Source organism: Seleniivibrio sp. (assembly GCF_021209385.1).
GTDB lineage: Bacteria > Chrysiogenota > Deferribacteres > Deferribacterales > Geovibrionaceae > Seleniivibrio.
Genome location: NZ_JAJOIL010000017.1, coordinates 1 through 42,115, shown reverse-complemented (window position 1 = coordinate 42,115; position 42,115 = coordinate 1). Strand labels below are relative to the sequence as shown.

Genomic DNA, 42,115 nt, shown 5'->3' with positions numbered 1-42,115 from the left:
CCTGTGCCGCTGCCGCCTGTTCTGCGGCTCTTGCCGCCTCTTCAGCTACATAATCAGCTCCGGAAGCCGCCGCTCCGCCCACACCGCCGCCCACGGACGGAGCCTGTATATTAGGCACTAAAACCACCGTACCTGAACCGACCTCAACAACAAGATTTCCGTTGTTTGATTCTGCACCAAGCACAGTTCCTTTTACTCCGATTACCGCGTTGCTGGTCTTTATTCTGAAATCGCCCGCAACATCGTGCATCTTTTCAACTTTAAAAAGTACCTTGCCTTTTTGCAGTTCCGCGTTGAAGCCGTCCTTTGTACGCTCCGAACCCAGAAGGAGCAAACGCGATTTTTCGAATACTTTTATATTGCTTCCGTCAACAAAATTGACCTCCGCATATCCTTTTCTCTTTGTTCTGAGGATATCGTCGAAAGATAGGCTTGTGCCCTCTTTCGCTATTTTTCCCATGACAGCCTGCGCCTTAACGACATCCACTGCACCTTTGACAGTTTTAACGGTTCCTGCCACCGAAGACGCAAAAACCTGTGAACTGATCATTACTATTGCTGTGGTTAAAGCCGTAATCCTTTTTATTCTCATGGCACACCTTTTAATATGCGTAGCTTAAGCTGACATCAAACACGGTCTTGTCGTATTTATACGAAGGCACGTTTGAATCGGCATCGGTATATGTTACCCCTCCGCTGAGAAACACGGAGTCCGTCAGTCTGTATATGGACTTAAGCCCGACATTATATGTCTTGTCCTCGCGTATGGTCGCAAGTCCGGAAGCATCCATTCTGTCTATGGCGGAGTTAAAGAAATCCGCGTATGTGTAATCGACGTTGAATGTAAGTGTTACCTTTGGGGTGACAGCGGCAAGTGTTCCAAATGAAACTGTGTATGCTCTGTTGTCTTTGTCCTCGCCGTCGGTGTTTTCAAGATTAACGCCGACACCGAATGTCATATTATATTTCTGAGCGAACATTTTTGATATTTCGCCTGAAATTCCGTAGTACATACCGTCTTTGTCCGCTCTCGGGTCGGGAGAGGACACATAGTTCCTTTTTTCGACCTTAACGGGAACGTTCAGCGTAAAACCGTCGAACTTGATGTTTGAACCGAGTTCCGCGCCGTATGTTTCATAGTACTTCTCGTTTCCGAGCGAAAGGATGCCCGCTGTGAATTTGGGTGTATATGAAACCCTGTCGGTACTTTTTGTCACCTGAACATATGCCTTGTGCATCTCAAGGTCGTATGAGCTGAGACCGCTCTTCATGTTGAACGACCTGTAGTTCATAAGCCCGACAGCAGCCTTGTCAGACCAGAGCGGGTACATGTTATATTTTGCATCAAGCACAAAGGCGGTTCGGAAACTCGATGTACCGGAAGCGCCTATATCCTCGTTCTCGGATTTTACGTTATCGTCGTATTCCTCTATTGCGGAGAAATAGATACTGAAAGGTTTCTTGAACTGGTTCATCTTTTCCCGTTTAAGCTGCATGTATTCAGCATCGGGTGATTTGACGTTCACCAGAGATTCCTCCGCGCACTCAAACCTGCCAGTGATCATACAGATATCCGAAATAAGCATCTGCGCCTGATCGTAACTGTCCTGTTTTTCGGTGGAAACTTTTCTGAGCGAACCTATAGCATTGTAAAAATCGCCCTGCCTGTAGGCTATCTTTCCTTTTCTTATATAGTACCTGTCATCTTTGACAGTAACCTTTTCAAGTTCCGCGTCAGCACGTTCATAATCGTTCATTGCGACGTAAATATCCACAAGAGTGTATCTCATGGTGTCGTCGCCCGTCTTATCCGAATAGGCAGTGATATCCGCAAGAGCACCGTCCATATCGCCTATGTTAAAGAAGGCAAGTCCTCTGTATTTAAGCAGATTCGGGTCTGTATTGCCCTTTTCCATCTGCGTATTGCAGACATATATAATCTCGTCGTATTCCTGATTTTCAAGCATAAGGGTGAGAGCGACAAAACCGTCCTGCTGCTGGTTATTCTCAAAAAAACAAATAGATCTGTAGATGTTGCTGGAAATGCCTTCGGAAGCGGAAAGAGCTTTAAGCTCGCTCTCCATGTTCCTGCATTTTCCTGATTTGATAGCATCGAACACTTTCTGATAAACGCCGCTGTATTCGCCGATGACGGGATAGTCATAGGCATACAGGGCAACAGGGCTTAACAACGGCAGTATAAGAAGCCCTGCCGAAAACATAAAACGACGCATAACGTCTCCTCCTAAAATGAAACCTCTCTTCACGCTGTACAAGATATTAACATACTATACCCTAATTTTCATGATTATTGGCGTTTTTGAGCGCATTTCAATAATTTATTTCTGTTTAAAATTAATATTCCCGCAACAACCATTATTATGCTTATTAAATGCGGCGCTCTGAGGTAACCGACCATAAGATCGTCCGCACGGAAAAACGTCACAAACGCCCGTATAAAGCCGTAGAAGATAAGATACCATGCCACGAGACGACCCGTTCCGAGGTTCTCATCTTTTCTCCATAATATATAAAGGACGATGAAACATGCGAAATTCAGCACCATTTCATATATGAACGTCGGGTGAACCGGAAGCGCTCCAAAGTCGCTGTAGGCTGGGGTTCTCTTGTAATTTCCAAAGCTCATGCCCCACGGCACATATTCTTTCAGTTCGTAGAGTTTTCCTTCAAAACTCACCTGAACGGGTAGTTTATCAATCAGCTTTGAAATGCTGGCAGGCATCGGGTTCAGACCTGTCTGGTCGCATACCGCCGCCCAGAAATCCCGAAACCTGTTCTCCACCCCGAATATTATGGAGGGCGGAACGATGGTCGGCACTCCGTGCGCCTCGCCGTTTGCAAGGTTGCCTATCCTGCCGATCGCCTGTCCGAAAAGGAGCCACGGAACCATGGTGTCCGCAAGCCCGAGAAGACTTGCCTTTTTGTACCGTGTAAATATGAAGAGCGCTATCAGAGCGCCTATGATACCGCCGTGGATGGCAAGTCCGCCGTGCCAGACGGCGAACATCTCAAATATATTTCCGGCGTAATATTCCCAGCGGAAAGCAACATAATACATTCTCGCACCGAGAATACCGGAGAGGAAACACGCGATGGCGGCGTTCTCCATGTCCGTCGGTTTCAGATTAAGCTTGTCCGCCTTGCGTTTTATCATGTACATGCCGACGATAAGCCCGATAATGTACATAAGACTGTATACCCTCAGTTCCAGTGGTCCCAGTTTAAAAAGATACGGAAACATAATTTCCCCCTTTGTCTCTGTCGGAAACATCATAAACAGTACAGACTTTTTTTACAAATCAAAAAAACCTTGATTTTTTGTATAGCCCTTGCTATAAAGAACACCCATTTTGCACGCCCGTATAGCGTTTAAAACTGCCGTGTGCCTGAAATCCTTTCGGGTGGCTGTTTTACGGGGCGCAAGAATAACAAATTGAGAGGCAAAAACGCCTCGGGAGAAATTAATGTCCTATATTTCAATGAAAAGCCTGCTTGAGGCGGGTGTTCACTTCGGTCACCAGACAAAACGCTGGAACCCGAAAATGTCCAAATATGTCTTCGGTGCAAGAAACGGTATCTACATACTTGACCTTCAGAAGACAGTTCAGTGCTTCAACACAGCTTACGAATTCGCAAGAGACGCAGCTCGTCAGGGCAGCACATTCCTTTTCGTAGGTACTAAAAAACAGGCTCAGGAAGCTATCAAACAAGCTGCTGAAAAATGCAACGCTCATTACATGAACGAACGCTGGCTCGGCGGTACTCTTACAAACTTCCAGACTATCCGCACAAGAGTGGCAAGACTGAAAGAACTTGAAGAAATGTTTGAAACAGGCTTCGTTAACAAATATACCAAAAAAGAAGTTTCAAAACTCAGAAAAGAACTTGATAAACTGACTAAAAACCTCGGCGGTATCAAAGATATGCAAGGTATCCCCGATGTTATGTTCATAATCGACATCAAAATGGAGCAGAACGCTGTTGCTGAAGCTCACAAACTTGATATCCCGATAATCGCAATCGTAGATACAAACTGCGACCCCGATCAGGTTGATATGCCTATCCCCGGTAACGACGACGCTATCCGCGCTTGCCAGCTTATCGCAGGACGTATAGCGGACGCTATCATCGAAGGCAGACAGATACTTGACGAAGAAAACATCGGCCAGGCTGAAGAAGACGGCGGAGAGGACATCCCCGTTGAACAGCTTCTCGCTGACGTACCCGTTGACAAAGAAGAAGAGGAGTAATAAATGGCAGAGATCACAGCCGCACTGGTTAAAGAACTTCGCGAAAAAACCGGAGCAGGAATGCTCGACTGCAAAAAAGCCCTTGCCGAATCCGACGGCGACCTTGAAGGTGCTGTTGAATACCTCCGCAAAAAGGGTCTCGCAGCAGCAGCAAAGAAAGCTGACAGAATCGCAGCGGAAGGTACAGTCGCAGCCATCGTTAAAGACGGCATAGGCGTTATCGTTGAAGTCAACTCCGAAACAGACTTCGTTGCTAAAAACGAAAATTTCACTTCATACGCTACAGAAATGGCAGAACTTGTCGCTACTGCAAATCCCGCCGACATCGAAGCTTTCATGACCGTTACAGCTAAAAACGGCGAAACCGTTGAAGCTTACCTTAACAGCATGATCGCAAAAATAGGCGAAAAACTGAGCATCAGACGTTTCGCACGCCTTGAAGGCGGCACAGTTGCCACATACATCCACGGCGGCGGTAAAATAGGCGTCGTTGTAAAACTTGACGGCGGAACAGCAGAACTTGCAAAAGACCTTTGCCTGCACATCGCCGCAAGCAACCCTAAATATCTCGACTCCAGCTATGTTGACGCAGACTTCGTTAACAAAGAGAAAGAGATATACGCTGCCAAACTGAAAGAGCAAGGCAAACCCGACAACATGATCCCCAAAATAGTTGACGGTCAGGTCGCAAAACTTCTTAAAGAAGTTTGCCTCGTTAGCCAGCCTTTCGTTAAAAACCCCGATGTCACCATCGAAAAACTTCTTGCCGATGCAGGAGCTAAGATAGTTTCCTACAGCCGCTTCGAGCTTGGAGAAGGCATCGAAAAAAAGCAGGAGAACTTTGTGGAAGAGGTAATGAAACAGATCAAGAACTAAAGATCTGCTGCATGACCGCCGCATTGGGCGTTCTGTCGAAACTTAATAAATAAAGCCGGAGTCTTCTCCGGCTTTTTTTATTCCACCCTTACAAAACTGTAAGCTCTTGATTATTTTCTCTCTGCCCGCAATTATAAAATACTGAGTGGTACAGGAGGCAGCACAATGCAAACATTTCAACAGATAAACCCCGAAGACTTCAACCACAGCCCTTTCAGGATAATTGGAAAGGAATGGATGCTCGTTACAGCGGAAAAAGACGGCAGAGCAAACAGCATGACGGCATCATGGGGCGGACTTGGGGTCATGTGGCAAAAGAACGTATCTTTCGTAGTAATCCGCAAAAGCAGATTCACAAAAGAATTTGTGGATGCGGCAGACACATTTTCACTCACTTTTTTCGACAGGAAGCAATACGGCAAGATGCTCGGTTACATGGGTACGGTATCGGGGCGCGACGAGGATAAGATAGCAAAATTTGCCCTTACCGTTTCACACCGGAACGGCACACCCTACTTTGAAGAAGCAAACAAAGTCATTATATGCAAAAAAATGTTCTGTCAGCCTTTGACACCGGATCACTTCCTTTCAGACAGCATAGACACAGAATTTTATAAGGACAAAGACTACCACGACCTTTATATAAGCGAAGTCACAGACATCCTCGCCCGCTGATAAGAAAAAAATTTGACTTTTTCTGTGCAGGGGATATTATATTTTTGCCTACCCCAAATTTAAGACCTGTTGGCAAGGGTCTTACAATCTTTTTCCAACAATCGGAGTATAGTCATGTTCAAAAACGAACTGGTCATCGCCGGACGTACGTTCCGCAGCAGACTGATGGTAGGCACAGGCAAATTTCCCAACGCAAAAATTATGGCAGACGCGCTTGAAGCGAGCGGCGCAGAGATAGTCACGGTTGCGCTTCGCCGCGTGGACATAAACAATCCTCAGGACGATATACTGAAACAGATAGACCCAAAAAAATATCTCCTGCTCCCAAACACATCCGGAGCAAGAGATGCGGAAGAGGCAGTGCGCCTCGCCCGCATAGCAAGAGCGGCAGGCTGCGAACCATGGATAAAACTGGAGGTCACACCCGACCCCTATTATCTTCTGCCCGACCCCATCGAAACTTTCAAAGCGGCACAGATACTCGTTAAAGAGGGATTCAAGGTTTTGCCCTATATCAACGCAGACCCCGTTCTCTGCAAGCGTCTGGAAGAGATAGGCACAGTCACCGTTATGCCCCTCGGCGCACCCATAGGCAGCAACAAAGGCATTAAAACAATCGACAACCTGCGCATAATTATCGAACAGGCAAAGGTTCCCGTTGTTGTTGACGCAGGCATCGGCGCACCTTCGCACGCGGCGCTGGCAATTGAAATGGGAGCGGACAGCGTTCTTGTGAACACCGCCATCGCGACTGCAAAAGACCCTATTATGATGGCTAAATCTTTCAAACTGGGCGTTGAAGCGGCAGTCACCGCACGCGCGGCAGGTATGCCCGGCACAAGGGACAGAGCAGAGGCATCAAGCCCCCTTACAGGATTTCTGAGGAACGAATAATGAGCTTTGAACAGGAACTTGATAAATACGATTTCAACGACATAAAGGATTTCATCTTCTCCCGCAAACCCGCTGACGTTGAATTTGCCCTCGGCAAAGAGAACATCGACGAAGAGGATTTCGCAGCTCTCCTTTCTCCGGCGGCAACACCATATCTCGAAGAGATGGCACAGAAGGCGAACCGTATAACTGTACAGAGATTTGGAAAGACAATAAAGGTTTACGCTCCCATGTACCTTTCAAATGTCTGCGCGAACTCCTGCAAATACTGCGGGTTCAACCGCCACAACGAAATACCACGCGTCATACTCACAGACGAAGAGATACGGCAGGAAACCGATATCATCCACAACATGGGCATCCGTCATATCCTTCTTGTCACAGGAGAATCCCCTGCAAAGGTCGGCACGGACTACCTTATAAACGCTGTCAACATCATGAAGGACAAGTTCAGCTCCGTATGCATAGAAGTATACCCAATGTCTGCTGAGGACTATACCCTTATGTACACCCACGGAGTTGACGGTCTGACCATGTTTCAGGAAACATATAACCGCGTGAAATATGCCGACGTACACCCCGCAGGTCGAAAACGCGACTTCGGCTGGAGGCTCGGCGGTCCCGAACGCGGCGCACAGGCAGGTTTCCGCACCATAGGTCTCGGTACGCTCATGGGGCTTGAGGAATTCAGAACAGACCAGTTCTTCCTTGGTCTCCACGCAGGCTATCTTATGAAGAACTACTGGAAAACCCACGTCTCCATCTCTTTCCCCCGCATACGCAAAGCGTCAGGAAACTTTCAGGCATATCAGATAATTGACGATATAGATTACGTTCAGATGCTCCTTACCCACAGACTGTTCAGGCACGATCTCGGCATAAATGTATCCACACGAGAATCCGCAGAGTTCCGCAACAAACTGCTCAGACTGGGCGTCACCCACATGAGTGCAGGCTCCAAAACGGAACCAGGCGGATATGCAAAGGAACACGACGGCAAACAGTTTCAGGTTGAAGACACAAGGACAGTTGAAGAATTTTGTGATATGGTAAGGATGAACGGGTATGACCCCGTTCTGAAAGACTGGGACACATATTTTCTTAACGGAGAATAAGATGAAGCACTGGGACAGTGTGCGATGCTCTGCGGGTTACGACCTGTTCATCACCTTTGACAACGACAGGGTGTATGAGGTTGCGTCATCACGTCCCGAAAATCTTATTCAAATGCCTCTTGCGGAAAGGTTCGCCTATATGGCAGAATACCTGAAAGACTGTTCGAGACAGCCCATGCTTATAGAAGCGCTTGACGACCTTGATTTTTCGTGGACGACAGCTTTTTCAATGGCTGTGTACCGCGCATTGGCACTGGTTCCGTTTGGAATAACCGTTACATACGGCGAGCTGGCAGTTCTTTCCGGTCACGCGGGCGCATCCCGCGCTGTCGGCACGGCAATGTCGAAGAACAGATTCCTTATCATTGTACCCTGCCACCGTGTTCTGGCGGCGGGAGGAAAAATCGGGGGATTCTCCAGCGGTCTCGGCATGAAACGGGCGCTGCTGAAAGCTGAGGGGCATAATGAGTTTTGAGTCGCTTCCATACACACTCAGATGGCAGGAGGACATTCTCTATGTCATCGACCAGACACTTCTTCCTGAAATATTCATTGAAGTACCGCTTCGCAATATCGACGAAGTGTATGTCGCAATAAAAACATTACAGGTGCGCGGTGCGCCGGCAATAGGCGTTGCGGGGGCATACGGTCTCTGCATCTGCGCACAGAAACATCTTGATGAAGAACCCAACCTTTTCATGGAAAACCTCGGAAAGGACGCGAAATACCTGAACTCTTCCCGCCCGACAGCCGTAAACCTCAGCTGGGCGATAAAACGCATAATGAAAAGACTTTATGCCTGCGTACAAAAATCCACAGAGGAGATGTATGCAGAAATTCTGGACGAAGCTACCAGAATACATCAGGAAGACCTGAGAACCTGCCGCATGATCGGCGAACACGGCAGAGAACTCATTCAGGACGGCTTCGGCATCCTGACCCACTGCAATGCAGGCTCCCTTGCCACTTCCCGTCTGGGTACTGCAACCGCGCCCATGTATCTGGCGCAGGAGCAGAAAAAACGTTTCAAGGTCTACGCCGACGAGACCCGCCCGCTCTGTCAGGGTTCAAGACTCACCGCATGGGAACTGCAAAGAGCAGGGCTTGACGTTACTCTCATATGCGACGACATGGCGGCATCCGTCATGGCTTCCGGCAGAATACAGCTTGTTATTGTGGGTGCAGACAGAGTTGCCGCAAACGGCGACACAGCAAACAAGATAGGCACGCTGGGCGTAGCCATCATGGCGAAACATTTCGGAATACCTTTTTATGTTGCCTGCCCGACGTCCACACTGGACATGAAGACATCCTGCGGATACGACATCGAGATAGAACAGCGCGGAAACGACGAAGTTTGCTTCTTCGGAGAAAAACGCACTGCGCCTGTTGATATAAACGTTCTCAATCCGGCTTTCGACGTTACTCCGGCATACCTTATTTCGGGATTTATCACGGAAAAAGGCATCGTGAAAAGACCGTACGAGAACAACCTTAAAGCAATATTCTGATGTATACCGGAAAGATACTCTCAGTCTCGCTGACAGACCTTTCCCACAGCATTGTAACACCTGAAAAAGGCATCTATGACAGATATATCGGCGGTCGGGGACTGTGCGGATATCTTCTTGGCAAACATCTCAGCGAAAATCCTCTTATATTTTGCACAGGACCGCTCACGGGTACAGGTTATCAGACCACAGCCAGATGCGCTGTCATGCACATAGACCCGCGAACGGGGGGGGTTGTTCCGCTCGAATTTCGGCGGCGGATTCGCAACGGCACTGAAAAGAGCGGGATACGACGGGCTTATCATTACAGGACGGGCGGACAAACCCGTAAGCCTGATCATAGACAAAAACATACGGTTCGGAAGCATACCCGCGGGCTATGCGAAGATCGAAGCGGGCGCTGACAAAAACATAAGATACTGCGGTATCCTCTCCGACGGATTTTTTACAACACACAGAGGCGGCACAGGAACTCTGATGCACGACATGAATCTTTTGTCAGTGGGCATTATGCCTGCAAACGAACCGGAAATTCCGTCGACACAGGCATATGAAGACATAGAAAGGCTGATAAACGCCGCGCCGTCGCTCACCGGAAGACTGGGCATCGGCAGATTCGGCACAGCCGCACTCTATGACCTTTCCCATGCACGCAACATTCTCCCCAACGTCTTTTTCAACATGTCGAAACCCCATGCACACGATAACGCAAATGCCTTCGGTAAAACGGAAAGCGTCTCATGCGGTTCATGCGTCATAGCCTGCCGCAAAAAAAAAGAACGGACTACGGGTACCGGAATATGATGAATTTGCCATGCTCTTAAGCGTGGGAATCCCGTTTGACAGAATCCTCGAAACATATAACTACTGCCTGAAACAGGGCATAGACATAACAACCGCCTGCCACTGCATAGTGCAGTCGGGCATGGATGCTGAAAAATTTCTCTATAATATTCCAAAAGAATATTACAAAGGCTCGGATAGTCTCACCGTTAAAGGCATTGAACTGCCTGCCTTCGCACCCGATGGCGCAATGGGCGTGGCGCTGGGTTATGCAACCTCCACAAACGGCGCGGACTGGACAACCGCAATGGCAGTCACCCACGAGATACTAAGAAAACCCGTCCCCACTGACAGACACTCTGCCGAGGGCAAAGCCGTCATAAACATAGCCTATGAAAACGCAAAGGCGGCGGCTGATTCGCTGCCTGTCTGCCGGTACGTCCTCTTTTCTGCATCACTGGAGGAATATTCCAAGGCGCTCGGAACAACTGCGGCACAACTTGCCGAATGCGGAAACAACATATTCATGAACGAGATAGGAATAATTCGCAGACTGGGTTTCGGCATAGAAACGGACAGACTGCCGGAAGGTGTCCTGTCGGCACAGCAGCAGAAAGAGTTTGATGCCGAACTGAAAAAATACCACCGCATACGGGGGCTTGTATGAGCCTTTTCGATAAATACCTGAATAAACTCAAACTAAGTAAGCTAGCAGACAAAGCGATCTATATCGTAACCGAAGACACTGTAACTATATATGGCGACACCGCTGATAAAGAGCTTTCGGAAATAGCCTCACATATCAAGACCTATTCACTTCTTTTTGTCCGCCCGGCAGAACCGTTCATGTCAGCATTGGAAGCAGCGGCAAAAGGCGGCGAGTTCGCACCCAACGATTCCGAAACAAGAACTTTTCTGCACACGGTTCCTGTTGCAGACAGCTTTTCGGAAGTGCCTGACGCGCTCAAACGCCGCAAGGCAGTCTTCGTCCGCGGACAGGGAATAGCAACAGCCGCCCCGTTCGGCGCAGAACAGGCATTTATATTTGCCAGCTCTGTCATATTCAGCGGGTTCGTGAAATTTTTTGCAGACGCAGGGGAAGCGGCACTACTCGGAAAGCCCTACGACAAAGAACTGACGCTCGAACTTCTGAACAGCTACATAAAGAGATTCGCCGTAAACGATACGCCGTCTCTTGATAAAGATATCTTTCAATCGGAACAATCCATATTATCAGCTATGGCACAAGCGGGCAGAACAACAGTCTATTTGGGACTTGTTGATTCATTTTTCGGCAACATTTCTGTCTTTGAGGGCAAGAACATATACATAAGCAGGACAGGAAGCAGTCTGGACGAGCTTGAAAATGAAACCGATATCTGTCCTCTGGACGAATCCACATGCACAGGATTGACCGCATCCAGTGAATTGGCATCCCACAGAAGGATTTACGAAACCACTGACAAGAAGGTCATTCTCCATGCACATCCGCGCTTTGCCGTCATAATGTCAATGATGTGCGCGGAAAAATGCGAAAACAGAGGCAAATGTCACTATGCCTGTACAAAGGAAAGATACATAGGAAAAGTGCCGATAGTTTCCGGAGAGGTGGGGAACGGTCCCAGAGCAATGGTGAACACCCTGCCGCCAGCTATGAAAAAAAGTGATAGTGTAACAGTATACGGACACGGCGTTTTCACCGTGTCCGCTGGTGATTTTAACGAAGCGCTGCGGCTGCTGACAGAAACAGAGACCGCGGCGTTAAAGGAATATCAGAAAATCATAATACAATAGATCGCTTCGTCGTGAACACTCCTCGCGAAGACATGGTCTTCTGCGAAGGGTTAATCCTGAAGCAGTCTATTATAACTTATTCGCCATATCAGAGCATTTTGCTCGCAAGCCATACATCCACAAGATCGCCCCTCTGAACCTCTTCCGTATCTTCCGCTATAGCGGCGACACAGGGGAATCCCACTCCGTTCTGGCAAGCCACAGCCATACCTTCATCATTTATAGTGAGCCATGTTCTGACCAGTTTTGCAAAACCTTTTCTCTTTTTCACAGGGAAGTTGATTTGTGCCTTTATGTTTCCGGTCTTAAGCCCGTGCCATTTGCGTATCGCCTGAACAAGGAACACTTCCGAACATGCTATGGCACCAGCAGGTGAACCGGGGAACATAAACAGCGGTTTTCCGCCCAGAAGTCCGAAACGGAAAGTTTTGCCGGGGCTGACGCGAAGTCCTTCAACTGGTATCTCGCCGCCCGCCTCAAGAACCGTGAGCTTAAGCAGGTCATATCTGGAATAGCCGGTTCCGCCGAACGTCACGATCATATCGCACTCAAGAGCCGCCTGTTTCATAATTTTTGAAAGCAGACCCTCGTCGTCTGGGATTACCCCGTAATATTTCATATCCACATCGAAAATGCGCAGCAGTCCCGCCATGTGGTAATAGTTGCTGTTAACGGTGCCTTTCTGCGTGAAATCCTCCACCAGTTCGGAACCTGTGGAGATAACACCTATCAGAGGCGCTTTTGCACAGGGCAGAGTGGCAAAGCGCATACTGGCAAATACCTCCATAAGCCGTATGTCTACCCGCATCCCTTTGCGCGCTAAGACATCCCCTTTTTTAATGTCGCTTCCCGCCTGAGTAATGTGCCTTTTGCGCTCCTCTCCCTGCTGGTATGTGACATTCTCTCCGTTTCTGTGGGCATTTTCAAAAGGAACGACAAAATCAGTGTTTGTGGGAACTTTCGCTCCGGTGGCAACACGGATACACTCGCCTTTTTTCAGCGGCTTGTCATAGCTGTCTGCGGCGGAAAGCTCCTGCACTACTATACAAACGCCTTCGCTTCCTTTTCCCACGGCATAACCGTCCATACGGGACATGTCAGCCTCCGGATAATCGTGCTGGGCAACGATATCCTCTGCCAGAACCCTTCCCGCAGCCGCGATGAGGGGTACCTCCTCCGGCTTTGCGCCGGGTATAAAAGATATTATGGTGTTAAATGCTTCTTCAAGTTTCATGCTATAATCATAATACATTTTGCAGGATTGTAAAAGAGTGTTAGGAATAATCCTGTATTTTTTCCTTTGTGCATATAAATTATGGATGAGCATGAAAAAGATTTTAATATATAATTCAAAAATTAACTTTTGTGATATTTCCGATCCGTTCTGTCGAATGATTGCCGAATATGATCAGGTATATGGAAAAAATAACCTGTTGAAAAGACTGGCAGAGGATAAACCTGACGCCATCGTATTCGACAGTGAAGGTACAGACGACGAATGCCTTTTTGAAGTGGCACCGATACTTCGGGCTCCCGACGCTCCGAAAACGGCTGTTTTTCTGACATCAGACAGCAACCTTTCCCGTTTCGCAGACATCGGCATCAATACATTTTTCACGAAACAATCCGTAACGGAAGGAATAAAACAGCTCCAGCAGGGCAGAGATACAAAATACGCATCGCTGGTACATAAAGCTGTGCACAGACTGCGTGACCTTGCCAACTGCGTTGAACACGGCATAATGGTGATGAACGCCGACGGACGCGTAACCTTTATGAACGAAGCAGCGAAAAATATTCTGGATATGAAGGGTTCCGAGCTGAACCTTATGACTCTGAACGATATTTTCACAATGCATCCTTTCATGGACGACACAACCAGATTTGAGGAACAGCCACACACCACCTGCAAAGGCAGAGAACTGCTGCTTTCCGGTACGCTGACAATAATATATGAAAACAATAAGCAGAGCGGAAGCATACTGATATTCTATCCGGTGTCCGGACGAGCCATAGACAGGCAGAAAGAGCTTGAGCTTCTGCAATATCAGGAGAGATACCACTCCACCCAGCAGGCGTCAGCATTTAAAAAACAGATGCTTGTCATAAAGGATGAAATATCCGGCACAAAGGGCAGCCGTTTCTTTTTCGAGACCTATTTCAAACCGCTGGACATCATGAGCGGAGACATCTACGGAAACATGAACATAAAGGACGGAAGGTACTTTCTTTACATAATAGACGCAATGGGCAAAGGGCTCTCTGCATCCGTAACCGCATTGCAGTCAAGCTCTTTCATAAACCACTCCGTTGAACTTTCCATAATCAAAAACGACTTTGACATGAGCAGGATGCTCTCGTCGTTCCTCCACTACATCCGCGACAGACTGATGGAGGATGAAGCACTGTGCGCCGTATTTGCAATGATAGATACCAACACGGACACAATTGCCGTATCCAGCTTCGGCATGCCGCCAATCCTCGCAAAAATGAAAGACGGCACAATACAAAAACTCCGCACACCGAATATGCCGATAATGCGTTTTATGGCTGTTAAGGAGATCACGGAATTCAGCCTGAAAGGTATCGACAAAATACTGATATATTCCGACGGACTTTCGGAGTCCACCACAAGCGACGGTTCTCTCTATTACGACAAACTTCCGGACTGTTTCAGCAGGGCGGCAACAAAAAAACACCTGCTCAGGATGGTAAACGAAGACATAACCCAGAACGAAGACGACATAACTTTTTTCTTCATAAGCACCGAACAGAACGAAATAATTGCAGAAGATTCCTTCTCCATACATTCCGGCGCGTCGGAACTGAGTACCGCAGGAGAAAGGATAAACGCCTTTATGGAGGCACAGGGAGTTGACAGCGTTGAAGTTTCCACCTTTGAGTTTGCAGTCGGCGAAATGCTGATGAATGCTCTTGAACACGGAAGCCTGGGACTTTCATTCCGCCAGAAACAGGACATGATACGCGGAGGGGTGTATGACGACTTCATCGCAGAGCATACAAAAGAGGACACATCCGATTATAACAAAGAGATAATGATAAGGTGCCGTTCCGCTCAGACAGGCACAGAAGGACAAAAGCTTCTTACCGTTGAGATAACCGACAGCGGGAGCGGGTTCAACGTATCCGAAATATTCAAATTCAGCAGTTTTGACGGCAATCTATTCAAAATAGACACTAAAAAGTACAACGGCAGAGGCATCTTTATCACCGATAACCTTGTCGACGGGCTGTATTACAGCGACAAAGGCAACACCGTTCACATTGTCAAAGTGCTTGACACCTGAGCTTTCATCACGGGAAGAGTTATCACTGCTTCGGCTCCGTCTTTCGTATTCCTCAGCTCAATATCCCCGTGCATCTGATCCTTTACCACCAGTCTGGACATGAAAAGCCCTATTCCGGCGCCTTTTCCTTCCTCTTTTGTGGAGAAATAGGGTTCAAATACATGCTCGCGTACATCATCGGGAATTCCGGTTCCGTTATCTGCAACGGATATGCGGACATTCTCTTTTACACACGAAACCGAGATTGTTATTTTCCCTTTATAGCCAGATAAACTTTCAGATTTTTCGTTAATGGCATCAATGCTGTTGTATATCAGGTTCAGCATAACATGCCGGAACCTGTCCTGTTCACCGCGAACAATCATCCATCTGTACGCACAGTCGGGACATTCAGCGATGTTTTTGCAGGTTGAATACTGTCTGCCGCACTTACATTGCAATTCAATCTCAATACCCAGATAGTTAAGCTGTGCCTGAAGGATACTGAGTACATCAGTAATTTCCACTGTCACACAAAATTCGGTTCCTGCTTTTTCCGGCGCGAAGAAAAGCCTGAAATCATCTATAATGTCGGACATTTTTTCTATAGTGGATGTAACCACTGTATTGTAGTCGTCCATATATTTGTCATTCAGTCCGCCAGCCTTATAAGTGTCATTAAGGTCGATGCAGTAGAGCGAAAGGACGTTGAGCGGCTGCCGCCACTGGTGTGCAATGGCACTTAAAAGCTTGCTCATATCCGCCATTTTTTTCTGATTTTCTATAAGATGTTCCTGACGCTGGCGTTTTTTCAGTTCCTCTTCGACTTTATCTTTCAAATCATCGTGCATCTGCCTGATGCGGCTGTCCATTAATACATACGAGGTCATATCCCTGCACATAATAAGAAATCTGTTATCACCGACACGCACAGCATGGCATGAGAGGTAATAGTCGCCACCATCTTTCTTGAGAAATTTCAGAGTGATATCAAGAGTGTCGGTTTTCAGCATCTTTGCAACTGCCGCATACCCCTGTTTGACGCTTTCATCCGCCCACATCTGCTGAATGGTCATACCGGAAAGCTCTGTTTCAGTATAACCGGAGATATCACGCATAGACGGATTTGTTTCGACAATGCATCCCCTTCTGTCACAAACAATTATCGGATCGGGCGAGTTGTTTATATATGTTTTGTATTTCTCATCCCGTTCCCGCGTCTGTGTGTCCATCCTGTTCAGGATACGCAATATCACATACAGACTGCTGATAAACATAAGAAAAAGCAAGCCTACCGTAAGCTTTTCAAATATTTCTCTCGTCACATCATCATGTTGAAATCGGGAGTCAATATAGCTGTCGGCAAGAACATAAATGAGTACAGCAAAGACAGCTCCCCCTGTTATAACCGTTCCGGATCTTTTGGTGAAAAATAATCTAATCATAATACCCTTCTTTTGGGTAGATTATACACTATATAGGTACTAGTTTAAATTATTTTGTGATATAGTTCCGTGTGGGGATAGTAAGCGTTCATATTATTTTTTTTAACAACAGAATATGTTCATTTTTCAGAGGTGAAGCATGTTCAAAAACACGTCAATCAGACTGCGGCTGGTTACAGCAACTATCCTCGGTCTGGCGCTCTTCGGGATCACACTTACGATACTTGCCGCAATAAAATCCTGCAGTTCCGTTCAGGAAACGCAGCAGGAAAATCTAAGCAGTATATGTGCGATCAAAAAAGACAATATTAACGATTACTTCAGCAATATCGGCGCCCTTCTTATTTCAACTGCATCGGGGCAAATGACAGCAAACGCTCTTTCGGAACTGAGCGAAGGCTACTATAAGCTTCAGGATGAACTGCAGACCGATCCGCAGGAAGTATTATCCAAGCTCAAAACGCACTATGAAAACCAGTATTTGAATCTGGTCAACTACGATGTGCCAGGGGTGCCGGGAAGGCGCCCTACCGAAGATTATCTTAAAATCAATCCTAACGGACTCCTCGCTCAATATATTTATATTGAAGAAAACGGCGAGAAAATCGGTGAGAAAAACAATATGGTCACCCCGAAAGGATTTGAAAGCGAATACACCCGCCTTCACACTGCTTATCACAATACATTCAACACAATACTGAAAGAGTTCTCTCTTTACGATATTTTCCTTGTAAATATGCAGGGTGATGTTGTGTATACGGTTTTCAAAGAAAAAGATTTTGCCACCAATCTGCTCTCCGGTCCATATGCAGACACAGGACTTGGTGACGCTTATAAAAAGGGCAGAACGCTGGAAAAAGGCAAAGTATACATGAACGATTTCAAGCCATACGAACCCAGCTATAACCTTCCGGCGTCGTTCATCTCATCTCCTATCTATGAAGACGGGAAAATGATAGGCGTACTGATATTTCAGATGCCTATCAATAAAATAGACGCCGTAATGAACTTTAACGGACATTATGAAAAATCAGGTTTAGGAGCAACGGGGCAGGCATTTCTTGTGGGCGAAGACCACACCATGCGCAATAACAGCCGATTTATAGACGAAATAAAAGACCCGCTTGTCCAAAAGCTTAAAACCACCATAGGAATACTCAGGTTTGACGATGAAGCTGTTTCCCGCGCACTTAAAGGCGAATCAGGATTTGCAGTAACTGAAGACCCTAACGGAACGGATTCATTCAACGCTTTCTCCGCGCTGGAAGTATACGGCATAAAGCTGGGCCTTATCATCCGTATAGACAAGATTGAAGCAATGAAATCAACTGTCTCACTGCGCAACTACCTTATCGTTGCATCCCTATTAATAACTCTGATTGCAGTGATAATAACATATGTTGTTATCAATTCAGTTGTTCTGAATGACCTCAAAAAGGTGACAGACGTTGTTAAAGATCTGGTAAGTCAGGACGCTGACCTCACGAAAGAGCTTTCTCTCTCTGCATCGGGAGACAGCGCGCAAAGCAAAGACGAAATAGTTCTCCTTACGTCATACATAAACAAGTTCATCAGCAATATTCATTTTATTGTTAAAGATATCAAAGAAAAAGCAAGCACTGTTAATATAAAGACATCCAGTCTGGCATCAGTAGCGTCTGAAATATCAACAAGCTTTTCCGAACAGTCGGGACACATCAGCGACATTGCATCGGCGATGGAAGAAATGAGTGCAACATCGGAAATGGTTCTGCATAATGCTTCGGAAACAATCGAGCGAACAGGAATAGCCGACCTTAAAACCAAAGACGGCATGAAGGCTCTTAAAGATGCCATTAAAAATATTGAAGAGATAAATGCTAGGGTCGGATATCTGGCAAAGACAATAGGCGGGCTAAGCAGCTCATCCGTTGAAATAGGCAACATACTTAGTGTTATCAATGATATTGCAGACCAGACAAACCTTCTGGCGCTGAATGCGGCAATCGAAGCAGCAAGAGCGGGTGAAGCAGGACGCGGTTTCGCCGTAGTGGCGGACGAAGTACGCAAACTTGCAGAGCGCACACAAAATGCAACAACAGAGATAAGTCAGATAGTTTCAACATTTCAACATGAAACAGCAAACGCCTCAAAAGAGATGCAGAATGCCGAAGAAACAGTAAACAAAGGGGTAGCTGCCATAGGTCACACAAACGAGATTTTCAATCAGATCATTGATGCTGTTATGAATATTGACAATGCAGGACGAAATATTGAAGCTGCTGTTAAAGAACAGAATTCTGCCATCACCTCAGTTTCAGAAAACATAAACGGTATCACTTCCGGTGTCGAACGGAATACGGCGTCTATTCTTTCCGTTTCCGCCAATCTGGGAGAACTCAGCCATCTTTCAAATGAAATGTATTCAGACGTAAATAAATTCAAAACCAAATAAACAGGGGGGTGGTGGAACTCACCACCCTCTTTTTTCCTGCATAATAAAACTTATCCTTCAATCTGCCTCTGATTTATATATATTTAAAGTGTACCGGAAATTCATGACAAAAAAATGAAACAGGAAGACCAAAAACCTTTTGATTAATCCACTAAATAAAGCTACAGTGGATACTCAAAAAGTTTTGAAAGCTAACAAATATCACATAAGGAGTCAAAATGGTTAAAACTTATAACATAAACGTACTTGCCCTGACACCTCTAATATCACCGAACAACCTGAAACAGGTTTTTCCGCTCCCCGTAAAGGGTGCCGCATTCGTTAAACAGTCCAGAGACACCATCCGCGATATACTCCACGGAAAGAGCGACAAACTTATGGTGGTTGTGGGTCCCTGCTCCATACACGACACAAAGGCGGCTCTGGAATACGCCGACAGACTTAAAAAACTGTCCGACGAACTTTCCGACAAGCTCTTCATCATTATGCGGGTCTACTTTGAAAAACCAAGAACGACAGTCGGCTGGAAAGGCCTCATAAACGACCCCGACCTGAACGGCACACACATGATATCCAAAGGGCTGGGCATCGCACGGGGGCTTCTCTGCCAGATAACTGAAAAAGAACTCCCCATTGCCTGTGAAATGCTCGACCCCATCACTCCGCATTATCTTTCCGACATGATAAGCTGGGGAGCCATAGGCGCAAGAACAACCGAATCACAAACCCACAGAGAAATGGCAAGCGGTCTTTCATTCCCTGTCGGATTTAAAAACGGAACAGACGGATGCCTCAAAATTGCCACCGACGCAATGTCCTCATCCTGCCGCCCCCACAGTTTCCTGGGTATAAACAACGACGGTGTGACAGCTATTGTTCAGACAGCAGGTAATCCCGACGTCCACATTGTTCTGCGAGGCGGAAACGATTCACCCAACTATTTTAAAGAAAACATTGAAGAGACAGTTGCGCTTCTGAAAAAGAATAATCTGCCCAACGCAATAATGGTGGACTGCAGCCACGCGAACTCCGAAAAAGATCACGAGAAACAGCCGGCGGTGCTGGACAGCATCGTATCTCAGATACGCAGTGACAAACAGACCGATATCAAAGGTGTTATGATAGAAAGTAACCTCTTCGCAGGAAACCAGAACATACCGGAAGACCTGTCATGCCTGAAATACGGTGTATCAGTCACCGACAAATGTGTTGATTGGGAAACAACGGAAAAAATGCTGCGCGACGCGCACTCCAAATTATAAAAACCGGGCGGTCTTTCGACCGCTACAGATTGATGAAAAAAGCTATTTCGTGTTTTGTCTCCCCCTTTAGCAAAGGGGGAATAAGGGGGATTTACATTAAATATCAATCAAATCCACCCCAGCACTCCTTTATCTAAAGGAGGATAAAATACAGAAGACTCAACTTTGTCAACAACATGGGGCGGTCTTTCGACCGCCCTTTTTCTTTTATACAAGTCCCAGAGAGATCATCGCATCCGCCACCTTGCGGAAAGAAGCAATGTTCGCACCGAGTATATAGTTACCCGGCTGTCCGAACTCTTCGGACTGTTCATAGCATGCCTTATGGATACCTACCATTATCTCATGCAGACGTTTTTCGGTATATTCAAAGCTCCATGAATCACGGCTGGCGTTCTGCTGCATCTCAAGTGCCGATGTTGCAACTCCGCCTGCATTTGCCGCTTTGCCCGGTCCGAAAAGCACTCCACCGCTGAGAAATACCTTTGTGCCTTCCGGCGTAGTGGGCATGTTCGCGCCTTCGCCTACAGCCATACAGCCGTTTTTCACAAGCATTTCAGCATCTTTTTCGTCCAGTTCGTTCTGCGTAGCAGAGGGCATAGCCACCTGACAGGGTACCTCCCAGATGTTTCCGCCTTCTTTATATGAAGCGCCTTTATGGTACTCGCAGTAATCTTTTATCCTGCGGCGCTCAATCTCTTTGATCTGTTTGATCAGACTTATGTCTATACCGCGTTTGTCATAAACGTATCCGTTTGAATCGGACATCGCCACAACTTTTCCGCCGAGCTGATTTATCTTTTCAACAGTATAGATAGCAACGTTTCCGGAACCTGAAACAACGCAGGTTTTGCCGTCAAAGCTCTGTTTCTTAGTTTTAAGCATCTCATTGACAAAATATACAGCTCCGTATCCTGTCGCCTCGGTGCGCACCAGCGATCCGCCCCATGAAAGTCCTTTTCCTGTCAGAACGCCCGCTTCATAGCGGTTTGTTATTCTTTTGTACTGACCGAACATATAGCCTATCTCACGACCGCCGACACCTATATCTCCTGCAGGAACGTCTGTATATTCGCCAAGGTGCCTGTAAAGCTCCGTCATGAAGCTCTGGCAGAATCTCATTATCTCTGCATCACTTCTGCCTTTGGGGTTAAAGTCAGAACCGCCCTTTCCGCCGCCGATGGGCATGCCTGTAAGAGCGTTTTTAAATATCTGCTCAAAGCCGAGGAATTTTATGATACCAAGATAAACTGATTCATGGAAGCGCAGACCGCCCTTATAGGGTCCAAGCGCTGAATTGAACTCAACTCTGAAGCCTCTGTTGATATGGATATTGCCTTTGTCGTCAGTCCACGGAACGCGGAAGATTATCTGACGTTCAGGTTCGCATATGCGTTCAATGATTTTATGATCCAAATATTTAGGGTATTTCTGAATGACCGGACCGAGACTGTCCAGCACCTCGCAAACGGCTTGGTGGAACTCTGTTTCACCTGGGTTTCTGTCAACCACCTGCTGATAGATCTTTTCGATCTTGAGTGTAGAGCCTTTCATAGGCATCTCCTTTTATGTATGTAATAATTGTAATAAAACCTACAATTATTACATACTGCAAAAAATGCCTTTTGAATACAGGAAATTTAAATGAAAAACCTTATTTAATTATTTTTTTATTCCACGGTACCTGAACTTCAAGCTCATTGACCTTCGCTTCCTCCGTCGCGCTCCTTTCAGAAACACACGAACCTGTCTCCAGATAGGTCATAGCGGCGGCGAGATATTTTTCACTGCTGTCTCCGAACGTGCCGAGATTCGCAATATCCTCATCCTTTATGCAGTCGGGTACCAGCCCGCTGTTGTAGTCTCCGGCACCCAGTGCGTTCTGGTTTTTAAAAGTTATGGCGGAAAGATACTTATCACAGTAGCTGATATAATTTGTTCCTACGGCTTTGCCGTAAGTCGTGGTTCCGATTACATAAACATCCTGAAACGGAAGAAGACCGTTTATCACAAGCTCACTTGCGGAAGCAGTGTTTCCCGTAACCAGAAATACTATCTTTCTTATGTTCAGATCGTATTTCGTTTTGGTGAAGTTATATGTTTTATTGGCGTCCTGATGCATATTATTATATATCATCTGGAGCAGGATATACCCGTTAAGATCATTGCCGCCTATCACGCTGGCGATATATTGCGCCACACTGACAAGACCTCCGCCGTTGTAACGCAGGTCAACCACGAGTTCTTTTACACCCGCGTCACGAAACGCCTCGAAGGCTTCGTTGGTATCGGAGATGTTCTCGTTAAACGAGTTATACATTATGTAACCGACTTTGTTTCCATCGGCAGTGTTGGTCAGCACAGAATACCCCAGAACTGAATCCGCATAGTAGCTGGCAGTATAAAGTGTCTCGCTGTGCTGAACGTTTTCAGAATCCTCGAAAACCACATCGACACGTTTTCCTTCCTCAGATGCATCCCCGTACACAGCTTCGTAGGCGGTGTCGTCGTTAACTATCTGATAGCCTGTGTATCCGTTCATGGAAACGATCCTGTCGCCGCGTTTGATACCGGCGTTGTCAGCGGGTGAATCCGGGTAAACCACCCTGACATAAAGATCGGTGGAATTTGTTATGCCGTTGAAACCGAGACCGACGTTAGCTCCCGCATAATAGTCCTCAAGATACTGCTTGGTATATATAGCGCTGAATCTGTCAGCCGAAACCTTCAGGTCATCCATAAGATCGTATTGAGAAGAATAAGACGCATAGTTAAGAACAGGTGCTTCATCAGCCCAGAGGTAAACATCATGCATAGCTTTATAAACAAACTCTATCTGTGCCGCTTCGCTGCACTCTGTCGGATAATAGTCAATATGAAGCGAGCCGTCTGATGACGAATCGCTGTCGCCGCCCCCGCAAGAGAACAGCATAAAAGACGCACATATAATCACCGCCAGTTTCAGTCTTAACATGGGTTCCCCCTCAATTGCTCAGATACTTTGCAATAAGTACAACGTTAACCGCCTGCTGACGGTTTGTTACATTCAGCTTAACAAATATATTCTTCAGGTGAAATTTAACCGTATTCTCACTGATACCTATTATTTTTGCAATCTCCCAGTTGGTCTTGCCCTTTACCAGCCACTCGGCTATCTCGCTCTCCTTCTTCGTGAGACTTCTGTAAAGCATCAGCATATCAAGTCTCTTTCTCGTTGTCATCATATGGTTGACAACAAGACGACACATCAGCTCCGTTTTTTCATCCGGTTTATGCTTTTTATCTGAAAAAGACACAAGAAAAGCGAAATCCCTGTTCTCCGAATCGTCGTACACCGAACAGCCGTATTCAAGCCCGTATGCCCTGCGCCTGTCCACCACTTCCTGCTCCTGCGGCAAAAGATCAATCTCGTAAGTATCCCACAGAATAAACGATAATCTCGAGTTCGCTCTCAGTCTGCGCTCCATCTCTTTGCGCACAGGATCGAATGAAAGAAAATCTTTTTCGTAATACTCCTGCATCCATTCTTCCGGATTTGAAAGGTTAATTATGTTTATTTTGTAGCCGCTGTAATAAGTGGCACTTGAATAGCAGTAAAGAACAAACCGGAAGCCTATATAAGATGCAAAATCCATGATAAGTTCATGAAAATCATCAACATCTTTAATTTTATGGCATCGGTTTATTACATGCAGACATTTGATAAGATCGCGCTTGTCCAGTTTTTTATAATCTCTTGTTTCGGCAGGCATTACAGTGCTCCGTTTTTTGCTTATGGATATTAACACAAAAATAACAGGAATGGATGTGCTTATTAACAACGCCTGCTCTGGCTTGGGTGACGTTGCAGGTTCGTTAAAAGTTAACGGGTATGTTTGCTTTGAAACAAGTGAAAAAACACTAACTCCAACTGATGTAATAAGTAATATTACGAGATTAATTTGAAATTACCTTTTCAACTACTATATGATAACATTCCTGGATATTGAATAAAACTGAGCTTAAAATTTATCTGCAAAACAGGTTGAATAACCACGACACATGTGCAAAGTATTGGATTCTGCTAATATGTCTGGAAAATATTATAAGACATCATCAATTCTTCATAATTTATGTTAAGCAATTTCACAATTGGACAATAAAGATGTCAGGTTAATTTTACGTATGTTCTTTATCGAGGTATGGCATGATAATATCAGGCGCAGGTAACAGCCATGACTACAGCTTTTTTAATACGTCTCAATCCAACAATCAAAAAGCGTCTGAAATAGCGAACACAGATAATACATCCCGTCCGTATCAAATACATCCGCCACATACAACATATTTGGCAGTATCCAGAAGAACATATTCAATTCCTTCGCAGGAGAAAACAGCTTCATGAGCGGTATCCGTGAAGTTTTCGATAATATTGAAAACCAAACGTTATCATCAGAAACCCTTGCTCAGACGGCAAAAATATCTGATGAATTTAAGAAAAAAGGGGAATGGTCAAGCATTAGCCCCGACGGTCAACATGCAAATATAAGATTTGCCAACAACGTATATTATGATGGTGATGAATCCAGCGTATCAGTTTCTAATAGTGAAAATGTCGTTCTGAATGTAACTAAAGGCACGAGAGAAATAGGAGTGAATGACAGTAATAATGTCATTACTAACACAGGAGAAGGCAGTGACCGCCTGAGAGTGAATAATTCAAGCAATGTTATTATTAATAGCGGTGGCAGCAATGATGGTATAGGGGTTATGGGTTCTAAAAATGTCCTCATTAATTCAGGAGATGGCGATGACCGCGTTTTCTCATCAGGATCAAGCGGAATTGCCATAAAAAGCGGTAATGGAAACGACATTATTACTGCAAATACCTCCAATAATGTTGCAATTGATAGCGGAAACGGAAACGACTCAATAGAAATAAGCTCCTCTAGCAATGTCTCTATAGATGAAGGAGATGGGAATGATAAAACGACCGTATACTCCTCAAATTCATTGAATATAAACAATGGAGATGGGGACGATACTACATATGTCATTTCGTCTGACAACTTAACAATAAACGGCGGTAAAGGTGACGACATCACCAATGTTCAACATTCCAGTAATGTTATTGTAGATGGAGGAGATGGAGATGATATCATAACAGTCGAGAACTCCAATAATGTCATTGTTAACGGCGGAGCAGGAAACGATACTATAACAGCCTCAGGTATAATATCTGGCGGTACAGGCGACGACTATATCAAACTTCACCACTCGATATTCCAGAAAGATGAAAATATTCAGGATGTTATCAGATACAATAGAGGCGATGGACACGACATCATTGAAGGCGTGACAGAAGACACAATTATCGAACTCAACGGCATATCTGAGAGTGAGTATGATGTAGCTGAATCAAGAAACGAAAACGGCAAAAAAGTGAAAACTCTGACCATGAAAGATGGTAGCGGAAGCATAACCATGATTTATAACGACTCAACATATTCAAATAATGTCAAAAAACAGGATGATCCTGAACAATATGGTAATGCTCCCGAATACACCCGATTAAACGACGTCAGTGTTGCAGAAACAAACTAAATAAATAAAATCGGATTGCATTAAGGCAGGCAACAACCAGAACTATTTTTTCAATATACTCAAATCAAAAGATTAACAAGCGCCTGTTTTGCCTATAACCACCGCACTCACATGGTATTAACACGAAAAATTTCTGAGAAAATCGATTAAAAGTGGATAATAAAAAAGGTCTTGCATTTGCAAGACCTTTCTAAACTCCCCGAACTGGACTTGAACCAGTAACCTATTGATTAACAGTCAATTGCTCTGCCGATTGAGCTATCGGGGATTGTCGAGGGGGAGAATATATCAATATCCTACCCCTTTGTCAACTACTTATCAGAAGATTTTCTCAAATTATTTTTCCAGCGAAAACTCCATGGCATCAAACCAGAATCCGTCCTGAGCCATGAAGTCAAGCTCCGCCTGAATTATGTCGTGGTGCTTCTGTTCAACATCGGAAAGTTTCATGAAAAATGCTTTTAACTCAGCATCATTGGTCTTTTCTGCTTCATCTTTATAGAAATTGCGGGCTTTCTCTTCATGGGCGAGAGCTATCTTAAGAGCCGTTTCATCGCTGACAGAAGATTTTTCTGTCTTTTTCCTGGAAGCGTCAGAAATTTTCGGCATAAATTTGGATATTCTTGCAGGAGGAACATTAACAGGAGTGAACATTTCGCCAGCGAGAGCTTTTTCCATAAATTTCTCTATCATCTCCATATGGTCAATCTCGTCGAGAGCAAGCTGGATGAACATGTCTTTTCCGCTGATGACACTGGTGTCTTTTGCGAATTTCATATAACTTCTCATCCCCTCTTTCTCCGCCTCATAGGCTGTTTTCAGTGCTTTCTGCATAGACTGGCTCATAATTACCTCCGCTTTTTTAAGTGTGTACATGTTATATTACAACATTTGCCTTTCAAAAACAAAGTCAAGTAAGTATAATATATTACTTTTGCCTTTTTAACGGAGGTATAATTATCATGAATCCATTGGCTAAAGAGCTTAATGAGCAAATTGCAAAAGACAGCCCCATCGTTCTTGAGATGCTTTCCGATCTCGGAAAAAACCTTTTCATGCCCAAAGGCATCATAACACAATCTGCCGAGGCAAAGGAAAAAGCACACAAATTCAACGTAACGATCGGTATTGCTACGGACAAAAAAGGACCTATGTATCTGGACAGCGTTTACAAGTCTTTCAACGACATGAAACCTTCAGATCTTTTTACATATGCGCCCTCATCAGGCAAACCGGAACTCAGAAAAAGATGGGCAGAAAAAATCCTTAAAGACTGCCCTTCCCTCGCCGGAAAACAGATGAGCAGCCCCATTGTCACAAACGCTCTGACACACGGTCTGAAACTCATGGGTGACATGTTCCTTGAAAAAGGCGACACCCTCGTTCTGCCGGATAAATTCTGGGGTAACTACCGCCTTACTTTTGTAACCATCGGCGGCGCGGAAATAGCTACTTTCGCTACGTTCAACGACAAAGGCGGCTTCAACGTCGAAGCGCTCCTTGAAAAATGTAAAGAAACAGCGCGCATAAAAGGTAAAGTTGTTGTTATTCTTAACTTCCCCAACAACCCGTCAGGCTATGCCCCCACTGTTTCCGAGGCGCATGCAATCGCCGACGGTCTCACCGCGATAGCCGAATCCGGTTCAAAAGTTATTGTCATCACTGACGACGCATACTTCGGTCTGTTCTATGAAGACGACATTTACCCTGAATCAGTGTTCAGCCTCCTTGTGGGACGCAGCAAAAACCTGCTCCCCATCAAACTGGACGGAGCTACAAAAGAACACTTCGTATGGGGCTTCCGTGTAGGTTTCGTGACCTTCGGCGCAACAGCAGGCGGCGATCAGTCCGGCATGATGGCTGCACTGGAGAAAAAACTCACAGGTCTCATCAGAGGCACTATATCAAACTGCCCGCATCCTTCTCAGTCAATCGTTCTGAAAGCTCTGAACGACCCCGCTTTCGATGCACAACGTGCGGAAAAAGTGAAAATAATGAAAGGACGCGCACTCAGCTTCAAAAAAGTGCTCAAAGAAAACGACTACACAGACGAGTTCACTTCATATCCTTTCAACTCAGGCTACTTTATGTGCCTTAAGCTGAAAAATGTGGACGCTGAACAGCTCAGAATTTACCTTCTGGACAAATACGGCATAGGCACCATCTCCGCAAGCAGCACAGACCTCCGTCTTGCTTTCTCTTGCCTTGATGAAGGCGATACTGCCGAACTGTTCAAATATATTTATCAGGCTTGCCAAGAGCTTCATAAATAATCTTTAACTGACGATGTTAAAGGCACGCTAACGGTCATCGTTTTGCGTGCCTTTTTTTGTTTATCGGAGGACAAGATGGACGTAAAACGTCTGACTGAATACGCTAAAGCGGCCGGCTGAGCCGCCAAGACGGGTCCGGGCGACCTGGCGGAAGTACTTTCAGGATTGAAACTGTACCGCCCAGATAACCTCATTGTTGGGTTTGAAACGGGCGACGATGCTGCTGTGTTCGACCTCGGAAACGGTACATATCTGGTGCAGACCGTTGATTTCATTACGCCCGTTGTGGACGATCCATACCTTTTCGGGCGGATTTCGGCAAACAATTCAATCAGCGACGTATACGCCATGGGCGGACGTCCTGTCACGGCTCTCAGTGTTTTCATGCTTAACTGTTCCATGGACAAAACAATCATACAGGCGATGATGCAGGGCGCGGCGGATGAATGTGCTAAAGCAGGCGCGGCACTATGCGGCGGTCACACTATCGCTGACAACGAAATAAAGCTGGGTTTCTCCGTCACCGGAGTGATAGAAGACAAGCGATTCTATAAGAACCACGGGCTGAGAACAGGTGACGTTCTCATCTATACCAAAAAGCTGGGTATAGGTCTTGTCACGACCGCCCTGAAAGCAGGTATGGCAACTGAGGAACATATCAAGTCCGTCACAGATACGATGCTCCTTTCAAATGGCAACGCTTCAAAGCTGTTGCGCAGATTCAATGTTTCCGCATGTACTGATGTCACGGGATTCGGAATGGCAGGACACGGACACGAGATGGCAAACGGCTCCGGTAAGACAGTCACATTCGACAGCAAATGTTTCACATATCAGGATGGTTCAAGGGAATACGCCTCGCAGTTCATCATTCCTGCGGGCGCATACGGAACCATGGAGTTTGTGAAAGACGTCTGCGGATTCACCACCTCGCCAGACAATTCACACATGCTGTTCTTTGACCCGCAGACTTCCGGCGGGCTTTTGATAGGCGTTTCAGAAAATGACGCGGAAAAGATGGTATCCGCACTGAAAGACGAAGGCTACGCCAATGCAGCCGTCGTGGGAACAGCGTCTGAAAAAGCTGAAAAATCCGTTATTTTCATCTGATAGAGTTAAAGAATGATAAGAAAAGCTGTACAAGAGGACGCAAAAAGTATTTCCGAAATACGAGCCGCGGCATGGCAGAAGGATTTCAAAGGCATAATAGCCGATGACTATCTGGCGTCCATCAACACCGAAAAATTCAAACTACTGATGTCCGATACAATAGCATCAGAAGCCGAAATATTTTATGTCTTTGAAGATAAGGGAAATGTTCTGGGGTTTGCATCCGGTGTTTTTCTTGAAGGAACTTACGACTGCGAAACAAGAGGGCTTTATGTACACCCCGAATATCATGGACAAGGTATCGGCAGCGAGCTTTTTGAAACTTTAAGAACATATTTCAAAGAAAATGAATGCCGGAATATGGTAGTAAAAACTCTTGACGGCGCTCCCAACAATAGATTCTATCTGGCACGAAAAGGCACAGTTGCAGGACATGAAACGCTTAAAATAGGCGGTAAGGAATACCAAGGAGTGTTATTCTCATTCCTTTTGTGATACGCGAAAGTTATTTTACTTTGCTTAAGTGTACTTTTTCACTTTCACATTCAGGTTCGCAAACCATATTTATCTGTACTTTTCCTGCTCTGTCAACGTGCACGTTCTCCGAGAGAACCCATTCGGGAAATTTGACCTCGTCTCCGACTTTAACTGCTTTATCAGATATGAAGGTATGCATAAAACCTGTTTCGCCGGAAACATATGCAGAACATTTATAAAATAATTTAGTCTCGCCTGTCTCTTCATCCACACTGTTTATCACGCCGGAATTGAAAATCTGCTTAACTTTCATGCTCATATCTGCCTCACGACATATTCTCAATATGTATATTTTATTTATTTTATACACCATAACACAATATTTTCAACAACAATACATAACGTTACCAATATTTCCCTATGCAACATTTTTGATTTACTGAGGATATAAACATATTCGCAGGATGAATAAACATTTGACACATGAAGACCGAAAAGCTATAAGAGGCACTACATTAATGGGTTTTTATAAAATATAAATCTCCCCTAACCCTCTTTGCTAAAGAGGGGAACAAGATAGAAGACTGTATTTTACAAATGAATAGGCTTGCCTGGGTGGCGGAACTGGTAGACGCAAGGGATTTAAAATCCCTCGGGATTTACTCCTGTACGGGTTCGATTCCCGTCCTAGGCATTTATAAAAGGATGTGGCTTTTGCCTCATCCTTTTTTATTTACGTGGAATCGAACGACAGTGAACGCCGACCGATTAGGAATATCTAACCTAAACGAAATATAAAAAGTCATATTGACTATTTTTTATTAAATTTTTCAAATCTTAACCATACAACATTATCAGTAATAGACTTTAATCCTAATGATTTCCTTAAACTCTCTCGCAAAGAATTAATTAAAGGGTCAAGCTCGAAACTTGAACCATTGGCTACATCGTCAGCTAATTTTTTGACCAGTTCAACTTGCTTTTTATCACCAAAAAGTTGAATTTGGCTAATCAATTTTTCTAGTTTGTTACTTCTTTCATCCGTTTGTAATCGATGAGCAATATCATTGGTTAATATGGTATAAGCGTTTATCAAATGGTTTGTTATAATTCTCCTTTTATCATCTCTAACAGATTTAAAAGATATTAAAAGATGTGTCACAAACCACCCAAGTACAACAACACCAGCACTAATAATAATTTCATTTTCACTACTAATTATATTCATATCAACACCTCATCCAGAATACGTTCGGCGCAAGTGTCCCATGTCATCTCTTTGCCTGCTATCTCGACCCCTGCGTCGATGCGGCGCTGATATTCCGCTTTATTGCCTATCACGGCCTCCATCTCTTTCAGATGTTCAACAGAGCCGAATTCTGCCTGAATAATAACGTCTTTCAGTTCGGGTATCCGCTCAACCAGCTTGGGCATGGGCGTTGTAATGAGCAGTGATCCGGACATAAGAGTTGACGTCACTCTGTCATGCACATGCAGATGTTTTGGAGTGACGTTAAGGTTTACTGCCATCTGAGAAAGCATTGAGGCGAATCTTGCATACTCCACAGGCTCCAGATATTTCATATTCGGTGCGCCGGCGCAAAGCTGTGCCATAGCGGAATCACCTGCCATCAGGCACGGAATGCCGCTCTCTTTCAGCTGATTCACGAAAAACTCGCGGGCAAGGCATTCATAGAATTTCTCCACCACGCCGAAAGCCCCCGCAAGTGCGCGGTTGTTCTTCACATAGCCGTAAAATTCCGCCTCATATTTTTTGTAAAACCTGTCCAGCAGATTCGTTTTCAAAAATTTCTTTTCATCGGACAGCTCGCCGAATATCTCCTGACAATAGGCTATCACAGCCTGTTTCTGTTCCGGCAGGAGGTTGCTGTTGTTTACTTTTTCAGCTTCAGCCTTTGCGGAAGAAATACTTCCGGCAAAGAACACCCGCATATTTTTAACATCGGGCGACTGCAAAGCGGGACATTTCAGAGAAGCAGGGCATCCGTAAGGAATCTCCGCGACGGACGAAACGCCCGCCTGTTGCAGAATATGTTTATTATCAATTGTTATGACATGCAGAAATTTACTGTCGAAATTTATCGTGCCGCTGGACAGCCAGATATAAGGGTTATCTACGAGATAAACAAAATGAGGAACCTGCAAAGCGTCATAAAAAAAGAATTCTTTTTTCGCTTTATCAAGAAATTTCGGAAACATATGGTTGATACTGAGTGAAAAATCCGGTTTGAAGCGGTCAAAAACAGCTTGGAGATTTGAAAAAGAGATATCCTCGCATCTTAAGAGCAGACATTCAGCGCCGAGTTTTTCAAAAGATATCTTAAGCTCCGACATGAAATTGAACGTCCAGCCCACCTGACTGGGACCTGCAAATAATACTATACGCATCAGAACAGCCCCTCCAGCGCGCCGCCCTTCGCCGCCATAGCCTCAACTTTTTTTATGACGCTTTCGTCCATCTCCATCGCTTCGGGATGATAGGCTTTCACCCGTGCATCTATCACAAGCGCCCCAGAACATCCGAAATGTTTGACGTGTTCAAATGCTCCGATGCCATAGACATCGTTCGCAGGGTTTGACCTTGTAAATGTAACCCAGAGGAAATTTGCGATATCCGCCGCGGTGAATTCGCTGTCGTCCGCAAGCACGATCAGAGGAAATCCGTTTATAGGATTATCCACTTCAAAAAATTCGCAGAAACGTATCAATGCAGGATCATATTCTCCGCGCGGCGCGGAATGTTTCGGCGCACGCACGGCAAGAACGCCGTCCATAACTACCTTCGGAGTATCAAACCCGTCAGGCAGATTCAAATTTTCCGGCAGTTTAGCAGCAAGAGTGCGTTTTTTGTCACCGCAAACAGCCACAGTGACCTTGGAACCCTTGTTCAGTCCGTGTCCCGTATAGTCCAGCGTATCAATTGTCACAGACGTCTGGAAATGCAGGTCTCTGCGCCAGTCGACACGTTCCAGCACATGAGTAAAAAATTCCTTCGGATCATGTATGTCAAGTTCAGGGTTGTCCGAAAAGTTTGTGATAAAGAGATATTTCGCCAGAGAAAGCTGTCCCTGACCAAGAATGGCATTAGCCTGCGTAAGAATCTCTTTGGGTTCGTCCTGCTTCTGGTATGGGGTATAGCGTTCAGAGCCGATGGCAAACAGCAATGGATGAACACCCGCCGCATCAACTGCATGAACAGCTTTCACGCCCGGCAGAACGTCGGGGATAAGCTCGCCTGTGAGTTCGTGTATGAAATTGCCGAAACTGGTATCCTCCTGCGGGGGTCTGCCCACCGTTGTGAACGGGAATATAGCATCGTCGCGATGGTAAACGCCTGTCACTTTCATCACTGGGAAGTCGTGTTTCAGGCTGTAGTAGCCCACATGGTCGCCGAAAGGTCCTTCCGGTTTCAGCGAGCCGTCTATATAACCGCTGATAACAAAATCCGCCTCCGCATAAACCGCCGCTCCGTTTTCCGGTCTGAAAAACGGCATACGGTGTCCGCCCAGTGCGCCGCCGAAAGATATCTCCGGCATCCCCTCCGGCAGAGGCATAACAGCGGCGATTGTCATTGATGGCGCGCCGCCGATAAAAACATTCACGTTCAGACGTTCGCCTTTGGCGAGTGCCTGCGTGTGGTGAATCCCAAGCCCTCTGTGTATCTGGTAGTGTATGCCCACCTCGTCAGGTGCGTAGTCATTGCCCGATATCTGCACGCGGTACATTCCCAGATTGCTGTTTCTGTATCCGGCTTTTTCAGGTGATTCAGTATACACCTGAGGCAACGTAATAAACGCCCCGCCGTCCTTTTCCCAGCCCACGAAATGCGGCAGATCACTAAGCCCTATCCTGTTTTTCATAACAGGTGCATTACTAACAGTTTTCGGCAGTATATTCAGCGCCGCTTTAGGAAGTTTAAGAAGTTTTGATGGATTTTTGAACAGATAAGCGGGGTCGGTCTTCGCCTTAACCATCGCCTCAATAGACGAAAGAGTGTCGCGGAATATGAATTTCGTCCGCTCCATGGTGCCGAAGATATTGCCCGCCATGGGAAATTTGCATCCTTTGACATTTGTAAACAGCAGAGCGGGTCCGCCAGCTTCATAAACCTTTCTCTGAATAACCCCAATTTCAAGATAAGGGTCAATCTCAGCATCTATTCTTTTCAGTTGTCCGTGTCTTTCCAGATCGTCCAGACAGCTTTTCAGCGTTTTATATCCCATATTTCACCTTGTGGAATAAGGATATAATTTTACAGGTGATCAGGCAAGTGAATTAAAAAAATACGCCGAAAGTCCGCATACGAGGGAAAAGACAAGACTTAAAGGGGTATAGACAAGGGTGTCGTATTCTGCGAATCCGGTGTTGCGTATTTTGCGGAATATACCCACGAATCTGAAATCGCCGATAAACCGCACGAAGAAAACAACACAGAAGAACATCAGCACTATCCTGAAAATAGAGAGCAGGCGCGCGTCGCTTATATAAAGCGGCGAAGTCGCAGCCATTGCCACAACAAGAAGCACAGTACCCACTATCGCCGTTCCTGCGCGTGTGGGTTTAAAGAGTTTCCTGCCGTCGGTTTTTTCGGGTAGCGCTCTGTCAATGAACAGTGTGCCGCCAAGGCTCCAGTATATGTGAACCAGAGCGACGACCAGCATTAAGAAGGAACCTATAATAATAAATAGTTTCATATCTGTCTTTATAGCAGGCGGGGCGTTGCCCCGCCACATAAATATTTATTTTGCTATTGTCTGTTTCGCAACGTTCTCTGCTATCTTGCGGAACGCAATCGCAGTGGGTGTGTCTTTCACCTCAAGAACGTAGGGCTTTCCGCTGTCGCCCTGAATGACAACCATGGGGTCGATCGGCACTCTGCCGAGGAAATTAACCTCCATCTCACTGGCAGCTTTTTCACCACCGCCTGATTTGAAAAGGTCAACAGTTTCGCCGCAATGGGGGCATACCATTCCGCTCATGTTCTCAACAATGCCGAGAATCGGTATGTTCAGCTTGCGGGCAAAAGTCACGGATTTTCTGGAATCCAGAAGCGCAACCTCCTGCGGAGTGGTAACGATCACAGCGCCGTCAACAGCGCCTATGACATGGGCAACGCTTAAAGGCTCGTCGCCTGTGCCGGGGGGCAGGTCAATTATAATAAAATCAAGCTCACCCCAGTCAACATCGGATATGAACTGTTCGATCATACCGTGTTTAACGGGTGCGCGCCAGATAATGGCGTCGTCGTCATTTTCAAGAAGAAAAGCAACGGACATAACTTTCAGTCCCTCCGCCGCTTCAAAAGGTACGATTCCGTTTTCCCCCGAGCGAACACCTTTCTGCGTCAGCCCGAACATTTTGGGAACGTTCGGTCCGTGGATATCCGCATCCATTATGCCTACGCTGTAACCCAGCGAATGCAGAGCGGATGCGAGGCTCACGCTGACAGTTGATTTTCCCACGCCGCCCTTGCCGCTCATAACCATGATCTTGTATTTGATCTTGCTCAGTCTTGCGTCAAGCTGCTGCTTGGCGTGCAGTTTCTTCTCGTCTGTACTGCATCCCGCCGCGGAAGAGCAGGAAGAACAGGCGTTCTCTGAATTGCAATCACTCATGTAGAACCTCCGTTTGTGTGCATCAATGAGAAATATATAAAGTTCCCGTACTAATTTCCACCTGTTTTTAGAATTTCCTTATGTAAATCAATTTATTTTTAATTGCGCCAAACTTTTTGTCGGTATAAAATATACTGAACAAGGGGAATCATGAACGAAGAATATATCAAAGACGTGGAACTTTTAAAAAACCTTTCCATCATGCATGTTGAGGACGATACCAGTGTGCGTGAGAGTCTGATGCGCTTTCTGAAAAGAAGGTTTGAAACAATATTCACCGCCAAAGACGGACAGGAAGGGCTTGAAATGTACAAAGCCAACCGTCCGGACATAGTTATAACCGACATACAGATGCCTGTTATGGACGGCATTGAGATGGCGAAAAAGATACTTGAGATAAACCCCGATGCGGTGATAGTAATAACCACCGCGTTCAATGAAAAACCGTATATAGATAAGGCTTCCGAAATAGGTATTTTTGAATATCTCAAAAAACCCGTTGTTAAGGAAGACCTCACTCTTACCCTGCGCAAATGCGCGGAACGTCTTAAAAAATAGCTACTTCATCATCCAGAAATGGTTCACAGGTCCATGACCTGAGCCGACATGCATTTCGTCGGCATGCTCTATCGCCTTTTGTATGTATTTTTTAGCAGCATCAACCGCGTCATAAACTGAAAGCCCCCCGGCAAGTCCGGCAGCTATTGCGCTCGCCATTGTGCAGCCTGTCCCATGGGTGTTTTTTGTATCAATCCTCGGCGTTGTGAACGTATGGAACTCGCTGCCGTCATAGAGCAGGTCTGTCGCCTCAGGACTTCCCATATGTCCGCCCTTCAAAAGAACATTCTGGACACCCATATCCGCTATTTCAAGGCAAACTTCCTTCATGTCGGCGCCGCTGACTATCTTTTTACCCGTGATAAACTCCGCCTCCGGTATGTTCGGCGTCAGTACCAGCGCCTGCGGAAAAAGAAGATTTTTCATCTTATCTACTGCCTCCTGACGAAGCAGGGGCGAACCGCCCTTCGCCACCATAACCGGATCTACAACAAGGTTGTCCACATGGTACTGAGCCAATTTAAAAGACACCAGAGCAACTGTGTCGGGGTTGGAAAGCATCCCCGTTTTTACGGCATCGGGTATAAGGTCTGCAAATATTGAATCTATCTGCATCTCTATGTATTCAAGAGGTATATCGACATATCCCTGAACGCCGAGGGTGTTCTGTGCCGTAACCGCCGTTATGACGCTCATGGCAAACACTCCGTTCGCGCTCATGGATTTTATATCCGCCTGAATTCCCGCTCCGCCGCCGGAGTCGGAACCGGCTATTGTAAGTGCCTTTTTCATGAATCTCCCGTGCGCTTTCTGTAAAAGCTGGTTTTCTGCTCTTTATGTTCGTATGCCTTGGATTTTATCTCATATCTGCCTTTGCCGATGAGGTCATCTATCTCTTTATAGAAATCAAAGTCAGGCTTGATATAAAAATCCTCTCCGGCGTTTATAAAAACTCCGAAGGTCTTCGGACGCTCCAGATAAAACGTTATTGGAACATCGCCCTTATGAAGTTTCACAATGGTTTTCAGCTTACTGATTATCTCTGTCGTCATTCCGAGGCTGGTGAGTTTTATGGTGACCCGCTCGGTGAGTTTTTCCACAGCTTCCGGCACGTCCATTATCGCATCGGCAAGTATGGTGGTCTCCTCGTCCTTATGGTTTACACTGCCCGCGACAACAACTATCTTATCTGCCACAAGGTGACGCACTGTCTCCTCATAAACCCGCGGGAACACAACCACGTCAAGTTCGCCGTCCATGTCCTCAAGGGTCACGAAAGCCATCTTGTCGCCTTTTTTCGTAAAAATGTTCTTTATCGCTTTCACAAGCCCGCCAATCACATACTGCCCCGAAGCTTCGGGAGTTTTCAGTTCCGCCATAGGCACTGTGAAGGTCTTCAGAATATTGTGATAAACGGCAAGCGGGTGGTTTGAGATATAGAAATCCAGTACCTCCTTCTCCATCTTGAGAAGCTCGTTCTCCGGCATCTCTGTTACGTCGGGGAAGAAATCATTATCGCCGCCGTTCTCCGTTTCGTCTTCAAGAAAAGATTCCAGAGAGATGATGCCCTGCTGTTCCATCTTCTGCTTACGCTGTCCTTCTTCCAGAGCTTTTTCAAGCACCTGAAGATTCTGCCTGCGGTTCTTGCCCGTACTGTCGAACGCACCCGCCTTTACCAGTGATTCCAGCACTTTTTTATTGCTCAGACGCAGGTCTACACGCGAGCAGTACTCGTATATATTTTTGAACTCTCCGCCCTCTTCCCGCACTTTCAGCGCCGCTTCGATGGCGTTCATTCCCACGTTTTTAATAGCTCCCAGTCCGAAACGGATGGTGTTCCCATCTATAACAAACGACGCTCCGGATTTGTTGATATCCGGCGGATGCACCTCTATGCCCATACTTTTACATTCTTCCGTAAAGGTCACGATCTTTTCGCCTTTATCTATTTCGCATGACAGGATAGCCGCCATGTATTCCACAGGGTAATTTGCTTTCAGGTAAGCGGTCTGGTAGGAAATAAGTGCGTATGCTGCTGAGTGAGACTTGTTGAAACCGTATCCGGCGAATTTTGCCAGTTTGTCGAACAGGTCTTCCGCCATGACCATATCGAAGCCCATCTTTTTCGCACCTGGGATGGTCTTTCCGTCGCCATGGAGGAAAAACTCTTTCTGTTTTTCCATCTCATAGGCTTTCTTCTTACCCATGGCGCGCCGCAGGTTATCCGCCGAACCGAGCGAATAACCGGCAACTATCTGGGCGATCTGCATAACCTGTTCCTGATAAATAACCACCCCGCGGGTCTCTTTCAATATCTCCGTAAGCTCAGGGAAAATATAGTCGATCTCCTCTTCGCCCCATTTACGTTTTACGAAAGAATCAAGCATGCCCGATTCCATGGGACCGGGACGGTACAGAGCAACAAGGGCTATGATGTCCTCAAACTCTTCCGGTTTCAGCTTTTTCAGAAGGTTTTTCATACCGGAGCTTTCCAACTGGAAAACCCCAGTTGTGTCGCCGCGGCAGAGAAGGTCATATACCTTTTTATCGTCCAGAGGGATTCTGGATATGTCCAGATCCTCTCCCCGGTTCTCTTTGATGCGCTTCAGCGCCTCATCTATGATTGTGAGGTTGTTCAGACCGAGAAAGTCGAACTTAACAAGTCCGACAGCTTCCAGCGTGTCCTTTTCAAACTGAGTGATAACCTCTTCGTTCTGACCTCTGCAAAGCGGAACGTATTCGTTCAGGGGTTTGTCGGAAATGACAACGCCAGCCGCGTGCATACCCGTGTTTCGCACAAGTCCTTCAAGCTTTACGGCGTGGGTGAGGATATCCTCACCCTGTTCAACCTCTTTAAAGTTGTCGTTCAGGGAAGGGTCTTTCTCCAGAGCCTTGCGGAGCGTCATACCCGGGTCGGAAGGCAGCGCCTTCGCCAGCTTATCCACGTCTTTCAGCGGCACCTCAAGCACACGCCCTACGTCGCGAATTGTGCTTCTGCCCATCAGCTTACCGAATGTGATGATCTGCGAAACTCTGTCGTCGCCATATTTCTGGCGGACGTACTTTATCACCTCTTCACGCCCTCTTACGCAGAAATCTATATCGAAGTCGGGCATGGATTCTCTTTCAGGGTTCAGAAATCGCTCGAAAAGCAGATTAAAACGTATCGGGTCAATATCCGTGATACCTATGCTGTATGCCACCAGAGAACCGGCACCGGAACCCCTGCCGGGTCCCACCGGAACGCCTATGGTGCGCGAATGGTTGATGAAGTCCCATACGATGAGGAAATAGCCGTCGAAATGTTTTCCTATGATAACGTCGAGCTCTTCTTTGAGCCTCTGATGATATATTTCATGCTTTTCTGCCGGAATTTTTGCCAGTTTCTTCACAAGCCCGTTGCGTGCAAGGTGTGTCAGATAGTCCGCGATTGTGTTGAAACCTTCGGGGACTTCATATTCCGGAAGGTGCAGGTGTCCGAACTCTATAGACGTGTTGCATCTTTCCGCAATCGCCATGGTGTTTGTCAGTGCGGAAGGCACTTCTCCGAACGCCGCCCACATCTCTTCGGGGCTTTTCACCCAGAGCTGATCCGAGTGTATCTCGAACCTGTTGGGGCTGTTTACTGTGGACTGGGTCTGTATGCATATGAGAACCTGATGGCTAAGGTGGTCGCCCTTGTTCAGATAGTGGCAGTCGTTCGTAGCCACCAGCGGGATGCCCGTTTCCTGCGACATCTTTATTATCTGACGGTTCACCATCATCTGTTCCTCTATGCCGTTCTCCTGAATCTCAAGGAAGAAATCGTCTTTACCGAGGATATCTCTATATTCCATTGCGGCGGCAAGCGCCTCATCATATCTGTCGCGCATCAGCTTTCTGGGTATCTCACCCGCCAGACATGCGGAAAGACCGATCAGACCTTCGGAATATTGTGCAAGTATCTCTTTATCTATACGCGGTTTATAGTGGAAGCCCTCAAATTGTGCAAGGGACACCAGCTTTTGCAGGTTTGAAAGTCCTTTGTTATTCTTTGCCTGCAGAACAAGGTGATAGTTCCTGTCCTGCCCTTTTTCGTATGACGTATTTCTGCGGCTGTCCGGCGCAACGTACACTTCGCAGCCGAGAATGGGTTTTATGTCGTTGGCAAGCGCCTGTTTATAGAAATCCACTATGCCGTGCATGGTTCCGTGGTCGGATATGCCGACGATGGGGGTTGTTCCGTTGGTTTTTATCTTCTTCATAAGGTCGCCCACGATTATGGCACCGTCCAGCAGTGAATACTGGGTGTGCAGGTGCAGGTGGACGAACTCTTTGTTCTGGGACATTGATACCTCTGAATCAAATTTTGCGATTTAAATATTGTATCAAATCAGTGCTGTGATGTGAACAGTAAATTGTGCTAAAATATATGATGCTTAAAAAGATAATCCTGCTGTGGCAACGGTTTAAATTTAAAACGGAAATGTTCTTCGTGCTGTCGGTGCTTTCGGCAGTCCTGTTCTATCCGTCCGAAAAAGCTATGCTCGCATCGGGTTTTCTGCTACCTGCGATCTTCATCGGTAAGCGCACGGGAATAATCATCGGGATTCTGACATCGGGATTGGCATATCTGCTTGCGGGGCATCTTCTCATCACTGAGGTAAAGAAACCGGAAGGTGATAATTGGCTTTATAAAACCACATGGGGTTCCCTTTTGGCACCAGCCGGATTACAACCCGGAGACGTGCTATCAGGCAAATTCCGCAAGAAGACCTATTCTTTTCTGAAAGAAGGACGTTTTTCGGCTGGCTACTATATCGCGGAACACATCGACAAAAAAACATCCGTGCCGTTCATAAAGTCAATTCTGCTGAAACGGGAAGAACTTTCCGACGGGCTGTATTATGCCACGGGCGGAAAATTGGTGCTGACACAGGCGCTCACCCTTGGCGACAGGCGCTACATCCCGCAGACAATGAACGATCTTTTCCTCGTTACGGGGCTTGGACACCTTCTATCTGTTTCCGGTATGCACGTCGCTGTGCTGGCTGGTATGCTCTTCTTTCTGTTCAGTTTTCTGCCTGCGAAACTGAGACTTATTCCTATGATGCTTTCAATGCTCCTGCTTATGCCGCTGACAGGTTTCACTGTTACCGTCTGCCGAGCGGCTCTGTTCGGTTTCTTCGTAATGGGCGCAAAACTTCTTGATTACCGCACAGACACGGGAAAACTTCTTCTGTTCGCCGCCAGCATGTTCATACTCTTAACCCCTTCGCTTCTTGGAGATATCTCGTTCATTTTGTCGTTCTCTGCCGTGTTGGGGCTGGTATATCTACCCAATATACGCAACAACCTTATGGCTTCCGTCGCGGTGGGTCTTGCGGCTTCCGCATTCATAATGCCTGCCGCCGCGGCTGTGTTCGGCATGTTCAACATATCGTCTGTAATATCCACTATCATCCTGTCGCCTGTGGTGGCATTGCAAATGGCTGTTTTCGGGCTGTACTGTTTTTTCCCTGAACACTCAATCGCTCCCCTGCTCTTCCTCGAAGACGTGCATATGTGGATAGTCAGATTCTTTTCTGACCACTCGGATTTTTTCTATCAGGTGTACAAGCCTGATAAATATGTCATAGGATTCATGATACTGTTCCTGCTCTATACCCTTGTCAAACGAAAGGTGCTTGCCGCCGCCGTGCTTCTTATGCTGCCATATCTGCCTGCGGACAAAGCTCCCAGAGCTGTTGAAACCACCGTTTCAAAAGCTGAAAAACCTGCCGAAAAGCAGGAAAACGTCCTTAAAGGCGCATACTTTATGGGCTACCAGCGGTCAAAAGCATTTGTTATTCTGGACGGTAAAGTGCATATATTTTTCAAAGGCACTTACGGCGATTTCAAATATAAATTCGTGCCGTTCCTCACTGAAATGGGCATATCAAAAGCAGACACAGGAACGATAACTATCTATAACGGTGAGAATTATCTTATAAAAATAGAGAACGAAGGCGAGGACTACGGCGGGGTTTGCGTGAACGAGACACGGACGGACTGCAAAGCAGTTTATCACACCAGAAGCAATACTTACGATTGCGATGATGACAAACGGCTGCATATTCTATATAATAACGACAGAGATTGCAGAAATATGA

General features: G+C 46.1%; 37 protein-coding genes, 2 tRNA genes and 1 pseudogene. 22 read left to right on the top strand and 18 right to left on the bottom strand.

Going from position 1 to position 42,115, the window contains the following annotated elements; all coding sequences use genetic code 11:
• From LRY47_RS04985 to lgt, 3 genes are all read right to left on the bottom strand, one after another.
• Positions 1–592 (bottom strand): FecR family protein (locus LRY47_RS04985; RefSeq protein ID WP_295223126.1); only part of this gene is annotated, 592 nt, incomplete at its 3' end.
• Between the two features lie 10 nt (positions 593–602).
• Positions 603–2,234, bottom strand: coding sequence for an outer membrane beta-barrel protein (locus LRY47_RS04980; RefSeq protein WP_295223125.1), 1,632 nt, complete (start codon positions 2,232–2,234; stop codon positions 603–605).
• A 74-nt stretch (positions 2,235–2,308) separates the two neighbouring features.
• Positions 2,309–3,262 (bottom strand): prolipoprotein diacylglyceryl transferase, encoded by a 954-nt coding sequence (gene lgt, locus LRY47_RS04975; protein ID WP_295223123.1) that lies wholly within the window; start codon positions 3,260–3,262, stop codon positions 2,309–2,311.
• 223 nt (positions 3,263–3,485) lie between these two features.
• On the opposite strand from lgt, the gene rpsB reads away from it, so the two are divergent.
• The 11 genes and pseudogenes from rpsB (at position 3,486) to LRY47_RS04925 (ending at position 11,919) form a co-directional block, all read left to right on the top strand.
• Positions 3,486–4,271: a 30S ribosomal protein S2 gene (rpsB, locus tag LRY47_RS04970; protein WP_295223122.1), complete on the top strand. Its 786-nt coding sequence runs from the start codon at positions 3,486–3,488 to the stop codon at positions 4,269–4,271.
• A gap of 3 nt (positions 4,272–4,274) precedes the next feature.
• Entirely contained in the window at positions 4,275–5,147 is an 873-nt protein-coding gene (gene tsf, locus LRY47_RS04965) for a translation elongation factor Ts (protein WP_295223121.1), read from the top strand.
• A 165-nt stretch (positions 5,148–5,312) separates the two neighbouring features.
• Entirely contained in the window at positions 5,313–5,822 is a 510-nt protein-coding gene (locus LRY47_RS04960; protein ID WP_295223119.1) for a flavin reductase, read from the top strand.
• 114 nt (positions 5,823–5,936) lie between these two features.
• On the top strand, positions 5,937–6,716 hold the full coding sequence (locus LRY47_RS04955; RefSeq protein WP_295223117.1) for a thiazole synthase: 780 nt from the start codon (positions 5,937–5,939) through the stop codon (positions 6,714–6,716).
• Positions 6,716–7,831 (top strand): 2-iminoacetate synthase ThiH, encoded by a 1,116-nt coding sequence (gene thiH / locus LRY47_RS04950; protein WP_295223116.1) that lies wholly within the window; start codon positions 6,716–6,718, stop codon positions 7,829–7,831. The genes LRY47_RS04955 and thiH overlap by 1 nt, the downstream gene beginning before the upstream one ends.
• A gap of 1 nt (position 7,832) precedes the next feature.
• The gene (locus tag LRY47_RS04945) at positions 7,833–8,306 is read left to right on the top strand and encodes an MGMT family protein (protein ID WP_295223114.1); all 474 of its coding nucleotides are present in this window, start codon (positions 7,833–7,835) and stop codon (positions 8,304–8,306) included.
• Positions 8,296–9,342, top strand: coding sequence for an S-methyl-5-thioribose-1-phosphate isomerase (mtnA, locus tag LRY47_RS04940; RefSeq protein ID WP_295223112.1), 1,047 nt, complete (start codon positions 8,296–8,298; stop codon positions 9,340–9,342). The genes LRY47_RS04945 and mtnA overlap by 11 nt, the downstream gene beginning before the upstream one ends.
• Positions 9,342–9,521: pseudogene (locus LRY47_RS14150) on the top strand (aldehyde ferredoxin oxidoreductase N-terminal domain-containing protein); the annotation flags it as partial. The gene mtnA and the pseudogene LRY47_RS14150, both read left to right, overlap by 1 nt.
• A gap of 55 nt (positions 9,522–9,576) precedes the next feature.
• Positions 9,577–10,146 carry an aldehyde ferredoxin oxidoreductase N-terminal domain-containing protein gene (locus LRY47_RS04935; protein ID WP_295223111.1) on the top strand — a complete coding sequence of 190 codons (570 nt, stop codon included), beginning with the start codon at positions 9,577–9,579 and terminating at the stop codon, positions 10,144–10,146.
• Positions 10,147–10,168: 22 nt separating this feature from the next.
• On the top strand, positions 10,169–10,792 hold the full coding sequence (locus tag LRY47_RS04930) for an aldehyde ferredoxin oxidoreductase C-terminal domain-containing protein (protein WP_295223109.1): 624 nt from the start codon (positions 10,169–10,171) through the stop codon (positions 10,790–10,792).
• Entirely contained in the window at positions 10,789–11,919 is a 1,131-nt protein-coding gene (locus LRY47_RS04925; protein ID WP_295223107.1) for a class II aldolase/adducin family protein, read from the top strand. Before LRY47_RS04930 ends, LRY47_RS04925 begins: the two co-directional genes overlap by 4 nt.
• 88 nt (positions 11,920–12,007) lie before the next feature.
• Here the strand turns inward: LRY47_RS04925 and LRY47_RS04920 are convergent, their stop codons facing one another.
• Complete coding sequence (locus tag LRY47_RS04920; RefSeq protein WP_295223105.1) at positions 12,008–13,153, bottom strand: molybdopterin molybdotransferase MoeA; 1,146 nt, start codon at positions 13,151–13,153, stop codon at positions 12,008–12,010.
• A gap of 199 nt (positions 13,154–13,352) precedes the next feature.
• Here LRY47_RS04920 and LRY47_RS04915 point away from each other — a divergent pair, with 199 nt between their 5' ends.
• Entirely contained in the window at positions 13,353–15,227 is a 1,875-nt protein-coding gene (locus LRY47_RS04915) for a SpoIIE family protein phosphatase (RefSeq protein ID WP_295223103.1), read from the top strand.
• On the opposite strand, the gene LRY47_RS04910 is transcribed toward LRY47_RS04915, so the two are convergent.
• Positions 15,200–16,651, bottom strand: coding sequence for a PAS domain-containing sensor histidine kinase (locus tag LRY47_RS04910; RefSeq protein ID WP_295223102.1), 1,452 nt, complete (start codon positions 16,649–16,651; stop codon positions 15,200–15,202). The genes LRY47_RS04915 and LRY47_RS04910 overlap by 28 nt on opposite strands.
• 139 nt (positions 16,652–16,790) lie before the next feature.
• Here LRY47_RS04910 and LRY47_RS04905 point away from each other — a divergent pair, with 139 nt between their 5' ends.
• The gene (locus LRY47_RS04905) at positions 16,791–19,085 is read left to right on the top strand and encodes a methyl-accepting chemotaxis protein (protein ID WP_295223100.1); all 2,295 of its coding nucleotides are present in this window, start codon (positions 16,791–16,793) and stop codon (positions 19,083–19,085) included.
• A 218-nt stretch (positions 19,086–19,303) separates the two neighbouring features.
• Positions 19,304–20,347, top strand: a complete 1,044-nt coding sequence (locus tag LRY47_RS04900; protein WP_295223098.1) for a 3-deoxy-7-phosphoheptulonate synthase — start codon at positions 19,304–19,306, stop codon at positions 20,345–20,347.
• Between the two features lie 207 nt (positions 20,348–20,554).
• Here the strand turns inward: LRY47_RS04900 and gdhA are convergent, their stop codons facing one another.
• From gdhA to LRY47_RS04885, 3 genes are all read right to left on the bottom strand, one after another.
• Positions 20,555–21,907: an NADP-specific glutamate dehydrogenase gene (gene gdhA, locus LRY47_RS04895; RefSeq protein ID WP_366043277.1), complete on the bottom strand. Its 1,353-nt coding sequence runs from the start codon at positions 21,905–21,907 to the stop codon at positions 20,555–20,557.
• Between the two features lie 94 nt (positions 21,908–22,001).
• Positions 22,002–23,321: a S41 family peptidase gene (locus LRY47_RS04890; protein WP_295223094.1), complete on the bottom strand. Its 1,320-nt coding sequence runs from the start codon at positions 23,319–23,321 to the stop codon at positions 22,002–22,004.
• A gap of 10 nt (positions 23,322–23,331) precedes the next feature.
• Positions 23,332–24,099 (bottom strand): LuxR C-terminal-related transcriptional regulator, encoded by a 768-nt coding sequence (locus LRY47_RS04885; protein WP_295223092.1) that lies wholly within the window; start codon positions 24,097–24,099, stop codon positions 23,332–23,334.
• 22 nt (positions 24,100–24,121) lie between these two features.
• Here LRY47_RS04885 and LRY47_RS04880 point away from each other — a divergent pair, with 22 nt between their 5' ends.
• Together LRY47_RS04880 and LRY47_RS04875 are read left to right on the top strand one after the other, a co-directional pair.
• Positions 24,122–24,292, top strand: coding sequence for a hypothetical protein (locus LRY47_RS04880; protein WP_295223091.1), 171 nt, complete (start codon positions 24,122–24,124; stop codon positions 24,290–24,292).
• Between the two features lie 435 nt (positions 24,293–24,727).
• Positions 24,728–25,930, top strand: coding sequence for a hypothetical protein (locus LRY47_RS04875; RefSeq protein ID WP_295223089.1), 1,203 nt, complete (start codon positions 24,728–24,730; stop codon positions 25,928–25,930).
• Between the two features lie 195 nt (positions 25,931–26,125).
• On the opposite strand, the gene LRY47_RS04870 is transcribed toward LRY47_RS04875, so the two are convergent.
• Positions 26,126–26,198, bottom strand: a tRNA-Asn gene (locus LRY47_RS04870).
• Between the two features lie 68 nt (positions 26,199–26,266).
• A complete protein-coding gene (locus LRY47_RS04865) occupies positions 26,267–26,776 on the bottom strand; it encodes a ferritin family protein (RefSeq protein ID WP_295223087.1) in 510 nt (169 codons plus the stop codon).
• Positions 26,777–26,892: 116 nt separating this feature from the next.
• On the opposite strand from LRY47_RS04865, the gene LRY47_RS04860 reads away from it, so the two are divergent.
• The 3 genes from LRY47_RS04860 to LRY47_RS04850 all read left to right on the top strand — a co-directional run bounded on the left by LRY47_RS04860 (position 26,893) and on the right by LRY47_RS04850 (position 29,808).
• Complete coding sequence (locus LRY47_RS04860) at positions 26,893–28,203, top strand: aminotransferase class I/II-fold pyridoxal phosphate-dependent enzyme (protein WP_295223086.1); 1,311 nt, start codon at positions 26,893–26,895, stop codon at positions 28,201–28,203.
• Positions 28,204–28,278: 75 nt separating this feature from the next.
• Positions 28,279–29,313, top strand: a complete 1,035-nt coding sequence (selD, locus tag LRY47_RS04855) for a selenide, water dikinase SelD (protein ID WP_295223085.1) — start codon at positions 28,279–28,281, stop codon at positions 29,311–29,313.
• Between the two features lie 12 nt (positions 29,314–29,325).
• On the top strand, positions 29,326–29,808 hold the full coding sequence (locus tag LRY47_RS04850; RefSeq protein WP_295223083.1) for a GNAT family N-acetyltransferase: 483 nt from the start codon (positions 29,326–29,328) through the stop codon (positions 29,806–29,808).
• Between the two features lie 10 nt (positions 29,809–29,818).
• Here the strand turns inward: LRY47_RS04850 and LRY47_RS04845 are convergent, their stop codons facing one another.
• Positions 29,819–30,109 carry a hypothetical protein gene (locus LRY47_RS04845; protein WP_295223081.1) on the bottom strand — a complete coding sequence of 97 codons (291 nt, stop codon included), beginning with the start codon at positions 30,107–30,109 and terminating at the stop codon, positions 29,819–29,821.
• A gap of 290 nt (positions 30,110–30,399) precedes the next feature.
• Between LRY47_RS04845 and LRY47_RS04840 the strand changes: the two genes are divergently transcribed.
• Positions 30,400–30,484 (top strand) — tRNA-Leu (locus tag LRY47_RS04840).
• Positions 30,485–30,601: 117 nt separating this feature from the next.
• Here LRY47_RS04840 and LRY47_RS04835 read toward each other — a convergent pair.
• Genes LRY47_RS04835 through LRY47_RS04815 form a run of 5 tightly spaced genes read right to left on the bottom strand, consistent with a single transcriptional unit; the run spans position 30,602 to position 35,426 of the window.
• Positions 30,602–31,018 (bottom strand): hypothetical protein, encoded by a 417-nt coding sequence (locus LRY47_RS04835; RefSeq protein ID WP_295223079.1) that lies wholly within the window; start codon positions 31,016–31,018, stop codon positions 30,602–30,604.
• A complete protein-coding gene (locus LRY47_RS04830) occupies positions 31,015–32,199 on the bottom strand; it encodes a hypothetical protein (protein ID WP_295223077.1) in 1,185 nt (394 codons plus the stop codon). The genes LRY47_RS04835 and LRY47_RS04830 overlap by 4 nt, the downstream gene beginning before the upstream one ends.
• Complete coding sequence (locus tag LRY47_RS04825; RefSeq protein ID WP_295223076.1) at positions 32,199–34,034, bottom strand: UbiD family decarboxylase; 1,836 nt, start codon at positions 34,032–34,034, stop codon at positions 32,199–32,201. Before LRY47_RS04825 ends, LRY47_RS04830 begins: the two co-directional genes overlap by 1 nt.
• 39 nt (positions 34,035–34,073) lie before the next feature.
• Entirely contained in the window at positions 34,074–34,505 is a 432-nt protein-coding gene (locus LRY47_RS04820) for a DUF3995 domain-containing protein (RefSeq protein WP_295223075.1), read from the bottom strand.
• Between the two features lie 45 nt (positions 34,506–34,550).
• Positions 34,551–35,426, bottom strand: coding sequence for an Mrp/NBP35 family ATP-binding protein (locus LRY47_RS04815; RefSeq protein ID WP_295223073.1), 876 nt, complete (start codon positions 35,424–35,426; stop codon positions 34,551–34,553).
• A gap of 150 nt (positions 35,427–35,576) precedes the next feature.
• Between LRY47_RS04815 and LRY47_RS04810 the strand changes: the two genes are divergently transcribed.
• On the top strand, positions 35,577–35,984 hold the full coding sequence (locus LRY47_RS04810) for a response regulator (protein WP_295223072.1): 408 nt from the start codon (positions 35,577–35,579) through the stop codon (positions 35,982–35,984).
• Here LRY47_RS04810 and thiD read toward each other — a convergent pair whose 3' ends face one another.
• Positions 35,985–36,776 (bottom strand): bifunctional hydroxymethylpyrimidine kinase/phosphomethylpyrimidine kinase, encoded by a 792-nt coding sequence (thiD, locus tag LRY47_RS04805; RefSeq protein ID WP_295223070.1) that lies wholly within the window; start codon positions 36,774–36,776, stop codon positions 35,985–35,987.
• Positions 36,773–40,312, bottom strand: a complete 3,540-nt coding sequence (locus LRY47_RS04800) for a DNA polymerase III subunit alpha (RefSeq protein WP_295223068.1) — start codon at positions 40,310–40,312, stop codon at positions 36,773–36,775. The genes thiD and LRY47_RS04800 overlap by 4 nt, the downstream gene beginning before the upstream one ends.
• A gap of 86 nt (positions 40,313–40,398) precedes the next feature.
• On the opposite strand from LRY47_RS04800, the gene LRY47_RS04795 reads away from it, so the two are divergent.
• Positions 40,399–42,115: ComEC/Rec2 family competence protein (locus LRY47_RS04795; RefSeq protein WP_295223066.1), on the top strand; the 1,717-nt coding region annotated here is incomplete at its 3' end.

Excerpts from the sequence above, each read along its gene's own strand:
- LRY47_RS04980 (WP_295223125.1), bottom strand. The coding sequence starts at position 2,234 with ATGCGTCGTTTTATGTTTTCGGCAGGGCTTCTTATACTGCCGTTGTTA.
- lgt (WP_295223123.1), bottom strand. The coding sequence starts at position 3,262 with ATGTTTCCGTATCTTTTTAAACTGGGACCACTGGAACTGAGGGTATAC.
- rpsB (WP_295223122.1), top strand. The coding sequence starts at position 3,486 with ATGTCCTATATTTCAATGAAAAGCCTGCTTGAGGCGGGTGTTCACTTC.
- tsf (WP_295223121.1), top strand. The coding sequence starts at position 4,275 with ATGGCAGAGATCACAGCCGCACTGGTTAAAGAACTTCGCGAAAAAACC.
- LRY47_RS04960 (WP_295223119.1), top strand. The coding sequence starts at position 5,313 with ATGCAAACATTTCAACAGATAAACCCCGAAGACTTCAACCACAGCCCT.
- LRY47_RS04955 (WP_295223117.1), top strand. The coding sequence starts at position 5,937 with ATGTTCAAAAACGAACTGGTCATCGCCGGACGTACGTTCCGCAGCAGA.
- thiH (WP_295223116.1), top strand. The coding sequence starts at position 6,716 with ATGAGCTTTGAACAGGAACTTGATAAATACGATTTCAACGACATAAAG.
- LRY47_RS04945 (WP_295223114.1), top strand. The coding sequence starts at position 7,833 with ATGAAGCACTGGGACAGTGTGCGATGCTCTGCGGGTTACGACCTGTTC.
- mtnA (WP_295223112.1), top strand. The coding sequence starts at position 8,296 with ATGAGTTTTGAGTCGCTTCCATACACACTCAGATGGCAGGAGGACATT.
- LRY47_RS04925 (WP_295223107.1), top strand. The coding sequence starts at position 10,789 with ATGAGCCTTTTCGATAAATACCTGAATAAACTCAAACTAAGTAAGCTA.
- LRY47_RS04920 (WP_295223105.1), bottom strand. The coding sequence starts at position 13,153 with ATGAAACTTGAAGAAGCATTTAACACCATAATATCTTTTATACCCGGC.
- LRY47_RS04910 (WP_295223102.1), bottom strand. The coding sequence starts at position 16,651 with ATGATTAGATTATTTTTCACCAAAAGATCCGGAACGGTTATAACAGGG.
- LRY47_RS04905 (WP_295223100.1), top strand. The coding sequence starts at position 16,791 with ATGTTCAAAAACACGTCAATCAGACTGCGGCTGGTTACAGCAACTATC.
- LRY47_RS04900 (WP_295223098.1), top strand. The coding sequence starts at position 19,304 with ATGGTTAAAACTTATAACATAAACGTACTTGCCCTGACACCTCTAATA.
- gdhA (WP_366043277.1), bottom strand. The coding sequence starts at position 21,907 with ATGCCTATGAAAGGCTCTACACTCAAGATCGAAAAGATCTATCAGCAG.
- LRY47_RS04890 (WP_295223094.1), bottom strand. The coding sequence starts at position 23,321 with ATGTTAAGACTGAAACTGGCGGTGATTATATGTGCGTCTTTTATGCTG.
- LRY47_RS04885 (WP_295223092.1), bottom strand. The coding sequence starts at position 24,099 with ATGCCTGCCGAAACAAGAGATTATAAAAAACTGGACAAGCGCGATCTT.
- LRY47_RS04880 (WP_295223091.1), top strand. The coding sequence starts at position 24,122 with ATGGATATTAACACAAAAATAACAGGAATGGATGTGCTTATTAACAAC.
- LRY47_RS04875 (WP_295223089.1), top strand. The coding sequence starts at position 24,728 with ATGAGCGGTATCCGTGAAGTTTTCGATAATATTGAAAACCAAACGTTA.
- LRY47_RS04865 (WP_295223087.1), bottom strand. The coding sequence starts at position 26,776 with ATGAGCCAGTCTATGCAGAAAGCACTGAAAACAGCCTATGAGGCGGAG.
- LRY47_RS04860 (WP_295223086.1), top strand. The coding sequence starts at position 26,893 with ATGAATCCATTGGCTAAAGAGCTTAATGAGCAAATTGCAAAAGACAGC.
- LRY47_RS04850 (WP_295223083.1), top strand. The coding sequence starts at position 29,326 with ATGATAAGAAAAGCTGTACAAGAGGACGCAAAAAGTATTTCCGAAATA.
- LRY47_RS04845 (WP_295223081.1), bottom strand. The coding sequence starts at position 30,109 with ATGAGCATGAAAGTTAAGCAGATTTTCAATTCCGGCGTGATAAACAGT.
- LRY47_RS04835 (WP_295223079.1), bottom strand. The coding sequence starts at position 31,018 with ATGAATATAATTAGTAGTGAAAATGAAATTATTATTAGTGCTGGTGTT.
- LRY47_RS04830 (WP_295223077.1), bottom strand. The coding sequence starts at position 32,199 with ATGCGTATAGTATTATTTGCAGGTCCCAGTCAGGTGGGCTGGACGTTC.
- LRY47_RS04825 (WP_295223076.1), bottom strand. The coding sequence starts at position 34,034 with ATGGGATATAAAACGCTGAAAAGCTGTCTGGACGATCTGGAAAGACAC.
- LRY47_RS04820 (WP_295223075.1), bottom strand. The coding sequence starts at position 34,505 with ATGAAACTATTTATTATTATAGGTTCCTTCTTAATGCTGGTCGTCGCT.
- LRY47_RS04815 (WP_295223073.1), bottom strand. The coding sequence starts at position 35,426 with ATGAGTGATTGCAATTCAGAGAACGCCTGTTCTTCCTGCTCTTCCGCG.
- LRY47_RS04810 (WP_295223072.1), top strand. The coding sequence starts at position 35,577 with ATGAACGAAGAATATATCAAAGACGTGGAACTTTTAAAAAACCTTTCC.
- thiD (WP_295223070.1), bottom strand. The coding sequence starts at position 36,776 with ATGAAAAAGGCACTTACAATAGCCGGTTCCGACTCCGGCGGCGGAGCG.
- LRY47_RS04800 (WP_295223068.1), bottom strand. The coding sequence starts at position 40,312 with ATGTCCCAGAACAAAGAGTTCGTCCACCTGCACCTGCACACCCAGTAT.